Consider the following 54,226-nt stretch of genomic DNA (forward strand, 5'->3'; position numbering starts at 1 on the left):
CGCCACCCCGGGCGACGCCAGAGGCGACCACGCCACGAGTCGACGTCGGGGGCGTGGTGGCCTGGTTTGGACGTTTCATGTGAAACGCCCTGAACCTCCGCATCTTTGGTCCGCCCACTACATGATCGCTACCGTCCGTTAATGGATCATCACGTGGAGGGGGCGATGTGTCCACGCATCCGTACGGCAGGTTCACCCGCCGCGGCATGGCCGGGATCCTCGGGCTGGGCTTCCTCGAACTGCTCCTGCCCGGCGAGGCGCTCGCCGAGGACGGCCCGCCCTTCCGCGTTCACACCCGGCGCGACTGGAAGGCCCGGCGGCCCCGGCGGCCCGCCGAAGTGATCTCCCAGCCGCCGGACCGCATCGTCATCCACCACACGGCGACGGCCAACACCCAGGACAGGTCGCTCGCCCAGGCGTACCGGCTCTCCCGCCAGATCCAGCGCTTCCACATGCGGGGCCAGGGCTGGAACGACACGGGACAGCAGCTCACCATCAGCCGCGGCGGCCATGTCATGGAGGGCCGCAACCGCAGCCTCGCCGCGATCCGCGCCGGTCGCCATGTGATCGGCGCCCAGACCCTGAACCACAATCACCACACCATCGGCATCGAGAACGAGGGCACCTACAGCAGGGCGCCCGTACCGTCCCGGCTCTGGGACTCCCTCATCGACACCTGCGCCTGGTTGTGCACGGTGTACGACCTCGACCCGTTCCGCGCCATCGTCGGCCACCGCGACCTGTTCACGACCGACTGTCCCGGCGACGTCCTCTACGCCAGGCTCACCGGGCTCCGCACGCAAGTGGCCTTCCGGCTGGACACCGACTCCGAGGAGGAACCGGTCGAGGCCGGCCCGCCGTCCAGCGATCCCGGCCCCTCGCCGGCCACGTCCGCGAGCCCGGCGGAAAGCCCGTCCACGACCAGCACACCCAGCGCGGACTCCACACCCAGCGCCGATCCCACACCCAGCGCCGACCCCATGGTCACACCCGACGCGTCTCCCACCAGAAGTCCCTGACGAGATTCCATGGATTCCGCGACTCCTGGCGGGAGGGCCGTTCTGTACGGCGTCCACGCACCGCACTCACTCGGCTCCGCGGCCTCGGCTCCGCCGGTCGCGCCTCTTCAGGTCTCCGGGGTCGTGTAGCGCGTACGGCGGCGGGCGATCTCGGGATCGATGCCCTCGACGAGCGACCAGATGCCGGCGACCCGTTCGACCAGGGTCTCCGGTGGCAGCCCGGCCAGGCCCTCGGCCGCCAGGTCGTCGATCGCCTGCGTCAGGCGGGCCATCCGCTCGCCGTGTGTGGAACACATGTTCGAATACTAGCGAGAGTGATGCCTGGGGCGGGTGAGCTTTCGCGATTTCACCGCGGCCCGTCGCGCGGGGTCAGCGGACGGCACCCGTCACCAGCCAGGACTCGCCCCGGGCCCGCAGGCCGAGCGTGATCAGGCGGATGACCATCCACGCGCCGATGGCCAGCCACAGACCGGTCAGCCCCGCTCCCGCCCCGTACGCGAACAGCGCCGCGGGCAGGAAGACCAGCGTCGCGACCAGTGACGTCCACGCGAGGTACGGGCCGTCCCCCGCGCCGATCAGGATGCCGTCCAGGACGAAGACGACGCCCGCGATCGGCTGCAGCAGCGCCACCAGGATCAGCGACCCGAGCAGCAGGTTCCGTACGTGGTCATCAGAGGTGAACAGGGCCGGCAGCCAGGGGCGTACGGCGAGGATGGCGACACCGAAGGCGATCCCGCAGCCGATGCCCCACTGGATCATCCGCCGCGTCGCCGCCCGCGCGCCCCGAACGTCGGCGGCGCCGAGATAGCGGCCCGTGATGGCCTGGCCGGCGATCGCGATGGCGTCCAGCGCGAACGCCAGCAGCGTCCAGACCTGGAAGCCGACCTGGTACGCGGCGATCTCGGGATCGCCCATCCGCGCGGCGATCGACGTCCCCACGATCAGCACCACCCGCATGGCCGCCGTACGCAGCAGCAGGTGCGCGCCCGCGTGGGCCGCGCCGCGGACCCCGGTCAGGTCGGGACGGACGGGCGCGCCATGGCGGCGGGCGGCCCGCAGCACCACCACGATGTAGACCGCCGCGCTCGCGGTCTGGGCGATCACGGTGCCCCACGCCGAGCCCGCGATGCCCCAGCCGAACCAGAGGACGAACACCACGTTCAGGATCAGGTTCGCGGTGAAGCCGCCGATCGAGACCAGCAGCGGCGTACGGGTGTCCTGCAGGCCGCGCAGCACGCCCGTACCTGCGAGAATGAGCAGCATCCCGGGAATGCCGAACAGGCTCACCTTGAGGTAGGTCTGCGCGTACGAGTCGACGGCGGGGGACGAGCCGAACACGTCCACGATCCACGGGACCAGCGGCCAGCAGGCGATGATGAGCACGACGCCGATCGCCAGCGCCAGCCACATGCCGTCGATGCCCTGCCGGATCGCCGCCCGCACATCGCCGGCGCCGACCTGGCGGGCCACTCCGGCGGTCGTGCCGTACGCGAGGAAGACGCAGAGGTAGACCAGGGTCGCCAGGGCCTGACCGGCCACACCGAGCCCGCCCAGCTGGGCGGTACCGAGATGGCCGACGATCGCCGAGTCCGACAGCAGGAAGAGGGGCTCGGCCACGAGCGCGCCGAAGGCGGGGATCGCGAGCCGCAGGATCTCGCGGTCCTGCGGGTTCGCGCGCCGTCGCAGGGATGAACCGACCATGACCACCGCACGTTAGCAGATGTAAGGGATACGACTAGTTTGTCCATTACACGGGCTCAGGGCGGCCCGCGCCCCGACTTTCTTTTCCGCACAGGCGGTGGACGGCGTTTGTGCAGGTCAACGCGGTGGCTCGCGGAAGGATCCACAGTTATCCCCAGGGTTGTCCCCAGGTCGTGCACAACCCGCACGGCGTGTCTGCACAGCTGGTCCACAGGGTCGTCCACAGCGCTCTTTGCCCCCGGGACACGCGGCCCCAGAGAATGTCGGAGGCGTCCGGTAAACGTGGGGCGAACGGTCCTCGACGCAGCAGGCGGGGCTGCTCGTCGGAAGATGGCAAGGGGGTGCGCAGGATGAGTGTGACCGAGCTCGGATCGCACGAGCAGGAGTTCGAGCGCACTCCACCGCACGACATCGCGGCCGAGCAGGGCGTGCTCGGCGGCATGCTGCTCTCCCCGGACGCCATCGCCGAGGTCATCGAGGTCGTCAGCACCCACGACTTCTACCGCCCCGCGCACCAGATCATCTTCGACACGGTCCTGGACCTGTACGGGCGCGGCGATCCCGCCGACGCGGTGACCATCTCCGGCGAGCTGACCAAGCGCGGCGAGATCGGCCGGATCGGTGGCGCGCCGTACCTGCACACCCTGATCTCCTCGGTGCCCACCGCGGCCAACGCCGGCTACTACGCCAAGATCGTTCGTGAACGCGCCGTCCTGCGCAAGCTGGTCGAGACCGGCACCCGGATCGTCCAGATGGGCTACGCCGCCGACGGCGCCGACGCCGACGAGGTCCTCGACCGCGCCCAGGCCGAGGTCTTCGCCATCGCCGACAAGCGCACCGGCGAGGACTACGTACCGCTGAGCGAGATCATGCCCGCCGCGCTGGACGAGATCGAGGCGATCGGCAGCCGCGGCGGCCAGATGGTCGGCGTCCCCACCGGATTCGCCGATTTCGACGCCCTCACCAACGGCCTGCACCCCGGCCAGATGATCGTTATCGCTGCGCGCCCTGCGATGGGGAAAGCCACAGATATCGGTACAATCCTCCCGACCCCCACGGGCTGGACGACGATGGGCGAGGTCAAGGTGGGGGACCACCTGATCGGGGCCGACGGGAAGCCGACCCGCGTCGTCGCCGCCACCGAGGTCATGCACGGCCGCCCCTGCTACGAGGTCGAGTTCTCCGACGGCGAAGTGATCGTGGCCGACGCCCAGCACCAGTGGCGCACGACGACGCGCGCGAGCCGCCGCCAGCGCGGTGAGCCCGCCTATTACTGGCCCGACGAGGCGATCAACCGCGTCCGATGGGCGACGGCGGACGCCAACGAGCAGCCGCGTCGACTCATCACCCATCCCCAGGCGGTGGCGGCGGTCGGCGCGGAGTTCAGGAACGCGCTCTATGCGGTCACCCGGGAGTTGGGCCACCGCGGTGAGGCCGACACGAGCATCTCCAAGCGCCAGCCCCGCTATGAGCACACGAGCCTTTACCGGGGGCTGCTGCAACGTGCCGTCCGCCCGAAGAACAAGGCGACCACGGCGCAGCACCGGCCCATCAAGACGACGGAAGAGATCGCGGCGACCGTGCGCTGCGACGGTGACGACCGTCCCAATCATGCGGTCGACGTGGCCGCGCCGTTCCAGCTTCCCCCTGCGAATCTGCCCATCGATCCCTACGTGCTGGGGGCGTGGCTCGGTGATGGGTGCAGCTGGAACGGGGACATCACGTGCTTCGACGAGGAGATCCTGGAACACATCGAAGCGGCCGGGCAGCCGGTCGTGCGGCGCGCGACTCGAGGGCAGTTCGGTCTCCCTCGGCTCATCACGACGCTCAAGGCGATGGACCTCTATCGGAACAAGCACGTTCCCCCGCGCTACCTGCGAGCGTCCGAGGCGCAGCGGCGCGCGCTGCTGGCCGGAATGCTCGACACCGATGGGTACGTGTCCGAGATCGGGCAGGTCCAGCTCGCGTTCGTCAACAAGCGGCTGGCCGAGGGTGCGCACGAGCTGATCCTCAGCCTGGGTTACCGCGCGACGATGACCACCAAGCCGGTCAAGGGACGTTCGCCGGATACCTCGACGTACTACCGAATCAATTTCACTCCGGCTGAGCCGGTCTTCCGGCTCCGGCGCAAGCTGGAACGGCAGCGCAAGCGGGTTGACCCGAAGGCGCGCGTCCGTTACATCGTGGACGTCCGGCCGGTGCCGAGCGTGCCCGTACGGTGCGTCCAGGTCGACAACGCCGACCACATGTACCTGGTCGGCCGGTCGTGCATTCCCACGCACAACTCGACGCTCGCGCTGGACTTCGCCCGCGCCGCATCGATCAAGCATGGCCTGACCTCGGCGTTCTTCAGCCTGGAGATGGGCCGCAACGAGATCACGATGCGGCTGCTGTCGGCCGAGGCGCGGGTGGCGCTGCACGCGATGCGGTCGGGCACGATGCAGGACGAGGACTGGACGCGGCTGGCCCGGCGGATGAGCGAGGTGGCGGAGGCGCCGCTGTTCATCGACGATTCGCCCAACATGTCGATGATGGAGATCCGGGCGAAGTGCCGCCGGCTGAAGCAGCAGCACGACCTGCGCCTGGTGATCATCGACTACCTGCAGCTGATGTCGTCCGGCAAGCGGGTGGAGAGCCGCCAGGTCGAGGTCTCGGAGTTCTCCCGTTCGCTGAAGCTGCTGGCCAAGGAGCTCGGCGTGCCGGTCATCGCGCTGTCCCAGCTCAACCGTGGTCCCGAGCAGCGAACGGACAAGAAGCCCATGGTGTCCGACCTGCGCGAGTCGGGATCGATCGAGCAGGATGCGGACATGGTGGTCTTGCTTCATCGTGAGGACGCGTACGAGAAGGAGTCGCCTCGGGCGGGCGAGGCGGACCTGATCGTGGCGAAGCACCGTAACGGGCCGACCGCCACGGTCACCGTCGCCTTCCAGGGCCACTACAGCCGTTTCGTGGACATGGCGCAGTAATCGCCGATGCGTGTAGCGGCGCGTGTCCATCCCTGGAAGCCCTTGCTCGTCGGCATGCGGCGCTGTCTCCGGTGAGGCGGGTGGGGATGGAGATCGATGAGGTCGGAGGGTGGCTGCGGGAGCGGTTGCCCGGGCTGGCGGAGGAGCACGGGGTGCCGGGGGTGGCGGTCGCCGTCGGCGCCGGGGGAGTCGCCCACCGAGCCGGTCCCGGATTTTGCGGCGCGCCCGGACGGCAGGCGTTGCGCGGGCGTCTACCTGTCGAGCACGAGCGAGACCACGGTGAGCGGGGACGGACGGGGACGGCTGTGGCTCGAGCACGTCCCCCTCGGTCTCGCGGTGGAGGTCGGCGACGAGCCGTACCGGACGGAGCTGCTCGGCTGGCGGGGGGACTCCCTGCTGCCCGCGGAGCCCGGGCACGGGCCCGTCGCGTTCCTGGGAGATGACGGCGAGGGGCGTGCGCGTTACCTGCACACGGGACGGGCCGACGTTCGTGCGGCCGGACGAAGCCATCGCGTGACAGACCGCTGAGAAGCCGGCAGCCAGCCCAGGTCAGCGACCAGTTCTATGCGTCGAGGCTGAGAACCTACACGCGGGGCCGGGGCGCGGATACGCACTCGGAAGGGCCCCTCAGTCTGGGAGTGGCTTCGCGCACTCGTGGCTCCAGAGAACGATCTGGATGCCGGATTGGCCGTCGGTACTGCTCGGCCCCGTGGCGTCGTCGGATCGGCACGTGACGAAGCCGACGTAGCCGGTGAAGGTGTCCGGGTCCATCAGGACCGGCGCCGCGCTGATGCGTGCCATCACCTGCGACTCCGGCATCGACGCTCGTACCGCATGGAGTGCGGCCCAGGCGAATGCGCAGCCCCTGCGCATCAGCGTGTGCACCCGTTCCGGGCCTTGCGTCTCGAGGCCGAGGTCCGGGACTCCTCGCCCGTTGGCGGCCCACTCGTAGTCGCCGATGTCGGTGAAGGCAGAGCGGTTGCCGAAGTAGGAGTCGCGGTAGGCGGCCAGCAGGATCGCGCCGTCATCGCGGATCCAGCCTTCGTCGATCACCGCACGCTGTGAAGCGTCCAGGTCCGCGGCGCGGAGGCTGGTGAGGAAGGCCGGCCCCAGGATCTTCTGTGCCTCAGGACTGGTCAGCGGCATCGTCGGTCTCCACTCGAGATTGTGCGGCTTTGTCGCCGACAGTATGGGGGCCAGGTTCATCAAGGGCGGCGCGCGCCACCCGAGGACGAGCTCGGGTGGACGCGCGGTGTCGCCGGTCCTGAAGCCATGGCCGGGAGTCCGGGGTCAGGGGGTCAGGGGGTCAGGACGGTCTTGCCGGCCAGCCGGCCGGTGGCGGCTTCGTCGTGGACGGCGGCCAGGTCGCTGATCGGCCGTCGCTCGGCGACGTCGATCCGCAGCTCGCCGGCGTCGACGCGGGCGACGAGTTCGGCGAGCCGGGTGGCGTCGCTGCGCACGAAGACCCGTTCCGTCCGCACGCCTCGTCCGGCGTCGTCGGGGCCGGGGGTGGTGGTGCTGACGAAGACGCCGCCGTCGGTGACCAGGTCCACCAGCCGCGCGGTCTCCTCCGGGCTGGTGGGTGCCAGGTTCAGCACGACATCGAACCGCTGGCCGGCCACCGCCTGGACGAGGGGGGTGGTGGTGTGGTCGACGATCCGGTCGGCCTTGTAGGAGCGGATGCGGTCGGTGCTGCGCGGGCCGGCGGTCGCGGTGACGGTGGCACCGGCCTGCTTGGCCAGCTGGACGGCGTATCCGCCGACCCCGCCGCCGGCGCCGTTGATCAGGACGCTGTGGCCCTCCTTCAGGTCGGCGTGCTCGAACAGTGACTGCCAGGCGGTCAGTGCTGCCGAGGGCAGTGCCGCGGCATCGGCCAGTTCGATGGTGCCAGGGGCCGTGGCCAGTGCCTCGGCGGGTGCGGCGACGTATTCGGCGGCCGCGCCGGGCGCGGTCATCGACAGGAACGCCACCACCGCGTCCCCGACGTTCCAGCCGTGCACTCCCTCACCGACCTCGCTGATGACGCCGGCCACGTCGAAGTTCGGGATGTGCGGGAAGGCCACCGGGAACACCTGCTGGAGCACGCCTGAGCGGATCGTGGCGTCCACCGGGTTGAACGCGGTGCCGGCCACGTGCACGACGACCTGTCCTGCTCCCGCGACCGGGCGGTCGGCGTCCTCGTAGACCAGGACGCTGCTGTCGCCGTGGGAGTGGTAGCGCGCTGCCTTCATGATTTCTCCTCCGTAGGTGCTTCGAATTCGAAGCATGGTGTTCACTGTAACCTGCTTCGAGTTCGAAGCAACCCCCGGGAAGTGTGACGCTCGTCATGCTTCGAATTCGCAACATGTACGGTGGGGGCATGACCGACCCCGACACTGGCGGCACCGGTGCCGACGACGTCCAAGCGCTCGATCCCCAGCAGCTGGGGGCCTACTTCGCGCTCATGGAGGCCGTCAGCCTGCTCCAGCACCGGGCGGAACAGCAACTGCGTGCCGAGGGCGATCTCAGCTACGTGCAGTTCCAGCTCCTGGCCCGCCTCGCCGGCGATGGCCCGCTGACCATGACGCAGCTGGCCGACGGCGTCGTCTACAGCCGGAGCGGCCTGACCTACCAGGCAGGCCTGCTGGAGAAGGCCGGACTCGTCACCCGCGGCCCCAGCCCCGACGACGAGCGCGCCACCCTGGTCGCCATCACCGAGGACGGCAGGGCACTGTTCGAGCGGGTGCTGCCCGGCCACATCCAGGTCACCCGCCTGCTGTTCGATCCCCTGGTCGAGGCCGACCTGCACCATCTCGGCGACATCATGACCCGCGTCCGCGACCACATGCGGGCCCAGCCGCCCCGTTCCGCGGCTCCCCGCAAGCGCGGCACCGCTCCCGCGTCCCAGCAATGACCAGAGTCCGGCGCCTAGGGTGAGGAACGGAGGTGCTCATGGAGGTCGTCAAGAATGTGGGACCGCCGACGGGACTGAAGCGGACGCTGTTCCGGCTGCCACTCGTCCTCTACCGGTGGGGCTTCGGATGGCTGTTCGGCCGCCGCATCATGGCCTTGCACCACATAGGCCGGGTCAGCGGGAAGCGGCGCCATGTCGTCCTGGAGGTCGTCTCGTACGACGCGGACGACGGGAGCTATGTGGTCGCGTCCGGGTGGGGGCCGGGTGCCGCGTGGTATCGCAACGTCCTCCACACGCCGGACGTCATCATCCAGGTGGGGCGCCGCACGCTGCCGGTGACGGCAGTGCCGCTTTCCAAGGACGAGGGAGCGGACGTTCTCGTACGGTACGCGTCCCGGCATCGCATGGCGGCGAAGTACCTCCTGCCTCGCCTGATGGGTTATTCGGTGGACGGTTCGGAGGCCGACTACCGGGCCGTCGGGGAGCTCATCCCGTTCGTCCGGTTCGTCCCGAGAACCTGAACGCGCCGCCGAGCGGCCCGGTTAACCGGTCGATATGTCCGGAAATATGATCAGCCGATGAAGCTGCCCCTGCCCGCTCGCCGTTTCCCGTTCGCCGGTGGTGGTCGGCGACTCGGGTCATGAGGCCGGTGAGCTGCTCGCGCTCGGCGGCCGCGAGGGGGGCGAGCAGCTCGTCCTGGACCTGGGACAGGACGGCGTCGAGGCGTTCGAGATGCTCGCGGCCGTCCGGGGTGATCGTGATGATGTTCCGGCGGCGGTCTCCGGGATCGGGCGTGCGCTCGATGAGTTTCCTGTCGCCCAGTTCGTTCAGTGCGGCGACGACGTCGCTGCGGTCGATTCCGGTACGGCGGCCGATGGCGGCCTGGCTGGCGGGGCCGAATTCCTCAAGCGCGGCCAGTAGCCGGTAGTGGTAGCCGCGCCCGCCAGCGGCTGCGAGGCGTTCGTTCAGCAGCCGGTGGCCGTACACCGAGATCTGGCCGAACAGCCAGCTCGGTGCGTGCCTGAGGCGGGCGGGCTGCGCGTCGTCGGCCGTCGTCATGGGGCGATTCTAGCGACTTGTTGGGGGCACCCACGATGGGCCCGGCCCTCGTGCGGGCCTGGGCCGGAGGTACGGCGCCGTACCTCCGGACATGCGGCCCCACGTGCCGGTCAGGCGTTGGCGATCTCCTTGATGAGGGGAGGCAGCAGGTCGTCGTGCCCGGCGGCGACGATGTCCCGCATCGGGGTGAGCAGGTGTGCGAAGAGCGCCATCGGAACGCCTTGGCCGCGCGCTCCTTCGGCGATGTTGGCCAGGCCCACGGCCTGCATGCCGAGCGGGGAGCCCTCCTCGTCCGCCGCCGCCCCCGCCGCGATCGGCCCGGCCATGGCCTGCAGCCAGGGTGTGAGGTAGGCCGAGGAGAACTCGGCGGCCCTGTCCTCGCTGATCATGGCCTGGGCGTGCCGGACGCCGGCGGCCATCCCGTACATCGCGGTGAGCAGTGCCAGGTCGTACAGCGGGGCCAGGCCGGGATCGTCGCCCAGGTAGCGGGTCGCTCCGAGGTGTTCGAGCGTGGCCTGGTGCGGGTCGAACGCCGCCTGCGAGCCGCTGTAGAGGATGAACGCGTCGGGCCCGCCGATCAGCGGGGGAGTCGCCATGATCCCGCCGTCCACGTACCGGATCCCGTGGCCCTCGGCCCAAGCCGCGGCGGTACGGGCGTGTTCCGGCGTGCCGTTGGTGAGGTTGACCAGGTCACGGCCGGAAAGGGTGTCCGAGACCGGGTCGAGCAGGGTGTTCATCACCGAGTAGTCCAGCAGGCAGGCGATCACCAGCGGGCTTGCGACGACCGCGTCGGCGACGGTGGCCGCGCGGACCGCGCCGCGTGCCACGAGGTCGTCGGCCTTCTCCGGCGTACGGTTCCAGACGGTCACGGGGTGCCCGGCCTCGAGTAGCGCTGCGGCGAGCCCGGCGCCCATGGCGCCAAGCCCAAGGATCGTCACAGGGGTGCTTTCCGTCATCAGATCTCCTCAATCGGTGGCTACGGGCTCCACCTTGCGGGAGGCGGGTTGTGGAAGGGCTCCGGTCGGGTTGTGGTGGGGCTACCGTGGCGAAGTGCGTTTCGGGGTGTTGGGTCCGGTGGAGGTGTGGGCGCCTGACGGGCGTACCGTCCGCGTACCCGAGACCAAGGTCCGGGCACTGCTGGCCGACCTGCTCGTCCATCGCGGCCGCCCGGTGCCGGCCGACAGGCTGATCGAGGACCTGTGGGGTACGGAGCCGCCCGGCAGCCCCGCCAAGACGCTGCGCGCCAAGGTCTCGCAACTGCGCCGTGCACTGGACGGGGCCGAGGGCGATCGGCCGGCCAACGAGCTGCTGGTCTTCCGCTCCCCCGGCTACCTGCTCAAGACGCGACCCGCGGATGTCGACGCCGACCGTTTCGAGGCGCTTCTGTGGCGCGCGCGCCAGCATGAAGGGGGCGACCCTCGGCAACGCGCGCGATTGCTGTCGGAGGCGCTGGGCCTGTGGCGCGGCCCCGCGTTCGCTGATTTCGCGGACGAGGCGTTCGCGCGAGCGGAGATCCAGCGGCTGGAGGAACGGCGGCTCGTCGCGGTCGAGGACCTGGCCGAGGTACGGCTCGCACTGGACGAGCATGACGTCCTCGTGGGCGAGCTGGGCGGTCTCGTGGCCGCGCACCCGTTGCGTGAACGGCTCCGCGCCGCGTACGTCCAGGCGCTCTACCGGTCGGGACGGCAGAGCGAGGCCCTGGCCAGTTACGGGGAGCTGCGGGAGCGCCTGCGGGACGAGTTGGGCGTGGACCCGAGCCCGGAGCTGTCCTCCCTGTACGAGTCGATCCTGCGCCAGGACCCGGCCCTGGAACGCAGCCCCGCGCGGCCCGTACCCCGGATCAACCTTCCCGCTCCGATCACCGAGCTGATCGGCCGGGAAGAGCTCGTCCGCGACGTGTACGGCCTGCTCTCGTCCGCCGCAGGGCGCCTGGTGACCTTGACCGGGCCTGGCGGCGTGGGCAAGACGCGGCTGGCGTTCGAGGCCGCGCGGCGTTCGGCGGACGCGTTCCCCGGCGGGGTCCTGGCCGTGGAGCTGGCCGCGCTCGCACCTGGCGGGGCGGTCGCGGGCGTGATCGAGGCGGTGGCGGCGGTGCTCGGCGTACGGGACGACGCGACCGCGCGGCCGATGCCGGAGGAACGCTCGCGCTCGCTGCTCGAACGGCTCGTCGAAGCGGTACAGGGCAAGCAAATGCTGCTTGTTCTGGACAATTGCGAGCATGTCGTCGAGCCGGTCGCGGAACTGGCGGCGACGCTACTGCGGGAGGCACCGGAGTTGCGCGTCCTGGCGACGAGCCAGGAACCGCTGGCGATCGTGGGCGAGCGGCTGCGGGCCGTACCGCCACTGGATCTTCCCGACGCGACCGGCAGGCTCGAACCGGCCGAGTTGGAGAAGCGGTCGAGCGCGGTCCGGCTCTTCGTGGCCCGCGCGACCGCGGCGGCGCCGGGCTTCGCGCTCGACGCGGGGAACGCGGCCGCGGTCGCGGCGATCTGCCGCCGCCTGGACGGGATCCCGCTGGCGCTGGAGCTGGCCGCCACCCGGGTGCGCGGCATGGGCGTACGGGAGCTGGCGGGGCGGCTGGACGACCGGTTCCGGGTGCTGACGGCGGCACCGCGCGGCGTACCGGCCCGGCAGCGCACCCTGCGCGCGATGATCGACTGGAGCTGGGACCTGCTGCCGGACGCCGAGCGCGCCGTCCTGCGCCGGCTGGCCGCGCACCCCGACGGCTGCACGCTGCGCGCCGCCGAGGAGGTCTGCTCGGGTGGCGACGTCCCGGTCGGCGAGGTGCTCGACGTGCTGGGACGCCTGGTCGGACGGTCCCTCGTCGTCCTGGCCGAGGGGCGCGGCGAGGCCCGCTACCGGCTGCTGGAATCGGTCGCGGCGTACGCGAGGGAACGCCTGGACGAGGCGGGCGAGTCCGGCCGCGTCCGCCGCCTTCACCGCGACCACCACCTCGCCCTCGCCGAACGCGCCGCGCCCCTCCTGCGAGGCCATGACCAGCGGCAATGGCTTGAACGCCTGGACGCCGAGACGGCGAACCTGCGCGCCGTCCTGGAGACCGCCGTTCAAGACGGAGCCGCGGACGAGGCGTTGCGGCTGGTCAACGCGCTGGGCTGGTACTGGTTCCTGCGCGGCCGGTTCGCCGAGGCGCATCGCTCGTTCACGCTGGCCCTGTCGGCGGCTGATGCGGGGGCCACCGGCCCGGCGCGGCTCGCGGCCCTCGCCTGGCGTGCGGGCATGTCTTTGCTGGTGCTCGACGGGACCGATCTCGATCCGCTCCAGGAAGCCCGCGCGGCCGTCCAGCGGTACGACGATGGCGGCGATCCGGCCGGGCGCGCCTGGGCGTGCTGGTTCCTCGGCTACTGCACGCTCGGGTTCGGTGACGCGTCCGTCGGGTTCGCCCTCGTGGAACGGGCCCTGCAGGAGCACCGGGCACTGGGTGACCGCTGGGGTGTGGCGGCCGCGCTGAGCATCCGCGCGGAGACGGCGCTGTACCGCGCCGACCTGGACCGTACGCGGCACGACGGCGAGGAGAGCCTGGCGCTGTTCCGCGAGCTCGGCGACCGCTGGGGCGAGCTCCAGGTCGCCCGCGTCCTCGCCGAACTGGCCGAGATCACCGGCGACTACGGCCAGGCGGAACGGCTGCGCCGCGACGGGCTGCGCGTCGCCGAGGACCTCAAGCTGTGGAACGAGGCGTCCGGCATGCTCGCCAGGCTCGGCCGCGTCGCGCTGCTGACCGGCGACCACGTCCTGGCGGAGGACCTGCACCAGCGGGCCCGGACGCTGGCCGTGGAACGCTCGTACCCGCGCGGCGCGGAGTTCGCCGAGGTCGGGCTGGGGATGCTCGCCCGGCGGCAGGGGCGCCTCGACGACGCGGAGAAGCACCTGCGCGACTGGCTCGACTGGTGCCGCCGCTGGGAGGGCGACGCGGGGATCGCGCTCATCATGGTCGAGCTGGGATTCGTTGCCGAGCAGCGCGGCGATGCCGGCCAGGCGCTGGCCCTGCACACCGAGGGCCTGGAGGCGGCCCGTACGACGGGAGACCTCCGGGCTCTGTCCCTCGCCTTCGAGGGCCTGGCCGGCGCGTTCGCGCTTGCGGGCGAGCATGGCCAGGCGGCCCGGTTGCTGGGGGCGGCCCACGCGGCCAGGACATCCGCCGGCGCCCCGCTCCCGCCCGGCGAACGCGGCGACACCGACCGCGCCGCCGCGTCCGCGCGCGAAGCCCTGGGGGACGCCGCGTACACGGCCGCCTTCGACGCGGGCCGCGCGACGCCCCCGGATGGGCTCGCGGATCAGCTCTTGGCCAGGAACTCGCGGTAGTACGCGGCGAAATCGGGCTGCGTTCCGTTGAGGTCGGTGAAGCCGTACTCCTTGGACAGCTCCCCCGTGTCGTACGAGCCGCCGCTCTTGCTCATGATCTCCGGGTCGGCGGCGAGCGCCACCACCGCGCGCCCGATGTACGCGGGCGTCTCGGACGCGGCGAAGTGCTGGTCCTTGGCGGCCCCGTCCTTCCAGTTCTCCTCGGTGATACCGAAGATCTCCAGCATGGCCTCCGACCGCAGGAAACCCGGCGTGAGCGCCAGCGCGGCCACGCCGTACGGCCTCAGCTCGGCCGCCTGGTTGCGGGCGAGCCGGATGACCGACTGCTTGGCCAGGTCGTAGAAGAACGTGCCGCGATAGCCGCCCAGCAGCTCCTCCACGAACCGCTCGGTCCCATCGGTGATCTCGAGGACCAGCCCGCGCCCCTGCCCGATCATCAGCGGCAGCGCGAAATGGCTGGTCACGATGTGGGTGTCGACCGCCCGGTGCAGGAGCTTCAGGCCCTTGTCCAGGTCGTGCTCCCACAGCTTCCTGTCCCACTCGGCGAGCGCGTCGCCGCCCCACACGTCGTTCACCAGCAGGTCGAGGCGCCCCTGCTCGGCCTTGATCCGTTCGGTCAGCGCCCGTACCTGCGCACGACGATGCCGGCCGCCGGCCCCCTACGGGTCACCTCGCCGCGGTCAGCCGCCAGAGCGAGGTCACCTCGGCCGCCCGCGCCGCATGCAGCCGGTCCTCGGTATCGAAGACCCGCGGATGCTGCGGCCTGGCGTCCAGCCGCCCCACGACCTCCAGGCCACCTGCCGCAACGGCGTCGAGCAGCTCTTCCCGCGACCGCAGGCCCAGGTGCTCGGCCAGATCCGACAGGATCAGCCAGCCTTCCCCGCCCGGCTCGAGATGCTCGGCCAGCCCGCTGAGGAACGCCTTGAGCATGCTGCTGTCCGGGTCGTACACGGCATGTTCGAGCGGCGAGCTAGGCCGTCCAGGCACCCAGGGCGGATTGCACACGACCAGGCCCGCCCGCCCGGGCGGCCACATGTCGGCCTCTACGACTTCGACGTTCACCTCTAGCCGAGTGACGTTCTCGCGGGCACACGCAAGCGCGCGCGGGTCCTGGTCAGTGGCCACTACCCGTTCAATGCCACGCCGTGCCAGAACGGCCGCGAGCACACCCGTCCCTGTGCCGATGTCGTACGCGAGCCTCGTTCCCTCTGGAACGGGCGCTTCGGCCACCAGGCCGACGTACTCGCCCCGTACAGGAGAGAAGACGCCGTAGTGCGGATGGATCCGTTCCCCACCCAGGGCCGGAATCTCCACACCCTTCCGGCGCCACTCGTGAGCCCCCACCACACCCAGCAGTTCGCGCAGGGAAATCACGTAGGGCTCGTCCACCGTCCCGTACGCCTCGACACAAGCCTCCGCGACATCCGGCGCGCGTCGCAACGGAATCACATGCCCGGCCCCTACAGGAATCAGCAGCATCCCCAGGATTCGAGCCCGCTGCCCCTGCGCCTGCCGATGCAGATGGAACGCCTGTACCTGCGACGGCTCCGTGGCCTTCCGCTTCTTGCGCTTGGGCGTATCCACGCGCCGCGTCATGGCCTGAAGCAGCTGCTTCGCGTTCTGGAAATCCCCACGCCACAGCAGCGCGGTCCCCTCGCAGGCGAGCCGGTACGCCTCGTCGGCCTTCGTCCGGTCATCGGCCACCACCACCCGCAGAGGCGGAGCCGCACCGCTCTCCGACCGCCACAGCGCCGACCGTGCCTCGCCGTCCTCCACCCACTCGGCAACCGGCTGCGATCCCTCGGCCCCTCGGGCGTCCGTCCCCATCCTGGAATTATCCCTGCTCACACCACCCCACCGACCGCCAGAGGCACCCGCACGCAGCAGGGCGCCACAGCGTTGCGGGCCGCTCGAAGCATCTGATCGGGATAAAGTCCGCCGTCATGAGCTCCCCCCGGGCACGGACCAAGGCGATCACCTATGTCTGCCTCTGGGGCGGATCGCTGATCCTCGGGCTGATCTTCACGATTCCCTACGCGCGAGCCCAGTCGTCGGGTATCCCCACGACGGCGACGGTCGGGGAATGCCGCCTCGTCGATGAGAACGGCGCGGCTCCAGGAAGCTCTGGACGGGTCTGCACCGGCTCCTGGGAAATCGATGGTCGACAGCGCTCTGGAGAGGTCACCGGCCTCGGAGTGAGTGACCACGAGGGCGGCACCGTCCGGGTACGCGTGGTCGGTGAAACGGCCTATGTCGAGACCACACGGGTCGGCCCGCTGGTGGTGTTCGCCCTGACAGGAGGGGGCCTGGGAGTCGTCCTCCACATCGGCATCTGGTTCACGTTCCGGAAGCACGAGAGGGAATCGTGACATCGGAAAGGCGCGGCCGGCTATTTCAGGGCAGGTCGTTGCTCGGGGTCTGGGTGGCGGTTTCGGCGAGGTCGTTCAGGGCCTTTTCGTACGGGGAGCCTGGCTCGGCCGCATAGAGCATGAGGCGGCTCAGGTCCGGGTCGCCTGGCAGGTGCAGCGTTTCGTACGGGAGCACGAGCAGACCCGCCTGAGGGTGGTGGATGCGGGCTTCGCCGTGGGTGAGGTCGGTGACCTGGTGGGCCGACCAGAGGCGCCGGAAGTCCTCGCTGCGGTCCAGCATCGTGTCGATGAGGGCCTTCAGGTGCGCGTCGCCCGGATTCTCTCCTGAGCGGTAGCGCAGGTGGGCGACGTTGCGCTGGGCGACCGGTAGCCAGTTGTCGTCCAGGCGGGCGCGGTAGTCCTCGTTGAGGTGGATCTGGTGCGTCCAGGTGCGCTCGTCAGGCGGGACGTTGGCGAGGTCCACGAAAACGGCCGCCGTCAGGCGATTCCAAGCCACCACGTTGGTGTAGTGGCCCACCACGTAGGCGGGGGCGTGGGTGATGGAGTCCAGCAGGTGCTGGAGGGGTGCGCGCAGGCGCGGCGGGGTCTGGCGGGGCTCTGTACGGGGCGGATGCGCGAGGCGGTGCAAGTGGGCTTGCTCGTCCGGGGTCAGCTGCAGGGCCTGGGCTATGGCGTTGACGATTTCGGTCGAGACGTTGTCGGCGAAGCCCTGCTCCAGGCGGATGTAGTACGCGACGCTCACTCCGGCCAGCTGGGCTAGCTCCTCGCGGCGTAGGCCGGGGACTCGGCGGCGCGCCCCGTACGAGCGCAGGCCCACATCACCGGGTTGCAAGCGCGCGCGGCGCGACTTGAGGAACTCGCCCAGTTCGGTCATGTCCGTGAGCGTAACCGCAGGGTGTCACTGCCAGTGGTACGAAAACCGGGGGGCTGGGTGGGCTGAGCCGTTCACGTGAGGGTGAACGGCATGACCACAATGACGACCGCGGCCGTGCCCCAGAGGGCGCGGATGGATTCGCGGCAGAAACTGATCCTGACCCTTCTGCTGGGCGCGCAGTTCATGCTCGCCATCGATTTCTCCATCCTGAACGTGGCGTTGCCCGTCGTCGGTGAGGGACTGGGCTTCGGCCTGGGCGGGCTGCAGTGGATCGCGACGGCGTTCGCGTTGCCGGCCGCCGGGTTCACCCTGCTGTTCGGGCGGATCGCAGACCTGGCCGGGCGGCGCCGGATGCTGCTGACGGGCATGGCGCTACTCGCCGTGGGATCGCTCGTGGGCGGCCTGGCCACGTCTCCTGCGGTGCTGCTGACCGGGCGGGTCCTGCAAGGGCTGGCGACGGCGATCGCCACTCCGGCGGCGCTGTCGCTGCTGACGACGTCGTTCAGGGAAGGGCACCTGCGGTCCCGGGCGCTCGGGCTCAGCGGGGCGCTGATGTCGGCCGGGTTCACAGTGGGCGCGGTGCTCGGCGGGGTGCTGACCGACCTGCTGAGCTGGCGCTGGGCGTTCCTGGTGAACGTTCCGGTGGCGCTCGTCATCCTGGTCCTGACACCCATGGTGATCAAGGAGAGCCGGGCGGCGGAACGGGCGAGGCTGGACGTTCCGGGCGCGGTGACGGTCACCGGCGGCCTGCTGTTCCTGGTGTACGGGATCACCGGTGGTAGCCCGGCCGCGCTGGCGGCCGCGGCCGTGCTGCTGATCGCGTTCTGGATCGTCGAGCGGCGGGCGAATGCTCCGCTGGCACCGCCGCGCGTGCTGACCAAGCGCACGGTGACCTGGGGGAACGTCGGCGGGTTCGTCGCGTTCGCGACCGAGACCTCGCTGGTCTTCCTGATGACCCTCTACCTGCAGCAGGTGCTCGGATACTCGCCGTTGATCACCGGGCTGGCGCTCGGAGTGCTGGGCGTGGGCACCGTCGCGGGCGGTGTCGCCGCTCCCCGGATCCTCGCGCGGATGGGCGGCCGGTGGACGCTGGTGTCAGGGCTGCTGCTCCAGGCCGCCGCGACGCTGGCTCTCCTGGGACTGGGTGAGACGCGGGCTTCGCTGGGATTGCTCCTGGTCGCGACGGCCGTGGGTGGTTTCGGAAACCTGGTGGCGATCGTGGCGTTCATGGGGATCGCTACGTCCGGCCTGCCGGACGGGGAGCAGGGCCTGGCGACCGGCCTGGCCACCATGACGCAGCAGGTCGCGATCACTCTCGGCATCCCGATCATGAGCGCGGTCGCCACGGCGCGCGGCGATGTCCTGGCGGGCATCCACACCGCGACCCTGGTGAACGCGGGACTCGTCGTGCTCGGCGCCATCGTCGTCGGCACGTTTCTCAGGAGGAAGTGACATGGACCTCGAACTGAACGGCAAGGTCTTCATCGTCACCGGCGCATCGGCCGGCATCGGCGAGGCGACGGTTCGGATCCTGAACGAAGAGGGCGCGCACGTGGTCGGGGTCGCGCGCGGCGGAGACGTCGCCGCGGACCTGCGCGACCCGGCCGCGGCCCGGCATGTCGTCGACATCGCGCTGGAACGCCACGGCCGCCTGGACGGGCTCGTCAACAACGCGGGAGCCTTGGAGTCGCGCATCGGCTTCCTCGATGTGACCGACGAGCAGTGGCACGCCACGTTCGAGCTGAACTTCCACGCGGCGGTACGGATGGCGCGTGCGGCCCTGCCCGCCCTCATCGACCAGGGAGCGGGCAGTATCGTCCACGTCTCCAGTGAGGCGGCGCGCTTCCCGGACACACCTCTGGTCGACTACGCGGCCTCCAAGACCGCACTGCTGTCGGTCTCCAAAACCCTGGCGGGGGAGTTCGGTGCTTGCGGGATCCGCTCCAACGTCATTTCCCCTGGGCCGACCCGTACGCGCCTGTGGGACGCCCCAGGGGGATTCGCCGAACAGCTGGCGGCGCAGTACGGGCTCCCAGTGGAAGAAGCCATCGAACGCTTCGTACGGGACGAGCGACGCCTTCCGACGGGCCGGCTGGGCACGCCGGACGACGTCGCCCGGGTCATCGCGTACCTGCTGTCCCCGCTGGCCGTACAGGTCACCGGGGCCGAATGGGCCGTTGACGGCGGCGCCCTACGCCAGCTCTGAACGATCACCACAGCCTCGCCGCTCACTGGGCCCAGCTCCCAGGTGAAGCGCGCGAGGCTGTGGTGTGCGTCCGGGATATGGGCCGGGGTTCATGTCGGATTTCCGCTAGTGAAGTGCGGTGGCCATCGGCGATGGTGGAGGCATGCACGAGGACGTGGAACGATGCGTACGAGCGGTCCAGTCGAAGGACGCGCGCTTCGACGGCTGGTTCTACACGGGCGTCGTGACCACCGGCATCTACTGCCGCCCTAGCTGCCCAGTGGTGCCGCCCAAGCCGGAGAACATGCGGTTCTACCCGAGTGCAGCCGCCGCCCAGCAGGCGGGATTCCGGGCCTGCAAACGCTGCCGCCCCGACGCCAGCCCCGGCTCCCCTGAGTGGAACCACCGCGCGGACGTGGTGGCTCGTGCCATGCGGCTGATTGCGGACGGGCTGGTCGACCGTGAGGGCGTGCCAGGCCTAGCGGACCGCCTCGGCTACAGCACCCGGCAGATCGAACGGCAACTGCGCGACGAACTAGGGGCAGGGCCACTCGCCCTGGCACGAGCCCAGCGCGCGCAAACGGCCCGCCTGCTCATCGAGACCACCGCCCTGCCCATGAGCGACATCACCTTCGCGGCGGGCTTCGCGAGCATCCGGGCGTTCAACGACACCGTCCGCGAGGTTTTCGCGCTCACTCCCACCCAACTCAGGGACCGCGTAGCGAAGGGACATCCCTCCGGGGGTTCCGGAACGTTGTCCCTGCGGCTGCCGTTCCGCGCTCCCCTGTGCCCGGACAACCTGTTCGGGCACCTGGTGGCCACCGCCGTCCCCGGCGTGGAGGAATGGCGAGACGGCGCGTACAGGAGAACCCTCCGCCTCCCCCACGGGCACGCCATCGTCGCACTGACACCGCAACCGGACCATGTCGCATGCTCGCTGTCCCTCACCGACCTGCGCGACCTCACCATCGCGATCAGCCGATGCCGCCGCCTCCTGGACCTCGACGCGGACCCGATCGCAGTGGACGACCTCCTGCGTACGGATCCCGTCCTCGCGCCCTTGGTGGACAAGGCACCGGGACGCCGCGTACCCCGTACAACCGATCCGGACGAGTTCGCCGTACGAGCAGTGCTCGGCCAGCAGGTCTCGACCGCAGCGGCCCGTACACATGCAGCGCGCCTGGTAACAGCGCACGGAGAACAAGTAACCGACCCCGCAGGCGGACTCACCCATCTCTTCCCAGACCCCACGGCCCTCGCAGAACTGGACCCACTACGACTCGCTTTCCCCCAGGCCCGCCGTACGACCCTGACCACACTGGTCGCCGCCCTCGCCCAAGGGGAAGTCGACCTCGGCCCCGGAAGCGACTGGGACGAGGCCAAAAACAAGCTCTCGGCCCTCCCCGGATTCGGCCCCTGGACCATCGAGCTGATCGCCATGCGCGCCCTAGGCGACCCTGACGCGTTCACCCCGACCGACCTCGGAATCCGCGCAGCCGCAAGGGACCTGGACCTCCCCACGACACCCGTTGCGCTGACCAACCGTGCCGCAGCCTGGCGCCCTTGGCGGGCCTACGCCGTTCAGTACCTGTGGGCCACCGGCGACCACGCCATCAACCATCTCCCCGGAGGAAGAGCATGACCCGTACGCACACCGTCCTGGAGAGCCCGGTCGGTCCCCTCACAGCGGTGCTGACCGACGGCGCCCTCTCCGGCCTCTACATGAACATGCAACGGCACCGCCCACCGGAAGAGACCTTCGGCCCACCCGCCGACGACGACGCCCCGTTCACCCCCATCGCCGAACAGCTCCAGGCCTACTTCTCCGGAGAGCTCACCACCTTCAGCCTTCCCCTGGCCATGCAGGGCACCTCGTTCCAGCAGCGCGTATGGGCTGCCCTCCAGGAGATCCCGTACGGCGAGACCACCTCGTACGGCGAGATCGCCCAGGACCTCGGCAATCCGAACGCCTCCCGCGCCGTCGGACTGGCCAACGGCCGCAACCCGATCAGCATCATCGTCCCCTGCCACCGCGTCGTGGGCTCCACCGGCGGCCTCACCGGCTACGGCGGCGGCCTCGACCGCAAGCGCCACCTGCTCGACTTCGAACGCCGGACGAAAGGGGCATCTCTCTTCTGACAGCGCGTAATGTCAGCCCGGGCGGCTAACGTTCTGCTGCACAATCTCGCGGTACGGAGGGGGCACGATGGAGTTCCGGGTCGATCGGCAGGCACTGGCGGACGCGGTCGCATGGGCGGCGCGTACGCTGCCGTCGCGCCCCGCCCTCCCCGTCCTGGCGGGCATGCTCATCGAGGCCGCCGACGGCGAGCTCTCCCTCGCCGGTTTCGACTACGAGGTATCCGCGCAGGCCAAGCTCTCGGGTGAGGACGTCACCATCACCGAGCCCGGCCGGGTCCTGGTCCCCGGCCGGCTGCTGGCCGAGATCGTCCGCAACCTCCCGCCGCACCCGGTCGACATCGCGGTCAAGGGCAGCGAGGTCGTCGTCACCTGCGGCAGCGCCGAGTTCGGCCTGCTGCCCCTGCCCGTGGAGGACTACCCTGCCCTCCCCGTACCGCCAGGACGCGCCGGCACCATCCCCGGCGACGTCTTCGCCGCCGCCGTCGCCCAGGTCACCCCCGCCGCCGGCCGCGACGACACCCTCCCGATGCTGACCGGCGTCCGGATCGACTTCGAGGGCACCACGATGCGGATGGCCTGCACCGACCGCTACCGCATCGCCGCCCGCGAGCTCTCCTGGACGCCCGCCGACCCCGAATTCACCGCCGGCATCGTGGTCCCCGCCCGTACTCTCGCCGACACCGCCAAGGCGATCCGCCCCGGCGCCGAGGTGGCCCTCGACCTCACCGGCACCGGCGACGCCCTGATCGGCGTCTCCGGCGGCGGCCGCAGCATGACGACCCGGCTCCTGGACGACCAGTTCATCGACTACCGGTCCCGCCTCACCGGCACCTGGACGACCACCGCCCGCGTCCGCGTCGCCCCGTTCGTCGAGGCGATCAAGCGCGTCGCCCTCGTCACCGAACGCAACACCCCCGTCCGCCTGGCCTTCACCCCGGGCGAGGTCCGCGTCCGAGCCGCCTCAGGCGATGCCGCCCGCGCCAACGAGAGCCTGCCCGCCCTCCTGGCCGGCGAGGAGATCGACATCGCCTTCAGCCCCCAGTACCTCCTGGACGGCCTGGCCGGCGTCGACACCGAGTTCGCCCGCCTCGAATGCACCGGCCCCACCAAGGCCGCCCTCCTCACCGCCGTCCCCGACAAGAACGCCGACGACGCCGACCCCGCGTCCGACACGGGCGAGAACACCGGCTTCCGCTACCTCGCCATGCCCGTCCGAATCTGACCACCCTTACCCACTGCGTTCGCGACAAGCGACGAGCCGCTAGGCGAGGAGCGCGGCTCGCGAAAAGCCATCAATACTCCCGACTATCCAGATTCCGCCGTCTTGGGCGGCGGAGGCTAGCCAGACGGCTGTTTCGCCTGGGGGCTGGGGGGACGTGGTGAGGGTCCAGCGTTGGCCGTCGTAGTGGGCCAGTTCGCCGCCGCCGCCCGCGACCCATAGGTCGTCGGGGGTGCGGGCGGTGATGGTGTTGGCGGCGGTCACGGGAGTCTTGGTGTTGCTCCACTTGCGGCCGTTCCAGTGCAGGACGCGGTCGCGGCCTACGGCCCAGGCTTCGGAAGGGGAAAGGGCGACGACGTCGCTGAGGGGGAAGCGTGTGGTGGGGCTGGGGACGCGCGTCCAGGTGTGGCCGTCGTAGTGCATGATCAGCCCGGCGCGGTCGGCGGCGCCTACGGCCCAGAGGTCGTCGGGGGCGGTGCCGGAGACGGCGAGGAGCTTGCCCTTGGTGATCGAGGGCAGGGAGGCGGGTCGCCAGGTGTTCGCCGACCAGTGCAGGGCCACGGGGCCTGAGGGGCCGCCCCAGGGGAGGCCGTGGCCGACGGCCCAGGCTTCTTCGCCGATGAACGTGACGTCGGTCAGGACGTAGCCGTCGGTGTCGGGGTCGGCCCGTTCCCAGGAGGTGCCGTTCCAGTGCTGGATCAGCGGGACCTCGGTGCCGGCCACGCGGTCGTAGGCGCCGCCCACGGCGATGGCCCGGCCGGGGGCGGCGGCGATGCCCTGGAAGCCGGCGCCGATGTGGGACGGGTCGGGCGGGGGCGCGGGCGCGTTGGTCCAGGTCGTGCCGTCCCAGCGGGCGATCAGGGGGTGCTGCTCGACATGGCCGGTGACCCAGACCTCGGTGGGGGACGCGACGGCCACTCCGGCGAGCAGGTGCGGGGCCTGCGCGACGGTGGGGGAGACGATCTGCCAGCCGGTGTCGGAGCGCAGGGCCATCACGGCGCCCGTGACCCGGGCGCGGCCCGAGATCTCTTGTCGGTTCACCGCTGGGGGCCTCTCAGGTCGGGGTCGCACACTCTCTTAACGCATCCACGTCGTTGGCCCGTTCCAGGGGTCACAGGTCCATGACGGCGAGGACGAACCGTAGATCGTTCTCTCCCGTGTTGCCGTACGAGTGGGGGCGGTCACCGACGAACACCGCCGCGGTGCCGGGCCTGATCACGTCGCTGCGGCCGTCCACGGTCAGGGTGAGGACTCCTTCCTGCACGTACACGATCTCCTTGGTCCCGGGTACGTGGGCGTCGCTGTCCCTGATCTCCCCGGGACGCAGTTCCCAGCGCCACAGCTCCAGGGACGGCCGGGGATCGCTGCCGCCCAGGAGCGTGCCGGTGCCGCCTGCGGGGCCTTCCCAGAGGACGACGTGCCGTTCCGGCGGGAACACCCGTACGGGTGGGTGCTCCTCGACCTGGACGAGCCGGGTCAGCGGTACGCCCAGCGCGTCCGAGATGCGAATGAGCGTACCCAGATTGGGATTGCCGCGCCCCTGCTCGAGCCCGACGAGCACGCCCTTGCTGACCCCGGCGCGGCCGGCGAGTTCGTCCAGGCTCCAGCCGTGTCCGGCCCGCAGCGCCCGTACGGTCCTGGCCACGGCCTCGCCGATGGCGTCTTGATCGCTCACGTGCTCAACCTTAGGGTGCGGTCGTTAGGATGATATATAGAGTTCATTAAAATGACCGGCACGGAGTCGACCTGGAGGAGAACGATGCTGGAGCGGATCGTCATCGACGAGGCCGTACGCGAGTTGCGGCCGGATGCCGTCGTACTCGCCATGACCGCTGAAGGCCTGGTCAACGGGCCGAGCGACGTGGCCGACTGGTCGGTCAAGGCGGCGGCGGAAGACGCCCACGTGGAGGCCTGGCGCGAGGCCTACCGTTCCTTTGGCGCCAAGCCGCAACGGACCCGCTCCTCCGTGGACGCCCTCCTGCGTAGGGCGGACTCCCTGCCCGCCATCAACAAGGTGGTGGACGCCTACAACGCCATCAGCGTCGAGTACGTGCTCCCGGTAGGCGGCGAGGACCTCGACGCCTACGTGGGTGCCGCCCGGCTCGTACGGGCCACAGGGGACGAGCCGTTCGACACCGTCGCGGGCGGTGAGCCCGCCGTGGAGCACCCCCTGGTGGGCGAAGTGGTCTGGCGGGACGACGCGGGAGTGACCTGCCGACGGTGGAACTGGCGGCAGTGCGTCCGTACGCGCATCACCGAATCGACCAGGAACGCGCTCTTCCTCCTCGAACGCCTTGAGCCGTACCCCCTGGAGCGGCTCCAGGAGGCGGGGGACGATCTGGCCGCGCGACTGCGCGCGTTCAGCCCGGACGTGCGGATCGAAAGCCGCGTCATCGGCGGCGTGTAATGGTGACCGTACTGGCGCTGGGGGCGGCCCTCGCCTACGGCGTCGCGGACTTCCTCGGCGGCGCGGTCGCGCGGAAGTCGAGCGCGCTCAGGGCGCTGGCCTGGTGCGTTCCGGTGGGGTTCGTGGTGGTCCTGATCGCCGCGCTGCTGATCGGCGGCCGGCCCACCTGGCCGTCCCTGGCCTGGGGCTTCGGCGCGGGACTGGCGGGCGGGATCGGGCTGATCACGTTCTACCGGGCGCTGGCCCGCGGGCCGATGAGCGTCGTCGCGCCGGTCTCCGCGCTGGCCTCCGCCGTCCTGCCGGTCGGCGTCGGCCTGTTCCGCGGTGAACGCCTGGACGCCACCGTGCTGGCCGGAGTCCTCCTGTGCCTCGCCGCGATCGGCCTGGTCAGCATGGAGAAGGACGCCGAGGCCGGGGACGGCGAGGCCAGGGGACCGGGACGGTGGTTCGACAGCGGGCCGCTGATGGCCGGGATCTCCGGGGTCTGCTTCGGGATCTTCTTCACCCTGCTGGAGACCGCCGGTGACCAGGGCGGGCTCTGGCCGCTGGTCGCGGCCCGTACCGGCAACCTCGTCGTGATCGGCGCGGCGCTGCTCGTCGTGATCCGGATGCGCGGCGCGATCCCCGGCCCGCCCATCTCGGGACGGGTGCTGATCGGCCTAGCGCTGCTGTCGGGAGCGCTGGACGCCTCCGCGAACGGGCTGTACTTCGTCGCCGCCCAGCAGGGCATGCTCAGCCTCGCCGCGGTCCTGACGTCGCTGTACCCGGCCATCACTGTCCTGCTGGCTCGGATCGCCTACAGCGAACGGCTCCGCGCCGTACAACGGCTCGGGCTGGCCGTGGCGGTCGCCGGTGTGGCCCTGGTGACGATGGGTTAGACCACTCCCAACGTGGCGCCTCCAAGGGGCACCGACGAAAAAGCCCCCTGGAGTCGTCCAGGGGGCTTCGTTCTTGCTCGGCGGTGGTGGTGGGATTCGAACCCACGGAAGGTTGCCCTTCACACGCTTTCGAGGCGTGCGCCCTCGTCCACTAGGCGACACCACCGCGGGAGAGCCTACCCGACTCTGCGGCGCGCGAAGAACTCGGTCAGCAGTGCACCGCACTCGTCGGCGAGCACCTCGGCGAAGACCTCGGGACGGTGGTTGAGGCGCCGATCCCGTACGACGTCCCAAAGAGAGCCCACGGCACCGGCCTTGAGATCGATCGCCCCGTACACGATCCGGTCCACGCGGGCCTGTACGGACGCACCCGCGCACATCGTGCACGGCTCCAGAGTCACGACCAGCGTGCAGCCGCTCAACCGCCATTCACCCACGAAGGAGGCGGCGGCGCGCATCGCGACGATCTCGGCGTGCCCGGTGGGGTCGGCCGTACGTTGGCGGTCGTTGTGCCCCCTGCCGATGACCTCGCCTGAGGCGTCCAGGACGACGGCGCCGACGGGTACGTCCCCGGCCTCGCCGGCCAGCCGGGCCTCGTCCAGCGCGAGCCGCATCGGCGCCTCGAACTCCGGTTCGTCGATCACGTGTTCGTCAATCACGGAGACGGTCGAACTCCTCGCCGAAGCCGGCCAGCTCGGCGACCGTCAGCAGCGCGTCCCCGGGCAGCGCGCGGTCGCCCAGCTCGCTGAGCCGCTCGCCGGCGACACCGAGATCCTCAAGCAGTGCCGGGTCGCCGCCGGCGTCACCGTCGGGGATCTCCCCCACGAGCTGGTGGAACAGGCTGCTCATCCCGTCCTCGCGGATGGTGGAGACGAACGCCTGCGGCTCGCTCTCCCCGTCCAGGCGGAGCACGGCGAACCAGTCGTCGTCCTCCTCGATCAGCAGCAGGACGGGGTCGCCGTAGGACTCCACGGCGGCCTCGCGCATCAGATCGGCGACGTCGTCGATTCCCTCGACCTCGGCCAGCACGGCCTCGGTCCCCACCCAGCCCTGCTGGGTCTGCGCGAAAACGGCGGCGAAGAAGGACACCCGCTCATTGTGACCCACGGGATTGCGCCGGTCACACCCTTAGGGCGCGCCGGATCGTGTACGAAGGGTGATTCTCACCTGTCGCCGGTCGCGGAGCGGTGCGGTACGGGAGTCAGGCGATGGCGTCCAGGGCCCGCTCGAAGGCGGTGGCGAAGCCGATCCGGCCGGCGACGCTCAGCAGCATCTCGTCCGGATAGAGCTCCAGATCGCCGGAGATCGCGCCCAGCTCCATCTCGTCCAGGCCCAGATCGGCGAAGATCGACATATCGCCGACCGGCAGCACCTGGTCGAGTTCCTCGTCCTCCGGGATCGGGATGTCCAGATGCTCCAGCACCTGCCCGGCCAGCGGCCAGTCGACCGAGGCCGTGACATCGGAGAGGAAGACCATCACCTCGTCGGCGAGCAACCGGATCGCCACGAAGAAGTCGTCGCCAACCGACACCAGCCCGATCGTCCCGGCCAGGCTGGGCTGCTGCCGCAGCGCATGGATCAGCCCCGAGAGGTCCTCGGTCAGCGCTACGGGGAGGACTTCCGCCTCCCAGCGCTCGTCCTCCCGGTACACCACGACGGCGAAGTCCGTCGCGTCCACATCCGTCATTTCCACCCCACCGGCGCCGTTGCTGCCTGGGCATGCTCCCAGATGCGGCGCGCTCTCGTGCCCCCCACGCCCAAACTCGGTCCCTTGACCGGATGTGAGGCGAGCAGACAGCGCCGCCCGCCGGCGCCCCGGACGAATCTACTCGCATCCCTCCGCCGGGGCTTCAATGCAGCCGGAACGTACGGCGGCGCAGCGCGGCGTGGATCCGGGCCCGTCGCGCACGGTGCGGTGTCACGCGCTCCCGAAGCTCGCGGGCCTCGGCGAGTTCGCGCAGGAAGATGGCGCGGCGGCGCAGATGGTCGCGGACCTCCTCGGAGGAGATGTCCGGGGAGGTGGAAGCCGGCGATTCCTGGTCGTCCGGGCGCGGCTCGCGGCCTTCGGCTCCGGCCTCGCCGGCCCGGCCCTCGCCTCTCCTGGCCTCGCCCGTTCCGCCCTCATCCGTTCCGGCCTCGCCCGTCCCGGCCTCATGTCCGGTCGCGCCGGACCTGCGGGCCGCTCCGGACTCGGACACCTCGGATCCGGCCGCGTCCGCGTCCGCCTCCTGCTCCGCCTCGGAGCCGGCCGCTTCGGTACGGGCGCGCCCGCGGGTCCGCCTGGCCTTCGCACGGGCGACGGTGACCTCCAGGAAGGCGTCATCGGCCGACGCGTAGCGTTTCGGCTGCTGGTCGCGATCACGGGTCATATCGGCATCGTGCCCCGCTCAGCGGGCTCCTATCCTTCTGGGTCCCCGGTCCTGGACGTACCAGGAAACCATCCCAGGTCGGCGCGGAACATCCGGGGCCACCCGACGCCACCGGACGTCTTCCGACGCTACCGGACGCCATCCCCCGGCAGCCGCCGCAGGACCGGGCCGCCGCCGTGGGACCGGACGGCCAGGCGCGGGTACGGTGAGCGCATGCAGACCCACGCCGTCGACCATCCGCTCGTCGCGCACAAGCTGACCACGCTGCGGGACGTCACCACCGACTCCCCCACGTTCCGCCGCCTGGCCGACGAGCTCGTCACGCTGCTGGCCTACGAGGCCACCCGTGACGTCCGGGTCGCCGAGGCCACCGTAGAGACGCCGCTGGTGCCCGCGCAGGGCGTGCAGCTCGCCAGCCCCAAGCCGCTCGTCGTGCCGATCCTGCGCGCCGGCCTGGGCATGCTGGACGGGATGACCCGGCTGCTGCCCACCGCCGAGGTGGGCTTCCTCGGCATGATCCGGGACGAGGGCACGCTGCAGGCCCAGACGTACGCGACCCGGCTGCCCGAGGACCTCTCCGGCCGCCAGTGCTACGTCCTGGACCCGATGCTGGCGACCGGCGGGACGCTGGCCGCCGCGATCCAGCTGCTGCTCGACCGGGGCGCCGACCATGTCACGGCGATCTGCCTGCTCGCCGCCCCGGAGGGGCTGAAGTACATGGAGCAGGCGTTCGAAGGGACCCGGGTGCCGATCCGGGTCGTCACGGCCGCGGTCGACTCGCACCTGAACGAGCAGGGCTACATCGTGCCCGGGCTCGGCGACGCGGGAGACCGCCTCTACGGCGTGGTCTGACCCACCCGGCCTCCACGGCCCCGCTCAGCCCCACCCCACCCCACGCCTCAAGCCCAACGCCCCGCTCAGGCCCACGTCTCGCCTCACATCCCGTCGCGCCCATGCCCAGGTCACGCTCATTCGGGCATGGGCGTGACTTCTCGTGCGCGCGCGCCACAGGTCTCCTAGGGAACCCAGATCGCGCGATGTTCGCGCATAGGTCACCCTGGGTAATAAGCAGCCACGGAACGTCATTGATCGTTCCCTCCGCCGCCCCGGCATACAGGGGACCGTTCGGGACCGGTGCGGCGAGCGAGGCTCGAGGAAGCGTTATGGCTCATCAAGGGGACAGTGGACCGCCCGGGTACGAGGAGGTCGGCGACCGCCTCACCAAGGAGTTCGCCGGCGTCCACCCCGCCGAGACGGTGGCGCGCTGCGTCGCGGCGGCTCGGCACGGGGCGGAGGAGGTCACCGGGGCCGCGACCCCGGATCTGGTCGAACGGATCGCGCGCAAGCACCTGCAGGTGCTGGCGATCGTGGCGGCGGAACGGCGGCGGCAGGGGACACGCCCGTCGCTGGGGAACGCGCCATAGTCCTTACTTTGCGGCACATCGGGGCTGTGGGAGACTGAGCCGGGGTCTGTGGGTCATCTCCGGGAGGCAGCCTTGCCCGCCAAGAAGTACTTCACGTGGGCTGCGGTGGCCTTCGTGGCGTTCTACGTGATCAAGCAGCCGGACGGGGCGGCTCGTTCGGTCCAGAACGCGGCCGTGGGCATCGCCTCGGCGGCGGGCTCCTTCGCCACCTTCGTCACAGAGCTCACGTGAGAGGGCGTCCATGCGGCTGGTGACGCCCGGCGACTCCGCCCCGGCTTCGGTCAACAAGTACCTGCTCCCGCACGAGACCCAGGTGATCACGGTGCGGCGGCATCCCGCCGTGCTGATGCTGCCGGTCGGCCTGGTGCTGGCCGGGCTGATCATCGCGGGCGTGCTGAGCAACACGGTCGCGCAGGTGACCGCCTGGATCTGGTGGGGCTGGCTGATCCTGCTGGCGTGGTTCGTCTGGCAGGTCGCCGAGTGGTCGGTCGACTACTTCGTGATCACCAACCAGCGGATGCTGCTGACCACCGGGCTGATCACCCGGAAGGTGGCGATGATGCCGCTGGCCAAGGTCACCGACATGAGCTTCCGCCGTACGATCACGGGCCGGATGCTCGGGTACGGGGAGTTCGTGCTGGAGTCCGCGGGCCAGGACCAGGCGCTCAACAAGGTGGACTACCTGCCGTACCCGGAGCAGCTCTATCTCGAGGTCTGCGAGATGATCTTCCCGAACAAGAACCCGACCGAGGACTGACCCGGTCCACTCGGTACCAGTGCACGCGGTACCGGTCCACTCAGTACCGGTCCACTCGGGCGAACCGGCCGACTTCTCTGGGCGATTTGGCTGCTTTGTACGGGATTTTCGGGCCTGAGAGCCCCGAATTAGGGGCATCGCCGTCCGAACGACATCCGAGCGGCTACGGTAAGGGAGGATTCCCTGAGAGTGCGGCTGATCCCCGACCCGGCGTGGCCCGACGCCCCCCGGTCGCGGGCACTGGCGAAGGGCTGAGGCCGGACCCGTCCAGGTGATCCGATGTCGTGTCGCTGCATTGCACACGATGTGCGTTAACCCACAATGTGCAATCATGTCGGCACCCCAGCCGCCTGTTTACTTCCGCTAAGTGAGTCCACATGCCGGGTCCAGGCAATGTCGGCGAACGTGTCCGCAACCTGCGGCTGACCAGACGCCTCTCGCAGGCACAGCTCGCCGGTCACGACCTCTCCGACAGCTATATCTCGTTGATCGAGTCCGGAAAGCGCACCCCCACGCCGACCGTTCTGCGGATGCTGGCCGAACGGCTCGGCTGCACACCGGAGTACCTCGCCGAGGGTGTCGAGCCGGAGCAGCGCGCCCATCTGGAGGTCCGGGAGCGGCACGCGCACCTGGCCCTGCTGGCCGGCGACCCCGTGACGGCGGAGAGCGGCTTCGACGACGTGCTCGCGCGCAGCGACGATCCCGACCTCACGTCCAGGGCCCGCTGGGGCCGCGCTCGCGCGCTGGAGGAGCTCGGCCGTACCGACGAGGCCATCGCGCTGTTCGAGGAGCTGCGCGAGCAGGCCGAGCGCGACCCGGGACGGGCGAGCTGGCTGCCGCCGGTGATCGCGCTGGCCCGCTGCTACCACGCGGTCGGCGACCTCGGCCAGGCGGTGGCGCTCGGCGAACGCGCGCTGGCGCGGCTGCGCCATCTGGGCCTGCGGGTCGGGCACGAGTACACCGAGGTGGGCCGGATCCTGCTGCTGGCCTATGTGGACCGCTCCGATCCCGTCCGGGCGCACGCCCTGGGGCGGAGCATGCTGGCGGCCACCCGCGATGGGGATGAGCCCGCGGACCCGGCCAGGTGCTACCAGAAGGCCAGCGCGAAGGCCCTGGACGAGGGTTCGGTCGGCGACGCCCTCTACTTCGCCGACCAGGCGCTGACGGCGCATGGCGGCGTCACCCCCACGCTTGCCCAGGCCAGGCTCAACCTGGCCGGCGCCAAGGCACTGCTGCGCGGCGTCGCGCCGTTCTCCAAGGAGGGCACGGAGACCCCCGCGGTTCCCGGACGCCCGCAGAACGAGACCGCCGGCGTGGCCGCGGCCGAAGAGGCCATGGAGCTGTTGCAAGGCACCGTCGCCCTGGAAGGGGCCGAGGGCACCGAGAGCACCATCGAACGTGCGCGCGCCTTGGTACTGGTGGGCCACCCCGAGCAGGCGATCGCGCTGCTGGAGGAGTTCCTCGACACCGGCAGGGCACTCGCCGCGCCGCCGTCCGACGACCCCCACCGGGTGAGCACCACGACGGTGGGCGATCTGGCCGCGCACATCCGCAAGACCACCCACGCCCGTGCTGTTCTCGCGCGCGCGCGCCTCGCACAGCAGGATCAGACGGCGGCGCTGGTCGTCCTGCGTTCCGCCGTAGGCGACCTTGACCGGCTTCCTCCAGGACGGCCGGTCGCGCAGTTGCTCCGGGAGCTGGGCGAGCTGTTCGAGGTGGCGGGTGACGGCAAGGGCGCCACCACCGCCTACCGGCAGGCACTAGAGGCCGCAGGGCTGCGCCCCGCACGCGCCCACAACAACGAACGCAACCTCGGCCGCGTGTAGCGCTCTCCTCGTTGACTCGTGGCGTGTTCGCCCTTCCTGAGCCGCTAAAAGGCGAACACGCCACGAGTCGACAGAGCCGTCGGGACGGTGCGCGGGAATAAAGCCCGGCAGGCATCCTTTGATAGAGACATAGGATGATTGGGTGAATCGGGTACCCCTGGAGGAGTCTTGACCCTGCGCACAGCGCGCCGCTCGTCCCTCGTCGAGCAGGTCATCGACCAGCTCCGGGGCGAGATCGCCGCCGGGACGTGGCCGGTGGGCGCCAAGATCCCGCCGGAGCCCGCGCTGTCGGAGAGCCTCGGCGTCGGCCGCAACACCGTCCGCGAGGCCGTCCGCGCGCTGACCCACGCCGGCCTGCTGGAGTCCCTGCAGGGCGACGGTACGTACGTCCGGGCCACCAGCGAGCTGTCCGGGGCCGTACGGCGCCGGCTGCAGACCGCCGAGCTGATCGAGATCCTCGAGGTACGGCGCGGGTTCGAGGTGGAGGCCGCCAGGCTGGCCGCGGCGCGCCGTACCTCCGACGACATCGCCGCGATCGGCGCGGCGCTGGCCCGCCGGGACGCGACCTGGGCCGCCAGGGCGCTCGACGACTTCGTCGAGGCCGACCTGGAGTTCCACACGGCGGTCGTGGAGGCCACCCACAACCGGGTGCTCATCGAGCTGTACCGCGACTTCAGCGCGGCGCTGCGGGCCAGCATCGGGTCCGCGGGCTTCCGGCCCGAGCAGTCCGACGTCCCGCACGGCCCGATCGCCGCCGCGATCGGCTCCGGCGACGCCGAGGCCGCCGCCCACGCGACCCACATCTGCCTGGACGAGATCCTCCGTTCGACCGAGGCGACACTCTCCGCCGCCCTGGCCCCCCGTCCCGAAGCCCGCTAGCCCGGACATCCGCACGCTGCGCGCCGTCCCGCTGGAACGTTCCGCAGCCGAGAACCACTCTCCCCGCTCATTGAAGGCGACATGACCTCCTCTCCACCCATCACGCGCGCCACCGCGGTGTGGACCTTCGCCGGCCTCGTGCTGCTGACGGTCAACCTGCGGGCGGCCATCACGAGCATCGCCCCGATGCTCGCCGACGTGCGGACCGCGTTCGGGCTCTCCGGCTTCGAGGTCAGCGTCCTCACCACCCTCCCCGTCCTGTGCCTGGGCATCTTCGCCGCCATCGCGCCCCTGCTGGCGCGCCGGATCGGCGCCGAGCAGGCCATCGCCCTCGCGCTCGTCCTGGTCACGGCCGGCATCGTGCTCCGGGTGATCCCGGCCCGTTCCGCGCTGTTCGTCGGCACCGTCATGGCGGGCGCGGGCATCGCGATGGGCAACGTGCTGTTCCCCGCCGTGATCAAGCGCGTCTTCCCGGCCAAGGTCGGGGCCCTCACCGGGATGGCGATGATGCTGATGGCCACCAGCGGCGCCATCGCCGCCGGCCTGGCCGTCCCCCTGAACGAGGCGGGCGGCTGGCGGCTCGCCCTGGCCGTCTGGGCCGTTCCCTCGCTGGTCGCCGTCCTCATCTGGGGCCCGCTGGCCCTGCGCGGTGCGCGCCGTACCGCCAAGCCCGCACAGGCCCCGCCCCCCTCCACACCCGCTCAGGGGTCGCTGCTGCGGGCGCCGCTGGCGTGGTTCGTCACGGCGTTCATGGGCCTGACCTCGCTGATGTTCTACGTGCTGCTGTCCTGGCTGCCCGAGATCATGCGCGACCACGGGTACTCGGCCGCCACGGCGGGCTCGATGGTCTCGGTGATGATGATCATCGGAATCCCGCTGGGCTTCGTGATCCCGGTGCTGGCGGCGCGGATGCGCGACCAGCGGCCGCTGATCGGCGTGATCGCCATCACCATGGTCGCGGGCCTGCTGGGCCTGCTGCTGGCGCCCACCCAGGGCTGGCTCTGGGTGACGATCATCGGCCTGGCCACGGGCAGCGCGTTCCCGTTCGCCATCACGCTGCTGAACCTGCGCTCGCCGAACGCCACGGTCGCCGCGAGCCTCTCGGGGATGGCGCAGTGCGGCGGCTACCTGCTGGCCGGCCTCGGCCCGCTGGCGGTCGGCGTCCTGCACAGCGCCACCGGCAGCTGGGACGTCTCGCTGATCCTGCTGCTCGTCCTGGTGATCCCGCAGCTGGGCTTCGGCCTGCTGGTGGCCCGTCCCGGTTTCGTACGGCCGGTCACCAGGCACGGCGAGCCGCTCGTCGAGCCCAAGGACATGGTGGCCCCCGTACCGGAGAACGCCGTCTCGCGCTGAACACCCGGCTGCCGAACACCCGACCGCCGAACACCGCGGCCGCCGACCTGTGGAGAAGCGGTTGACCGCAGGCCGCCGGCGGGATGACCGGGGCGGTTGAGCCATCCCTTCTCCGGTCCGACCCGACGCCGTAGACTCGAAGGGTGATCTTCAAGGCGGTAGGCGACGGGCGGCCCTATCCCGACCATGGCATGACGTCCCGCGAGTGGGCCAAGATCCCGCCGCGCCAGGTACGGCTGGACGAGCTCATCAGCACCAAGCGGGAGCTGGACCTCCAGTCGCTGCTGGCCAAGGACTCCACCTTCTACGGCGACCTGTTCCCGCATGTGGTGCAGTGGCGCGGCGAGCTCTACCTCGAGGACGGCCTGCACCGGGCCCTGCGTTCCGCCCTGCACCAGCGGACGGTCCTGCACGCCCGCGTGTACGACATGGACGCCGCCCCGCCGCAGCCCTAGGAACGCTTCGCGGGCCACCACACGGCGGGGCCGATGTCGCGGGCCAGCGCGGGCACCAGCAGCGAACGGATGATCAGCGTGTCCAGCAGCACGCCGAACGCGACGATGAACGCGATCTGCGCCAGGAAGGCCAGCGGGATCACCACCAGCGCCGCGAACGTGGCGGCCAGCACCACCCCGGCCGAGGTGATCACCCCGCCGGTGGCGGTGAGCCCGCGCCGGATGCCCTCCCGCGTCCCGTGCACCAGCGTCTCCTCGCGGACCCGCGTCATCAGGAAGATGTTGTAGTCGACTCCTAGCGCGACCAGGAAGACGAACCCGTACAGCGGTACCGACGCGTCCGTCCCGGTGAAGCCGAGCAGTCCCTGGAACACCAGCGCGGTGACGCCGAGGGTGGCGAAGTAGCCGAGCGCCACCGTTCCGACCAGCAGCAGTGGCAGCAGGACGGCGCGCAGCAGCGCGAACAGAATGATCAGGATGATCACCAGTACCACCGGCGCGATCACGTTGCGGTCGCGGGTCGCGGTGGCCTGGGTGTCCACCTGCTGCGCGGTGTAGCCGCCGACCAGCGCACCCGCGTCCGGTACGCCGTGTACGGCGGTACGGAGCCTCTTCACGGTCCGCTTGGCGGCATCGCCGTCCGCCGCGCTCGCGAGCGTGACGTCGATCCGCACCCGGCCGTCCACGACCTGAGGCTCGCCGGCTCCGGGCCGTCCGGCGGTGGTGACGGGAGCGGCGGACGCGACGCCGGGAACGTTCCCGGCGACCCTGGTGACGTCGTTCACGTACCGGGCGTCCGCGATCACGACGGCCGGGTCACCGGTGCCGCCGGGGAAGTGCTCGCTCAGCACCCGCTGCGCCTGGACCGAGGGCGCGTCGTTCACGAACGTCTCGTCCAGCGGCAGGCCCTCCGCCTTGAGCGTCGGCATGAACGCCGCGCACACCAGCAGCGGGATCAGGGTGCTCATCCAGATCCGGCGCGGACGCGCGTCCACCAGGGCCGCCACCCGCCGCCAGACGGCGTGCCCCTCGGCCCCAGGCCCGGCGGGACGGGCGGGCCAGTACGCCACACGCCCGAACAGCACGAGCATCGCCGGCAGGAACGTCAGCGTGCTCAGCACCGCGCACGCGATGCCGATGGCCCCGACGGGCCCCAGCGCCTTCGTGTTGGTCAGATCGCTGAGCAGCAGCGCCAGCAGGCCGAGCGCGACGGTGGACGCGCTCGCGATGATCGCGCCCGCCGATCGCCGCGTCGCCGCCATGATCGCGGCGAACCGGTCCTTCCGTACGCCGAGTTCCTCGCGGAAGCGCGAGGTGAGCAGCAGGGCGTAGTCGGTCGCCGCCCCGATGACCAGGATCGACAGCATGCCCTGCACCTGGCCGTCGACGCGCACGACGTCGCGGGAGGCGAGCGCGTACACGATGGCGCAGACCAGGGCAAGCGCGAACACCGCCCCGACGATGATGATCAAGGGAAGCAGGACGCTGCGATAGACCAGCAGCAGGATCAGCAGCACCACCCCGAGCGCGACACCCAGCAGCAGCCCGTCGATCCCCGCGAACGCGTCCTTGAGATCGGCCTGCGTGGCGGCGGGGCCACCGATGTGGACGCTCGTTCCCCGCACCCCGGCCGCGGCCTGGCGGATCTTCTCGATGCTCGGCTCCACCTGGTCGCCCAGATCCGGGCGCAGCGGTACGACGCTCCGCATCGCCCGCCCGTCCTCGGACGGCAACGCGGGCGAGACCGGCCCAGCGAGCTCCGGAGCCCCCTTGAGGGAGGCCAGCGCGCGGGTCGCCGCGCCCTGCACGTCCGGCGTGATCTTGCCGTCGCGGGACTCCCACACCACGATCGCGGGCACGGCCTTCTCCTGCTGGAAGGCCCGCTGCGCCTCGTTCACCCGGGTGGCCTCGGCACTCTCCGGGAGGAAGGCGGCCTGGTCGCTGGTGGCCACCTCGCCGAGCTTGCCGGCGTACGGGCCCAGCGTTCCGCCGATGCCCAGCCAGACGATGACCAGCAGCAGCGGCACCGCCCAGCGGGCGCCTCGTGTCGTGTTCGCCATCGGCTCTTTCTTTCCTGAATCTCGCCGATTACGTCACGGCCGAGGGCCGACTCGGCGACGGAGAGCACGGAAAGCAGCGACGGGGAGCACGGAAAGCACTGAGGGCGGCACCCCGGTGGGGTACCGCCCTGAGTCGCCGTGCGAGCGGAGGATACGAGATTCGAACTCGTGAGGGCTTGCACCCAACACGCTTTCCAAGCGTGCGCCCTAGGCCACTAGGCGAATCCTCCGCGGGTAAGCCTACCGGCTCGCGGGCAATGACCGGACATCGATTACGGCAGCCGGCGGGATCGGGCCGTAGATGTGGGGGAAGAGTTCGTCGCCCGCGGGCTCGTACCGTACGGGGGCGTCGAGCCTCGCGACGTCGATCACCAGCAGGACCAGGCTCGTACGGTCGACTCCGGTGTAGAACCGCGCCAACACGCCCTCGACCTGGGCGAGGTCGGACGAGCAGTGGACGAAGCCCTCCTCGTCGAGGGTCCGGCCCAGGGTGGACATGGCGTACGACACACCCGTGTCGCGCGCCGATTCCCAGTGCCGGCGTTCGGCGATGTGCAGGAGCGTCTCCTGCGGTGACGGGGGTTCGGGGGCGGGCATGAAGCCGGAGCCTACGCGGCGGTCTCGGGATCCGTGCGCACCCGCCCCCGCGAATGCCATAGACTTTGGGCAGACCCCTCGCACGGCGTCACCCTGTGAACCTCCCCAGGGCCGGAAGGCAGCAAGGATAAGCAGGCTCTGTCGGGTGTGCGGGGGGTCCTTTTGGCTTCTGACGCTCTGCTTCGCAAGGAGGGCGGACCCCCGATGAGTCTGGCTCTGTACCGCAAGTACCGGCCAGCGACGTTCGCCGAGCTCAAGGGACAGGAGCACGTCGCAGAGCCGTTGCAGCAGGCGCTGCGCAACGGGCGGATCAACCACGCGTACCTGTTCAGCGGTCCGCGCGGCTGCGGCAAGACCTCCAGTGCCCGGATCCTGGCCCGGTCCCTGAACTGCGAGAAGGGCCCGACGCCCGATCCCTGCGGCACCTGCGACTCGTGCGTGGCCCTCGGCCCCGGCGGCAGCGGTCACATCGACGTCATCGAGATCGACGCCGCCTCGCACGGTGGCGTGGACGACGCGCGGGACCTGCGCGAACGGGCCTTCTTCGCGCCCGTGGCGGCGCGCTTCAAGGTGTACATCATCGACGAGGCGCACATGGTCACCCGCGAGGGCTTCAACGCGCTGCTGAAGCTGGTCGAGGAACCGCCGCCCCATCTGAAGTTCGTGTTCGCGACCACCGAGCCGGAGAAGGTCATCGGGACGATCCGGTCCCGGACCCACCACTACCCGTTCCGGCTGATCCCGCCCGGCGTGCTGACGGAGCTGGTCGAGGAGATCCTGCGCGCCGAGGACGTCCCGTACGAGACGTCCGCGCTGCCGCTGGCCGTACGGGCCGGCGCCGGCTCGGCCCGGGACACGCTGTCGATCCTGGACCAGCTGCTGGCCGGCTCGGACGAGAAGGGGATCACGTACGCGGGCGCCGTCTCGCTGCTCGGCTTCACCGACTCGTCGCTGCTGGACGAGGTGATCGGCGCGTTCGCGGCCCGCGACGGCGGCGCGGTGTTCGCCGCGATCGACCGGGTGATCGAGAGCGGCCAGGACCCCCGCAGGTTCACCGCCGACCTGCTGGAACGCGTCCGCGACCTGGTGATCCTGTCGAACGTCCCGGAGGCAGGCGGCACGGGGCTGCTGAACGTACCGCCGGACGAGCTGGAGCAGATGCGCCGCCAGGCCGACTCGCTCGGGCCCGGCGACCTGGCGCGTACCGCCGACCTGCTGCACACCGGGCTGACCGAGATGCGCGGCGCGATGTCGCCCCGGCTGCTGCTGGAGATCATCTGCGCGCGGATCCTGCTGCCCGCCGCGTACGAGGACGAGGCGTCGATGTTCGCCCGGCTCGACCGCCTGGAGCGCCAGGTCGCCCAGGGCGGCGGCGGTGGCGGTTCGGCCGGCAGTTCGGGTGGCAGCGGTCCCGCGCCGGCCTTCGCGGCCGCGCCGGCTCCGCCCCAGGCGGCGCCCGTTCGCCCCGTACAGCCTCAGGAGCAGCCCTCCCGTCAGGAGCCTGAACGCCGCGCTCCCGCGCCCCAGGCGCAAGAGCGGCAGGCTCCGGAGCCCCAGGCCCAGGAGCGGCAGGCTCCGGAGCCGCAGCAGCGCCAGGCTCCGCCACGCCGCGAGGAGCAGCCTCCGCCGCCCCAGGCCGAGGCCTCGTCCTCCGGCCAGGCGGACGGCGGGATGGACGTCGCGGCGGTACAGCGGCTCTGGCCGGACATCATCGAGGCCGTCAAGGGCAAGAGCAAGGTCGCCTGGATGGTGATCATGTCGGGCGTACGGCCGATCACCCTGGACCACAACCTGCTCACGCTGTCGTTCGAGGCCGAGGGCGCCCGGACGAACTTCACCAACGGCGGCCGCGACGTCGTGCTCCGCGAGGTGCTCAAGGAGCGGATGGGCGTCGAGTGGCGGATCGACACCGTCCTCGGCGGCGCGCAGCCCTCAGGGCAGGGCGACGGCGGCCGTGGCGGACGTTCCGGCGGCAGGACCGGCCCTTCGGCGAGCTTCACGGGGGCCTCCACGCCCGCGTCGCCTCGTCCCGGTGCCGGGACGCCGCAGCCGCCCGCACGGCCCGAGCCGCCCGCCTCCACGCCGGCGCCCGCCGCCCCCGTACGGGATCAGGCGCCCCCGCCGCCGCGCCATCCGCCGCCGGACGAGCCGCCTCCGCCGCCCGAGCCGATGGACGAGCGCGAGGAGGTCGACCCGGTAGGGGACGCCGACGCCGACGGGTCCGAGCTGGAGGCCGGCGGCATGGCGCTCATCCAGCGCGAGCTGGGCGGGCGGATCATCCGTGAGATCGACAACACCTGAGCGGGGATCGCCGGACGGATGCCGGTACGTATCGGATCCGGAGCGAAACCCGTAGTCTCGGGAAGACAGACGTCCGATGGTCGGCGGGTCGCCGAGGACAGGGTCCCTCGGGGGCCGGAAGGAAACGGAGCACGCCGTGGAACCCGGTGGTTTGAACATCCAGGATCTCCTGGCGCAGGCACAGCAGCTCATGTCCGCGCAGCAGGAGCTGGCGGAGGCCGAGGTGACCGGCAGCGCGGGCGGCGGGCTCGTCACCGCGACGGTCAACGGGCAGGGCGAGGTGACCGGCCTGTCCATCGACCCGAAGGCGATCGATGCCGACGATCCGGCCGAGACCGCCGACACGATCGCGGACCTGGTGCTGGCCGCCATCCGCGACGCCGGACGCGAGGTCGCCGAGCTGCAGCAGTCCACGATGGGGCCGCTGGCCGCCGGGCTGGGCGGCGGGATCCCGGGCCTCGGCGGTCCCGGTGAGGGGATGCCGGGGCTTCCCGGCATGCCGGCCATGCCCGACCTGCCGGGCTTCCCGGGCTTTCCCGGTGGTCCCGTCCAGGAGGTCACCGGCCCGGACGAGGACGACGACGAGGACCGGCCGGAGGGCCCCGCGAAGCCGGGCGCCTGACCGTCCACCTGAAGTCCGACCTGAAGTCCGAGCGCAAGAGCCGAGCCTGTAGAGAGGGGGACCGTTGTACGAAGGGGTCGTGCAGAACCTCATCGACGAGCTGGGCAGGCTGCCCGGCGTCGGCCCCAAGAGCGCGCAGCGGATCGCCTTCCATCTCCTCGCCTCCGATCCCGCCGACGTCGAGCGCCTGGGCACGGCGCTCAAGGAGGTCAAGGACAAGGTCCGCTTCTGCAAGACCTGCGGCAACGTCGCGGAGGAGGAGGAGTGCAGGATCTGCCGGGACGTGCGCCGCGATCGGGCGATCATCTGCGTGGTCGAGGAGTCCAAGGACGTCGTCGCGATCGAGAAGACCCGCGAGTTCCGCGGCCGCTACCACGTGCTCGGCGGGGCGATCAGCCCGATCGAGGGCATCGGCCCGGACGACCTGCGGATCCGGGAGCTGATGCAGCGCCTGGCCGATGACACCGTGACCGAGCTCATCCTCGCCACCGATCCCAACCTCGAGGGCGAGGCCACCGCGACCTACCTCGCCCGCCTCGTGAAGCCGATGGGGCTGAAGGTCACCCGGCTGGCCAGCGGACTGCCCGTGGGCGGAGACCTGGAATACGCCGACGAGGTGACGCTGGGCCGCGCATTCGAAGGACGGAGGCTGCTCGATGTCTGACGCCAACAGCCCACAGGACTGGAACGCCCTCGCCGAACGCGTCGCGTGCCATGTGGAGAACTACCTCAGCGGCCTGGAGGCCGTGGCCCGGGGAGACGCCGGCCCGCGCACGGTGCCGCTGCTGCTCCTGGAGGTCTCGCAGGTCATCCTGGCCGGGGCGCAGCTGGGCGCCAGCGCCGACGTGATCCTGCCCGACAACTGGGAGCCCGAGGTCGGCGAGGACCCGGACCTGGACACCGTCCGCGTCGGCCTGTCCGAACGGCTGATCGCGGTGGACGAGTACGTCGAGGTCTTCGACCCGTACAAGGACGGCGAGGCCACCTCGTACCGGCTGTCGGACGACCTGGTCGACGTGGCCAGCGATCTCGTCCACGGCCTGCGGCACTACCAGCAGGACCGCCCGCTGGAGGCGCTCTGGTGGTGGCAGTACTCCTACTTCAACCACTGGGGCAACCATGCCGGTGCCGCCCTGCGCGCCCTGCACGCGGTGATCGCCGGTGCGCGGCTGGACGTGGCCGAGGGATCGGACGTCCCGGAGGAGGCGGCGGCGGTCACCTGACCGGCCCGCCGGGGCCGCCGTTCCAGCTGGGGAGTTACCTGCCCGTAACGCATCGAATGCGTCTCGGTAGACTCGTACGCCGGAACACCTGACCCCTATCCGAGGAGCGCCCACTCGTGGCTCTTGTCGTGCAGAAGTACGGTGGCTCCTCCGTCGCCGATGCCGAGCGCATCAAGGCGGTCGCCCAGCGCATCGTCGCGAACAAGAAGGCGGGGCACGACGTCGTCGTCGTGGTCTCCGCCATGGGCGACACGACGGACGACCTGATCGATAAGGCCGAGCAGGTCAGCCCACTGCCCCCCGCCCGTGAACTGGACATGCTGCTCACCGCCGGTGAGCGGATCTCGATGGCCCTGCTGGCCATGGCCATCGCCAACCTGGGCCACGAGGCCCGCTCGTTCACCGGATCCCAGGCCGGGGTGATCACCGATGGCTCGCATGGCAAAGCCAAGATCATCGACGTGACGCCGGGCCGGATCCGGACCGCCCTGGACGAGGGCTCGATCTGCATCGTGGCCGGCTTCCAGGGTGTCTCGCAGGGCACCAAGGACATCACCACGCTCGGCCGCGGCGGCTCCGACACCACCGCGGTCGCCCTGGCCGCGGCGCTGGACGCCGACGTGTGCGAGATCTACACCGATGTCGACGGGGTGTTCACCGCCGACCCGCGGATCGTGCCGAACGCCCGCCAGATCCCGCGCATCTCGTACGAGGAGATGCTGGAGATGGCGGCCAACGGCGCCAAGATCCTGCACCTGCGCTGCGTGGAGTACGCGCGCCGCTACAACATCCCGATCCATGTGCGCTCCTCGTACAGCCAGCGCGAAGGCACGTGGGTCGTCGACAGCAGCGCCATCGACGTCCGGAAGGAAGACGGGGACATGGAACAGGCGATCATCTCCGGGGTCGCGCACGACCGGAGCGAGGCCAAGATCACCGTGGTCGGGGTCCCGGACAAGGTCGGCGAGGCCGCCTCGATCTTCACCGCGCTGGCCGACGCCGAGATCAACATCGACATGATCGTGCAGAACGTGTCGGCCGCCTCGACGGGCCGTACCGACATCTCGTTCACGCTGCCGGTCACCGACGGCCAGGCCGCCCTGGCGGCGCTCAACAAGGTCAAGGAGCGGATCGGCTTCGAGTCGCTGCGCTACGACGACCGGATCGGCAAGGTGTCGCTGATCGGCGCCGGGATGCGCTCGCACCCGGGCGTCACCGCGTCGCTGTTCTCCGCGATCGCCGCCGCCGGCGTCAACATCGAGATGATCTCCACCTCGGAGATCCGGATCTCGGTCGTGGTCGCCCAGGACCAGCTCGACACCGCGGTCGCGGCCGCCCACCACGCCTTCGAACTCGACTCGGAGCAGGTGGAAGCGGTCGTCTACGGCGGCTCTGGCAGGTAGGAGAGACGCCCCCCGGCAGGCCGCGCTCGGACGGCGGCTCTGCCCCCTGGCCCCCAATACGTGGGGCTTCACGTCCTTGCCTGGGCTGAAAGTGCACCGGGCGGGGGTCAAGGGGGCGGAGCCCCTTGCGGGGGTGCGGGGGCGGAGCCCCTGCCAAGGGGCGGGTGCCCCCGGAGCGAGCGCCAGCGAGCACAGGGGGTGCGCCCCCCCGTCGGGGGGCGTGGGGGGTCGCCCCCCCACAGTGATACGGCCTTAGGCTGGGCTCGTGACCGAGACCAAGGCGGTGAAGTCGGAGCAGACGCGCGCGTTGATCGTGGAGACCGCGCTGCGGCTGTTCCGTGAGCGCGGGTACGAGGCGACGACGATGCGGGCGATCGCCAAGGAGGCCGGCGTCTCGGTCGGGAACGCCTACTACTACTTCGGCTCCAAAGAGGAGCTGATCCAGGCCTATTACGACCAGCTCCAGGACGAGCACGTGATGGCGTGCCGGGCGGTGCTGGACGCCGAACGGGACTTCGCGCCGCGGCTGCTCGGGGTACTGAAGGCGCGGGTCGACACGATGGTGCCGTACCACGCGTTCGCCGGGAAGTTCTTCAAGTTCGCCGCCGAGCCGACGAGTCCGCTCAACCCGTTCAGTGCCGAGGCGGGGCCGTCACGGTCGTCGGCCGTCGACATCTACCGCGAGGTCGTCGAGGGGTCGTCGCTGAAGATCGACCGCGAGTTTCGGGCGGAGCTGCCCGAGCTGCTGTGGCTGTACTCGATGGGCATCGTCCTGTACTGGGTGCATGACAGCTCACCGGGCTGCCGCAAGACCTACCTGCTGGTCGAACGCACCGTCCCGCTGGTCAACCGGATGGTGTCGATGTCCCGGCTCCCGGGGTTCAAGTCGGTCACCCGGGAGCTGGTCGACATCATCCGCGACGTCCGCGCCTGACCCGCGCCTGACCCGCGCCTGGCCCGCGTCAGGGTCGACTCGTGGCGTGTTCGCCTGTCTTACCGCCCTGGAAGGGCGAACACGCCACGAGTCAACGGAGCAGGCCGAGGTGGCGGCGGGCGAAGGAGATCTCCGCCTCCATCTGCTTGATCCGTTCCTCGACGACCAGCGAGCCGTGGCCCGCGTCGTACCGGTAGACCTCGTGCTCGCGGCCCAGGCCGGCCAGCCGGTCCAGGTAGTTGTCGATCTGCTGGATGGGGCAGCGCGGGTCGTTCTCGCCGGCCAGGATCAGTACCGGTGCCTTGACCTGCTCGACGTAGGTGATCGGAGACGACTCGCGGTAGCGGTCGGGGACCTCCTCGGGCGAGCCGCCGAACAGGGAACGGTCGAACGCCTGGAGCCCTTCCATCTCGTCCTCGTACGCGGAGACGTAGTCGGCGACCGGGACGGCGGCGACCGCGACCGTCCAGTCGTCGGGCTGCGTACCGATGCCGAGCAGCGTCAGGAACCCGCCCCAGGACCCGCCGGTGAGGACCAGCCGGTCGGGGTCGGCCAGGCCGGACGAGACGGCCCAGTCGCGGACCGCCTTGATGTCCTCCAGTTCGGTCAGCCCGACGCGGCCCTCGATGGCGTCGCGCCACTGGGAGCCGTAGCCGGTCGAGCCCCGGTAGTTGACGCGGACGACCGCGAAACCATGATCGATCCAGGCGGCGGCCGAGGGGACGAAGGAGTCCTCGTCCTGCGCGGTCGGCCCGCCGTGGACGTCGAACACGGCAGGGAACGGCCCGGAGCCCTCGGCGGGCTTGCTGACCAGTGCGTGGATCCGTCCGCCCGGGCCGTCCACCCACACGTCCTCGACCGGTACGGACGGCGGTGCCACCGGGCCGGGAGGGGTGAGGACGACCGCGCCGGACGTGGAACGGACCACGGGCGGCTCGGCGGCCGACGACCAGGAGAACTCGACCGTCCCGTCGGGCCGGGCCGTGGCGCCGCCGATCACGCCGCGCGGGGTGTCGATCCTGGTCAGCATGCCGTCGCCCAGCTCGTACCGGTACAGCTCGTCGCGGGCCTCGTGCGAGTGGGAGACCAGCAGCGCGGAGCCGTCGGCGTACCAGTCGGCGCTGATCTCGCCGGGCAGGTCGAGCACGATCTCATGCTCGGTGCCCGCGACCGGGTCCCAGACCAGCAGCTCCTCGCGGCCCCGGCGCTCGTGGTTCACCAGCAGCCGGGTGTCGCCCGCCACCGGCGAGAACCCGGCGCCGTACACGCCCTTGCCCGGCCCGTCCCACAGGTCGGCGATCTCCATCCCGTCGGGACGGAGCACGCGCAGCGCCATGTGCCGGCTGTCGCCGTGCTCGCTGTGCCCGATCGCGATCAGGCCCTCGTCCCGGGACAGGCCCGCCACATGCGCGTCCTCGGCGTGCTCGTACAGCACCTCGGGCTCCGCGCCGGGACGGCACAGGTGGACGGTGTTGCCGCCCTCGGTCGTACGGCCGATCACGGCGAGGCCGCTGGAGCCCACGGCGAGCCCGGACGGGTACGACGGCTCCAGGCCCGGGACGGCCGGGGCGTCCTCGCCCCCGCCGAACGGTGTCCGCCGCCAGATGCCGAACTCGTCGCCGTCGGTGTCGGCGAACCACCAGACCCACTGGCCGGTCGGGTCGACGCCGCCCATCCACGTACCGTTCGGGCGGTCGGTCACCTGCCCGCGCGCGTCGGTCGTCCGGTCCCAGGTGTAGATCTCCCAGGTCCCGGTGACGTTCGACCGGTAGGTACTGCGGTGCGGGGCGTCCCGGGCCCAGCCGGGCAGGCTCACCCGGGCGGCTCGGAAGCGGGCCTTCCAGCGCTCTTCGTCGACCATGCGTCCAAGTATGCCGCGATGATCGTCGCCTTCGTTCCGCGCCGCCGCGCCGCCTCGCCGGGGCCGGCCCGGATCAGCCCGGTTCGCCGGGGTTCCGGCTGGTTCGTCCGAGGGGTCGGCCCGGTTCGCTGGACGGTTCCGGCCGGTTCGCCGGACGGTTCGGTTCGCCGGACGGCTCGGCGGCCAGCCGGCCCAGCACCCGGTCGATCTCCGCCCGTACCTGCCGGTCCATCGCCCTGGCGAAACCGGCCTCCACCGACACCTGCGCGCCCGGCCGCAACCGGCCGATGACCTCGGTGAGACCGGCGAGGTCCTGGTCGGCGAGCCGGTCCACCACATGCGTGGCGATCAGCCGGATGAACATCGCCGCCAGGTCGTCCATGCTGCGCTGCAGCTCCTGGCCGGCCGAGAGCACCTCGTTCAGCGGGACGCCCGCCCGGACCAGCGCCACGGTGGCCTCCAGTTGGCGGCGGCTCCAGTGCGTGACGCGGTCGCCGTCGATCTGGAGGTGCCCCAGCTGTACGGCCCGTTCGACCGAGCCCGCGTCGACCTCACCTGGGAACAGCGCGGCCAGCTCGGCGACCGTCATCGTCACCGGCGTCTCGGTGGACCAGGGCGCGGTCACGGCCTTCTCCACGCCGAGCACGGCCTCGATGTCGTGGCCCTGCTCCCAGGCCGACAGCAGCTCCCGGATGCCCTCCAGCGTGTGGCCGCGCTCGAGCAGGTTGCCGATCATGCGGAGCCGGGCCAGATGGTCCTCGGAGAACAGCCCGATCCGGCCCTCGCGGCGCGGCGGGGGGAGCAGCTTGCGCTCCTGGTAGTACCGCAGCGTACGGACGGGGATCCCGGCGGCGCGGGCGAGCTCGCCGATCCGGTACTCCCGGCCGGGCGGCGGGGCCCCGTTCTGGGAAATGTCGTCCGTCAGGGAGTCCGCCGGCTTGTCACTCACGGCCGCCAGCATAGTTCGCGATTCCGGCCGTCATGGGCCGATCGCGGGACCGGCGTTCACGTACAGCCGCTTTCCGGCTACCGTACGGCGAGTGTGGGTCACTGGTCAGGATGCCTCTGAGCCGGCCTCGCCCAGCCTCATCAGAACGAGAAAGGTCGTCGTTCATGTCGAAGACCCCCTCCCTTCTCCTCACCACCACCCTGCTGGTCGCGGGGCTGGCCGTGAGCGCGTGCGGTGAGAGCCGCCACTGCGAGCACGACGCCACCGACAGAACGGTCGCCGACAGCTTCTGCGAGAAGAACACCCCCGGCTACGAGTGGGAGTCCGGCAGCGACAGCAAGAAGAAGAAGCGCAAGAAGCACTAGGTGACCCGAGCGCCAAGTGGCCCGCGCGCTAGGTGGCCCGCGCTAGGTGGCTCGGCGTAGGACCATCGTTCTTCGTGGTTGTCGGCGGCGCGCCCCGTCCGGGACCTCGGTGGCGAGCAGCTGCTTGAGCGTACGCGGGACGATCGTCTCGCGGGTTTCGGCGAATCGGGAAGGCATGGCCCTCTCCTTCAGGCGGCGGTGGCGTAGGCGGGGAAGACATGGCCGACGGTGCTGAGCGCCCAGCGCATCCGCGCCGCGTACGACTCGGGGTGGTCCCCGGCCTCCTGGGCGACGTACGCGGCGCACGGGGCGTGGTCGCCGCCGCACGCGCACAACCGCTCGTCGATCGCGGTCCGCACCTGCTCGGGCGACGGGTGATCGGATGCCTGCAGCCGCGAGGCGAACAGGATCTGGGCCAGGTCGGACGGGCTGAGATGCGGCGTGGACGACATCGGAAGCCTTCTTCCATCGGTGGGGCGCCATCGCCCCTTACTACTTAATACGACTCTGAACCTCCCGCGGATTCATCGCCATCGGGTAAATCCCTTATGTCCCCATGAGTCGGACCCTGAGTACCCCGTACAGGAACCCCTACCCCGAGGGCGTCGCGGCCCGCGCGGATCGCTGGATGGTCGCCGCTTCCGCGCCGTACGGCGGTGAAGATCCGGCGGGTACGCAGGGCTTCCGGCAGCCTCCGCAGATCCCCGGACGCCTCCCGGTCGTACCAGACCAGATCCGGCAGCAGCGCCGCCGCGTGCCCCTGCTCCACGAGGTGGAGGTGGAGCAGGAGATCGCTGGACTCGTACCGGACGTCCGGCTCGAAGCCCGCGCTCCGGCACAGCGCCGTGGCCCAGTGGCGCGACGCGGTGCCCGCCGGTTCCATCACCCACGGGAGGTCCGCTGCCGCGCTCAGTCCCGCTGCCGTGCTCGGGCCTGCGGGCCGGTCGCGGGTTCGCGCCGGCAGGGCCAGCCGGATCTCGTCCCGGCAGAGCTCCTCATGCTCGATCTCGGCCGGCCTCGCCTCGGGGTTCCCGGGGTACTCCTCCGTGATGACCAGGTCGAAGTCGCGTGCCTGGAGTGCCGGCAGCGCGCTCTCCGGCTCGCTCTGGGTCGCCTCCACGCGCAGTGCCGGGTGCCGTTCCCTGAGCCGGCTCAGGGCCTTCGGTACGAGGGCCAGCGCCGCCGTCTGGAACGCCGCGATCCGGAGAACGCCCCTGATATCGGTCAGGGAGGCGGACAGTTCGGCCTCGGCCCGTTCCAGCCGTTCCAGGACGATCTCGGTGTGGGCGACGAGGATCTCGGCCTGCGGGGTCAGCCGTACGCGCCGTCCGACCGGTTCCAGGAGCCGGACCCCGGCCTCCTTCTCCAGTACGGAGAGCTGCTGGGAGACCGACGACGGGCTGTAGGAGAGCGCCTCCGCCACAGCCGCGAGCGTGCCCCGATGCTTCAGCTCGCGAAGCAGCCGCAGCCTGTGGAGATCAAGCATCTCATCAGCCTTCCTGGCGAATAACGCTCGGAAACATTCGCTGGACCGAACGGACCGGGCAGGGCACCGTAACGGGCATGGCTCCCGTACTGGAAGACCTCTACCTGCGCCCCGCCGCCCGTTCGTGGCGCTGCGCGCCCCCGCCGGACGTCGCCGGCTTCCACCGATCGCTTCCCGGGTACGCCCCGACACCGCTGGTCGAGGCCCCGGCCCTGGCCACCGAACTCGGTGCGGACCGCGTCTTCGTCAAGGACGAATCGGTCCGGCTCGGGCTTCCCGCGTTCAAGATCCTCGGCGCCTCCTGGGGCATTCACCGCGCCCTGCGGGCGGGCCCCCGTCCTGAGCGGCTCGTCACGGCGACCGACGGCAACCACGGCCGCGCGGTCGCCGCCGTGGCCCGGATGCTGGGGCTGCCCGCCCAGATTTTCGTCCCCCTGGGCGTCCACCCCGAGGCCCTCGCGGCCATCCGTGCCGAGGGTGCCGAGGTGGTGGAGCTCGACGGCTCGTACGACGACGCGGTACGCGCCGCCGCCTCAGCGCCGGGACTCCTCGTCCAGGACACGGCCTGGCCCGGGTACGAGGACGTCCCGCAGTGGATCGTCGAGGGCTACTCGACGCTCTTCACCGAGATCGAAGCGCAACTCGACGGAACGCCTGACCTCGTCGCCATCCCCGTAGGCGTCGGCTCCCTGGCCCAGGCCGCGGTCGCCCACTACCGCAGCCGTGCGGGCGCGACCACGCTGCTGTCCGTCGAGCCCGAATCCGCCGCCTGTGTCCTGACGAGCCTCCTGCGCGGACGTCCGACCACCGTCCCGACCGGCTCGACCATCATGGCCGGCCTCAACTGCGCGACCCTGTCCAGCCTGGCCTGGCCGTTCCTCCAGAACGGACTGGACGCCGCCATCGCGATCCCGGACACCGCCGCCGTCCAGGCCGTACGCGACCTGACCGCCCTAGGGATCCCCGCCGGCCCGTGCGGAGCCGCCGCCCTCGCCGGTGTACGAGTCGCACCCGCGCTCGCGAGGGGCACGATCGTCCTGCTGAGCACCGAGGGGGCGGTGGCGAACCCGGCGGTATGACCGGCACAACAGAATCACCTAACTAGGGTCATTTAGCTCGTAAGCGCCCATTCCACTCGGCCTCTCTCGCAGGGATCATGAAGGCGACCAGCGTGAGAGGTGGACCCCCGTATGCCCGACCTCATCCAGCTCACCGACCGCTCGGACGTCACCGCTCCCCTGCGCCGCGGCCTGATCAGTTGCTGGACGGACGTGGCCGTTCACGACGGCGGCCGCGACCGGCACGGCATCGCTCCCGTCCTGGACGCCCTCATCGCCCGGATGCACCCCCAGCGCGAGCGCCTCTTCGCCGCCCTCTCGGGCACCACGCCCATCGGCTGGGTCACCCTCAGCCGCGACGCCAACCCCCTGATCTCCCACTGGGGCAGCGTCACCTACCTGCAAACGCACCCGTCGTACCGCAAACGCGGCGTGGCCACCGCCCTGATGCGCCACCTGCAGCACATCGCCCACCACCAGATGGGCCTCGAACGCCTTCAGTTGGCCGCCTGCGGCGGCCACGGCCTGGAGAACTTCTACAACCGCCTCGGCTGGCAGGAGACCGGCCGCTGGCCCCGCGACACCCAGGAAGAGATCCTCATGGTCCTGGCCCCTCTCTGACGGACAGCCACTCCACTTCGCCCTGCACCGCGATGCAGGGAAGCTCCGTACCGCCGTTCTCGGCATGCCACATCAACGCCGGCCCTTCGGACTCCAGCGCGTCCGCGACATCGGCCAACATCTCGGCCACCCCTGCCCACAAGGGAATGCCGAGCCCCCATTCCTCGTGATCCCAGAGGAAGACCGCCCCGTACGAATCCCCCGGCCGCAGATCCACGACGAGCCCATCGCCCCCGCCGCTCATCGCGATGGGCAGCAACTCCGGAACGAACCGTCCAGGCTCGTCAGGCTCCTGGCCGGCCACCTGCAGCCAGATCTCCCGCGTCTCCAGCAGCCCTTCGGCCGTCTCCAGCGCGAATCCCCCGGCCGGCGGCAGCCAGTAGCCGCCGTCCAGGTCGAGTGCCCAGAACGCCAGCAACTCCGCGGGCAGTGGCGACCCCACCACGCCCTCAACGGCCCGGCCGTCGACGGACACGCCCTGCCCGCGGTCGCCCCCGTACTCCCGCAGCCAAGTGCCGATCCGCCCGTACGACCGCCGCACCTCGTCCATGCCCCCAGCATCCCAGATGCTTCCGACAGGTCTTCGGGTTCTCGGCCCTCCTTCCCCGGTCGCCGGTCTATCGTCGCAATCTGGAATGCGGCCGAAATCCCGCTATGGCCGACGCTCCGGCAGACGACGCCGACGCGAGCCGGAGAACGGCATGACGGCCACCTGGCGAGATCGGTTCCAGACCGCACCGCTGTGGGTCTGCTTCCTGTACTTCTCAATCTTCGGCCCGCTGGCCGCCGGTTTCGGCTGGCTGGCGATTCCCGACGTCGACTCGATCAGCGTGCTCCTTGCACTGGTCGTCGGAGGCCCGGCCTTCGCCGGCCTGGCGACGGCCTGGCCGGCGGCAGTGTCGATCACCACAATGGCCGCCGCGCTCGTCCAGGCCTTCCGTGACCTCACCAAATTCGATCGCCTGGAAACGGCCATCAACATTCGCCTGCGCGAACTCCCGGACTGATTCACTGGGATCCAGCGAGCCAAGGCGAAATCCTCAGGCCTGCGGTGCCCTCTCACGGGACATCGTAACGACGTTGCCGCGGTGGCCTTCAGCCTCAGGCGACTCCATGGTTGCCACTGCCGGTGGCGACAGGACCGCGAAGATTATGGAACGCCGCCGATGCTATGTTCATCGGCGTGGCACACTTCCTCGCCCTTGTTCTCGTGGACCGGCACGACCCGGACCCGGTCGTACGAGCGGAGCAGATGATGGAGCCGTTCTGGGCTCCCGATCTGTTCGACGACGAAACAGGCGAGAGACATCCGAACTGGCAGTGTGATGGTTTCGTGGTCGGAGGCCGCTACGACGGCATCATCTGGGGTAAGGAGCAGCACTACAACCTCGCACCCGATCAGTACCAGGCCAGGTACGGAATGGACGTGGTCCGGCCGGACGACAACGTGCGGCCGGTGGCCGAACTCGTCCCCGACCTTGTGGCCTATGCGGTCATCACACCGGACGGCCGATGGTTCGATCGAGCGGGCAAGTCATCGCAAGCCTGGTCCGATGAATTCACTGCACTTCTCGCGGAGCACAAGGACCGGGTGGCCGTGGCCATCGACTGCCATTGCTGACCTTTATGGAGAGGGTCGTGTGGGGTCGGTGGCCGCGCATCGGGTGGAGATCTTCCTCAGCTCCTCCAGCAGCTCGGGCGATCCGTCCACCGTGAAGTCGGCGTCGAGCATGAGGATGTGCAGGGCGAGCTGGTAAGGGGTGTCGGCGCCCGCGTGGACGATGCACGTGTCGTTGTCCACCGGGTCCACCTGCACCGCGCTGGGCACCTTGATCGAGTCGGCCGGGGCGTGCACGGTCACCTGCGCCCGGTAACGGAAGAGCGCCGTGTCCACCCCCCGCGGGACCAGGTCGGGCGGCGGCGAATCTCGGGGAGTGAAGCGAGGTCCGTGCGGGATCCGCAGCGTCATCCGATCGGCCCGGAACGTCCGCCAGTCCTGTCGGTGCACGTCCCAGGCGACCAGATACCAGCGTCGGTTCATGTGCACGAGCCGGTACGGCTCGGTGTCCCGAACCTGATCATCACCGGCATGCGTGCGGTAGTCGAAGCGCAGCCGGTGATGGTCCCGGCAGGCGGCGCTGATGGTGGTGAGGGTCTCGGCATCGACGGGAACGCCGGCCGCTGTGATCGGTGTGGTGTGGCTGTACAGGGCGTTGACGCGGTTGCGCAGCCGCGACGGGAGCACCTGCTCCAGCTTGACCAGCGCCCGCACCGATGTCTCCTCGATGCCCGTGACCGCGCCACCGGCGGCGGTACGCAGGCCCACGGCCACCGCGACGGCTTCCTCGTCATCGAGCAGCAGGGGAGGCAGCGCCCCTCCCGCCCCCAACCGGTAGCCGCCGATCGCGCCCATCGTGGCCTGAATCGGATAGCCGAGGCTGCGCAGCTTGTCGATGTCATAGCGGATCGTGCGCGGACTGACCTCCAGGCGCTGGGCCAACTCCGAACCTGACCATTCGGGACGGGTCTGCAGCAGAGAAAGCAGCATCAGAAGCCGGGAAGCCGTCATCTAGGCAAGGATATTGCCTAGATGGGGTGGAGAGTCGTCGTCATGGAAACCTTCAGCATCGACATCCCCCAGGCCGACATCGACGACCTTCGCGAGAGGCTGGGCAGGACGCGCCTGCCCAGCGAGGTCCCCGGCGCCGGCTGGGAGCGGGGCGTCCCCGTCTCCTACCTCGCCGAACTCCTCGAGTACTGGGCCACGACCTACGACTGGCGCGTCTACGAGGCCAGGCTCAATGCCTACCCGCAGTTCCTTACCGACATCGACGGCCAGCGCATCCACTTCCTGCATGTCCGCTCGGCCAACCCGGACGCGCTGCCGCTGATCCTCACGCACGGCTGGCCCAGCTCCGTCGTGGAGTTCCTGGACGTGATCGAACCGCTGTCCCGCGACTTTCACCTGGTCATCCCCTCCCTCCCGGGATTCGGGTTCTCCGGGCCGCAGCCGGACGCCGGCTGGACGCTCGACCGCATCGCCCGCGCCTGGGCCGAGCTCATGGCGCGGCTGGGCTATGACAGATACGGCGCGCAGGGCGGCGACTGGGGATCTGGAGTCGCCCGGGAACTCGGCCGCGTCGCCCCCGACCACGTGGTCGGAATCCATATCAACTACCTGCTGACCTTCCCCACCGGCCCCGTTGACGACCTCGATGAGAAGGACCGCGCCCGGCTCGAGGGCCTCGAGCGCTTCACCGGCGATCTCGGCGGATACATGGCCATCCAGTCCACCCGGCCGCAGACCCTCGCCTACGGCCTGGCCGACTCGCCCGCCGGACAGCTCGCCTGGATCGCCGAGAAGTTCAAGGAGTGGACCGACGAAGAGATCGACCGCGACTACCTGCTCACCAACGTGATGATCTACTGGCTCACCAACACCGCGTCCTCCGCCGCCCAGATCTACTGGGAGTTCGCCCACGCCTGGAGCATGCCGGAGCGCTCACCGGTGCCCACCGGTGTGGCCGTCTTCCCGCACGACATCGCACTGCCCGTCCGCAGGTTCGCCGAGCAGACCGACACGATCGTGCACTGGACGGAGTTCGAACACGGCGGCCACTTCGCCGCTCTGGAGCAGCCGAAACAGCTCGCCGA

57 protein-coding genes, 2 tRNA genes, 1 other RNA gene and 1 pseudogene (1 of these 61 cut by a window edge) are annotated in these 54,226 nt (G+C 70.7%); 35 read left to right on the top strand and 26 right to left on the bottom strand.

Annotated features, from left to right (window positions below; translation table 11 throughout):
* The first annotated feature begins 167 nt into the window (after positions 1-167).
* On the top strand, positions 168-1,019 hold the full coding sequence (locus ACH34Q_RS27905) for an N-acetylmuramoyl-L-alanine amidase (protein WP_395986043.1): 852 nt from the start codon (positions 168-170) through the stop codon (positions 1,017-1,019).
* A 107-nt stretch (positions 1,020-1,126) separates the two neighbouring features.
* On the opposite strand, the gene ACH34Q_RS27910 is transcribed toward ACH34Q_RS27905, so the two are convergent.
* Together ACH34Q_RS27910 and ACH34Q_RS27915 are read right to left on the bottom strand one after the other, a co-directional pair.
* On the bottom strand, positions 1,127-1,315 hold the full coding sequence (locus tag ACH34Q_RS27910) for a hypothetical protein (protein WP_052357975.1): 189 nt from the start codon (positions 1,313-1,315) through the stop codon (positions 1,127-1,129).
* 73 nt (positions 1,316-1,388) lie between these two features.
* A complete protein-coding gene (locus ACH34Q_RS27915) occupies positions 1,389-2,720 on the bottom strand; it encodes an MATE family efflux transporter (RefSeq protein WP_395986044.1) in 1,332 nt (443 codons plus the stop codon).
* Between the two features lie 350 nt (positions 2,721-3,070).
* Between ACH34Q_RS27915 and dnaB the strand changes: the two genes are divergently transcribed.
* Both dnaB and ACH34Q_RS27925 read left to right on the top strand, forming a co-directional pair.
* Complete coding sequence (dnaB, locus tag ACH34Q_RS27920; RefSeq protein WP_395986045.1) at positions 3,071-5,686, top strand: replicative DNA helicase; 2,616 nt, start codon at positions 3,071-3,073, stop codon at positions 5,684-5,686.
* A 279-nt stretch (positions 5,687-5,965) separates the two neighbouring features.
* Positions 5,966-6,214 (top strand): hypothetical protein, encoded by a 249-nt coding sequence (locus tag ACH34Q_RS27925; RefSeq protein WP_395986046.1) that lies wholly within the window; start codon positions 5,966-5,968, stop codon positions 6,212-6,214.
* Positions 6,215-6,313: 99 nt separating this feature from the next.
* Here the strand turns inward: ACH34Q_RS27925 and ACH34Q_RS27930 are convergent, their stop codons facing one another.
* Complete coding sequence (locus tag ACH34Q_RS27930; protein WP_395986047.1) at positions 6,314-6,892, bottom strand: hypothetical protein; 579 nt, start codon at positions 6,890-6,892, stop codon at positions 6,314-6,316.
* Positions 6,893-6,984: 92 nt separating this feature from the next.
* Positions 6,985-7,917 (bottom strand): NADP-dependent oxidoreductase, encoded by a 933-nt coding sequence (locus ACH34Q_RS27935; protein WP_395986048.1) that lies wholly within the window; start codon positions 7,915-7,917, stop codon positions 6,985-6,987.
* 128 nt (positions 7,918-8,045) lie between these two features.
* On the opposite strand from ACH34Q_RS27935, the gene ACH34Q_RS27940 reads away from it, so the two are divergent.
* A complete protein-coding gene (locus tag ACH34Q_RS27940) occupies positions 8,046-8,579 on the top strand; it encodes a MarR family winged helix-turn-helix transcriptional regulator (protein WP_395986049.1) in 534 nt (177 codons plus the stop codon).
* A gap of 38 nt (positions 8,580-8,617) precedes the next feature.
* A complete protein-coding gene (locus ACH34Q_RS27945; RefSeq protein ID WP_395986050.1) occupies positions 8,618-9,100 on the top strand; it encodes a nitroreductase family deazaflavin-dependent oxidoreductase in 483 nt (160 codons plus the stop codon).
* Here ACH34Q_RS27945 and ACH34Q_RS27950 read toward each other — a convergent pair.
* Both ACH34Q_RS27950 and ACH34Q_RS27955 read right to left on the bottom strand, forming a co-directional pair.
* Positions 9,066-9,638 (bottom strand): MarR family winged helix-turn-helix transcriptional regulator, encoded by a 573-nt coding sequence (locus ACH34Q_RS27950; protein ID WP_395986051.1) that lies wholly within the window; start codon positions 9,636-9,638, stop codon positions 9,066-9,068. The two genes, ACH34Q_RS27945 and ACH34Q_RS27950, sit on opposite strands and share 35 nt — an antisense overlap.
* Before the next feature lie 110 nt (positions 9,639-9,748).
* The gene (locus tag ACH34Q_RS27955) at positions 9,749-10,594 is read right to left on the bottom strand and encodes an NAD(P)-binding domain-containing protein (RefSeq protein ID WP_395986052.1); all 846 of its coding nucleotides are present in this window, start codon (positions 10,592-10,594) and stop codon (positions 9,749-9,751) included.
* Between the two features lie 94 nt (positions 10,595-10,688).
* Here ACH34Q_RS27955 and ACH34Q_RS27960 point away from each other — a divergent pair, with 94 nt between their 5' ends.
* Positions 10,689-13,958, top strand: a complete 3,270-nt coding sequence (locus ACH34Q_RS27960; RefSeq protein WP_395986053.1) for a BTAD domain-containing putative transcriptional regulator — start codon at positions 10,689-10,691, stop codon at positions 13,956-13,958.
* Here the strand turns inward: ACH34Q_RS27960 and ACH34Q_RS27965 are convergent.
* Both ACH34Q_RS27965 and ACH34Q_RS27970 read right to left on the bottom strand, forming a co-directional pair.
* Entirely contained in the window at positions 13,931-14,578 is a 648-nt protein-coding gene (locus ACH34Q_RS27965; protein WP_395986197.1) for an SDR family oxidoreductase, read from the bottom strand. The genes ACH34Q_RS27960 and ACH34Q_RS27965 overlap by 28 nt on opposite strands.
* A 46-nt stretch (positions 14,579-14,624) precedes the next feature.
* On the bottom strand, positions 14,625-15,668 hold the full coding sequence (locus tag ACH34Q_RS27970) for a methyltransferase (RefSeq protein ID WP_395986054.1): 1,044 nt from the start codon (positions 15,666-15,668) through the stop codon (positions 14,625-14,627).
* 233 nt (positions 15,669-15,901) lie between these two features.
* On the opposite strand from ACH34Q_RS27970, the gene ACH34Q_RS27975 reads away from it, so the two are divergent.
* Positions 15,902-16,327 carry a hypothetical protein gene (locus ACH34Q_RS27975; protein WP_395986055.1) on the top strand — a complete coding sequence of 142 codons (426 nt, stop codon included), beginning with the start codon at positions 15,902-15,904 and terminating at the stop codon, positions 16,325-16,327.
* A 25-nt stretch (positions 16,328-16,352) separates the two neighbouring features.
* On the opposite strand, the gene ACH34Q_RS27980 is transcribed toward ACH34Q_RS27975, so the two are convergent.
* Positions 16,353-17,201, bottom strand: coding sequence for a helix-turn-helix domain-containing protein (locus ACH34Q_RS27980; RefSeq protein WP_395986056.1), 849 nt, complete (start codon positions 17,199-17,201; stop codon positions 16,353-16,355).
* 90 nt (positions 17,202-17,291) lie between these two features.
* On the opposite strand from ACH34Q_RS27980, the gene ACH34Q_RS27985 reads away from it, so the two are divergent.
* The 5 genes from ACH34Q_RS27985 (at position 17,292) to dnaN (ending at position 22,747) form a co-directional block, all read left to right on the top strand.
* Complete coding sequence (locus tag ACH34Q_RS27985; protein ID WP_395986057.1) at positions 17,292-18,653, top strand: MFS transporter; 1,362 nt, start codon at positions 17,292-17,294, stop codon at positions 18,651-18,653.
* Between the two features lies 1 nt (position 18,654).
* Positions 18,655-19,407, top strand: coding sequence for an SDR family NAD(P)-dependent oxidoreductase (locus tag ACH34Q_RS27990; protein ID WP_395986058.1), 753 nt, complete (start codon positions 18,655-18,657; stop codon positions 19,405-19,407).
* A 142-nt stretch (positions 19,408-19,549) separates the two neighbouring features.
* Entirely contained in the window at positions 19,550-21,028 is a 1,479-nt protein-coding gene (locus tag ACH34Q_RS27995) for a DNA-3-methyladenine glycosylase 2 family protein (protein WP_395986059.1), read from the top strand.
* Positions 21,025-21,525 carry a methylated-DNA--[protein]-cysteine S-methyltransferase gene (locus tag ACH34Q_RS28000; RefSeq protein ID WP_395986060.1) on the top strand — a complete coding sequence of 167 codons (501 nt, stop codon included), beginning with the start codon at positions 21,025-21,027 and terminating at the stop codon, positions 21,523-21,525. The genes ACH34Q_RS27995 and ACH34Q_RS28000 overlap by 4 nt, the downstream gene beginning before the upstream one ends.
* Positions 21,526-21,592: 67 nt before the next feature.
* Entirely contained in the window at positions 21,593-22,747 is a 1,155-nt protein-coding gene (gene dnaN / locus ACH34Q_RS28005) for a DNA polymerase III subunit beta (RefSeq protein ID WP_395986061.1), read from the top strand.
* 39 nt (positions 22,748-22,786) lie between these two features.
* On the opposite strand, the gene ACH34Q_RS28010 is transcribed toward dnaN, so the two are convergent.
* Together ACH34Q_RS28010 and ACH34Q_RS28015 are read right to left on the bottom strand one after the other, a co-directional pair.
* Positions 22,787-23,785, bottom strand: a complete 999-nt coding sequence (locus ACH34Q_RS28010) for a WD40/YVTN/BNR-like repeat-containing protein (protein ID WP_395986062.1) — start codon at positions 23,783-23,785, stop codon at positions 22,787-22,789.
* A gap of 70 nt (positions 23,786-23,855) precedes the next feature.
* Positions 23,856-24,419, bottom strand: coding sequence for a helix-turn-helix domain-containing protein (locus ACH34Q_RS28015; RefSeq protein WP_395986063.1), 564 nt, complete (start codon positions 24,417-24,419; stop codon positions 23,856-23,858).
* A gap of 51 nt (positions 24,420-24,470) precedes the next feature.
* Between ACH34Q_RS28015 and ACH34Q_RS28020 the strand changes: the two genes are divergently transcribed.
* Together ACH34Q_RS28020 and ACH34Q_RS28025 are read left to right on the top strand one after the other, a co-directional pair.
* Complete coding sequence (locus ACH34Q_RS28020; protein ID WP_395986064.1) at positions 24,471-25,151, top strand: B3/4 domain-containing protein; 681 nt, start codon at positions 24,471-24,473, stop codon at positions 25,149-25,151.
* Positions 25,151-26,029, top strand: coding sequence for an EamA family transporter (locus ACH34Q_RS28025; RefSeq protein WP_395986065.1), 879 nt, complete (start codon positions 25,151-25,153; stop codon positions 26,027-26,029). The genes ACH34Q_RS28020 and ACH34Q_RS28025 overlap by 1 nt, the downstream gene beginning before the upstream one ends.
* A gap of 81 nt (positions 26,030-26,110) precedes the next feature.
* Here ACH34Q_RS28025 and ACH34Q_RS28030 read toward each other — a convergent pair.
* The 5 genes from ACH34Q_RS28030 to ACH34Q_RS28050 all read right to left on the bottom strand — a co-directional run bounded on the left by ACH34Q_RS28030 (position 26,111) and on the right by ACH34Q_RS28050 (position 28,398).
* Positions 26,111-26,195: transfer RNA gene (locus tag ACH34Q_RS28030), tRNA-Ser, on the bottom strand.
* A gap of 10 nt (positions 26,196-26,205) precedes the next feature.
* Positions 26,206-26,643 carry a tRNA adenosine(34) deaminase TadA gene (gene tadA / locus ACH34Q_RS28035; protein WP_395986198.1) on the bottom strand — a complete coding sequence of 146 codons (438 nt, stop codon included), beginning with the start codon at positions 26,641-26,643 and terminating at the stop codon, positions 26,206-26,208.
* Between the two features lie 37 nt (positions 26,644-26,680).
* A complete protein-coding gene (locus ACH34Q_RS28040; protein WP_395986066.1) occupies positions 26,681-27,118 on the bottom strand; it encodes a hypothetical protein in 438 nt (145 codons plus the stop codon).
* A 112-nt stretch (positions 27,119-27,230) separates the two neighbouring features.
* On the bottom strand, positions 27,231-27,716 hold the full coding sequence (locus ACH34Q_RS28045) for a tRNA adenosine deaminase-associated protein (protein ID WP_395986067.1): 486 nt from the start codon (positions 27,714-27,716) through the stop codon (positions 27,231-27,233).
* A gap of 163 nt (positions 27,717-27,879) precedes the next feature.
* Positions 27,880-28,398: a hypothetical protein gene (locus tag ACH34Q_RS28050; RefSeq protein ID WP_395986068.1), complete on the bottom strand. Its 519-nt coding sequence runs from the start codon at positions 28,396-28,398 to the stop codon at positions 27,880-27,882.
* A 213-nt stretch (positions 28,399-28,611) separates the two neighbouring features.
* Here ACH34Q_RS28050 and upp point away from each other — a divergent pair, with 213 nt between their 5' ends.
* The 8 genes from upp to ACH34Q_RS28090 all read left to right on the top strand — a co-directional run bounded on the left by upp (position 28,612) and on the right by ACH34Q_RS28090 (position 35,092).
* Positions 28,612-29,250, top strand: coding sequence for a uracil phosphoribosyltransferase (gene upp, locus ACH34Q_RS28055; RefSeq protein ID WP_395986069.1), 639 nt, complete (start codon positions 28,612-28,614; stop codon positions 29,248-29,250).
* 311 nt (positions 29,251-29,561) lie between these two features.
* Positions 29,562-29,822 carry a three-helix bundle dimerization domain-containing protein gene (locus ACH34Q_RS28060; protein WP_395986070.1) on the top strand — a complete coding sequence of 87 codons (261 nt, stop codon included), beginning with the start codon at positions 29,562-29,564 and terminating at the stop codon, positions 29,820-29,822.
* A 72-nt stretch (positions 29,823-29,894) separates the two neighbouring features.
* On the top strand, positions 29,895-30,053 hold the full coding sequence (locus tag ACH34Q_RS28065) for a hypothetical protein (RefSeq protein WP_395986071.1): 159 nt from the start codon (positions 29,895-29,897) through the stop codon (positions 30,051-30,053).
* A 10-nt stretch (positions 30,054-30,063) separates the two neighbouring features.
* Positions 30,064-30,579, top strand: coding sequence for a PH domain-containing protein (locus ACH34Q_RS28070; protein ID WP_395986072.1), 516 nt, complete (start codon positions 30,064-30,066; stop codon positions 30,577-30,579).
* A 377-nt stretch (positions 30,580-30,956) separates the two neighbouring features.
* Positions 30,957-32,405: a helix-turn-helix domain-containing protein gene (locus tag ACH34Q_RS28075; RefSeq protein WP_395986073.1), complete on the top strand. Its 1,449-nt coding sequence runs from the start codon at positions 30,957-30,959 to the stop codon at positions 32,403-32,405.
* Between the two features lie 168 nt (positions 32,406-32,573).
* Complete coding sequence (locus tag ACH34Q_RS28080; RefSeq protein WP_395986074.1) at positions 32,574-33,284, top strand: FadR/GntR family transcriptional regulator; 711 nt, start codon at positions 32,574-32,576, stop codon at positions 33,282-33,284.
* 81 nt (positions 33,285-33,365) lie between these two features.
* On the top strand, positions 33,366-34,637 hold the full coding sequence (locus ACH34Q_RS28085) for a CynX/NimT family MFS transporter (protein WP_395986075.1): 1,272 nt from the start codon (positions 33,366-33,368) through the stop codon (positions 34,635-34,637).
* Positions 34,638-34,780: 143 nt separating this feature from the next.
* Entirely contained in the window at positions 34,781-35,092 is a 312-nt protein-coding gene (locus ACH34Q_RS28090) for a type II toxin-antitoxin system VapB family antitoxin (protein WP_395986076.1), read from the top strand.
* On the opposite strand, the gene ACH34Q_RS28095 is transcribed toward ACH34Q_RS28090, so the two are convergent.
* The 3 genes from ACH34Q_RS28095 to ACH34Q_RS28105 all read right to left on the bottom strand — a co-directional run bounded on the left by ACH34Q_RS28095 (position 35,089) and on the right by ACH34Q_RS28105 (position 37,749).
* The gene (locus tag ACH34Q_RS28095; protein ID WP_395986077.1) at positions 35,089-37,152 is read right to left on the bottom strand and encodes an MMPL family transporter; all 2,064 of its coding nucleotides are present in this window, start codon (positions 37,150-37,152) and stop codon (positions 35,089-35,091) included. The two genes, ACH34Q_RS28090 and ACH34Q_RS28095, sit on opposite strands and share 4 nt — an antisense overlap.
* Positions 37,153-37,297: 145 nt before the next feature.
* Positions 37,298-37,382 (bottom strand) — tRNA-Ser (locus ACH34Q_RS28100).
* A 10-nt stretch (positions 37,383-37,392) separates the two neighbouring features.
* Positions 37,393-37,749, bottom strand: coding sequence for a DUF952 domain-containing protein (locus ACH34Q_RS28105; protein WP_395986078.1), 357 nt, complete (start codon positions 37,747-37,749; stop codon positions 37,393-37,395).
* Between the two features lie 69 nt (positions 37,750-37,818).
* Between ACH34Q_RS28105 and ffs the strand changes: the two genes are divergently transcribed.
* From ffs to ACH34Q_RS28140, 7 genes and pseudogenes are all read left to right on the top strand, one after another.
* An RNA gene (gene ffs / locus ACH34Q_RS28110) (signal recognition particle sRNA small type) lies at positions 37,819-37,914 on the top strand.
* Between the two features lie 39 nt (positions 37,915-37,953).
* Complete coding sequence (locus ACH34Q_RS28115) at positions 37,954-40,050, top strand: DNA polymerase III subunit gamma and tau (protein WP_395986079.1); 2,097 nt, start codon at positions 37,954-37,956, stop codon at positions 40,048-40,050.
* A gap of 151 nt (positions 40,051-40,201) precedes the next feature.
* A pseudogene (locus ACH34Q_RS28120) lies at positions 40,202-40,549 on the top strand (YbaB/EbfC family nucleoid-associated protein); the annotation flags it as partial.
* A gap of 187 nt (positions 40,550-40,736) precedes the next feature.
* Positions 40,737-41,336: a recombination mediator RecR gene (gene recR, locus ACH34Q_RS28125; RefSeq protein WP_395986080.1), complete on the top strand. Its 600-nt coding sequence runs from the start codon at positions 40,737-40,739 to the stop codon at positions 41,334-41,336.
* Positions 41,329-41,895 (top strand): DUF5063 domain-containing protein, encoded by a 567-nt coding sequence (locus tag ACH34Q_RS28130; protein ID WP_395986081.1) that lies wholly within the window; start codon positions 41,329-41,331, stop codon positions 41,893-41,895. Before recR ends, ACH34Q_RS28130 begins: the two co-directional genes overlap by 8 nt.
* 116 nt (positions 41,896-42,011) lie before the next feature.
* On the top strand, positions 42,012-43,298 hold the full coding sequence (locus tag ACH34Q_RS28135; RefSeq protein WP_395986082.1) for an aspartate kinase: 1,287 nt from the start codon (positions 42,012-42,014) through the stop codon (positions 43,296-43,298).
* Between the two features lie 265 nt (positions 43,299-43,563).
* Complete coding sequence (locus tag ACH34Q_RS28140; RefSeq protein ID WP_395986083.1) at positions 43,564-44,232, top strand: TetR/AcrR family transcriptional regulator; 669 nt, start codon at positions 43,564-43,566, stop codon at positions 44,230-44,232.
* A gap of 91 nt (positions 44,233-44,323) precedes the next feature.
* Here the strand turns inward: ACH34Q_RS28140 and ACH34Q_RS28145 are convergent, their stop codons facing one another.
* Positions 44,324-46,093: an alpha/beta hydrolase family protein gene (locus ACH34Q_RS28145; protein WP_395986084.1), complete on the bottom strand. Its 1,770-nt coding sequence runs from the start codon at positions 46,091-46,093 to the stop codon at positions 44,324-44,326.
* 73 nt (positions 46,094-46,166) lie between these two features.
* The gene (locus ACH34Q_RS28150) at positions 46,167-47,042 is read right to left on the bottom strand and encodes a MerR family transcriptional regulator (RefSeq protein ID WP_395986085.1); all 876 of its coding nucleotides are present in this window, start codon (positions 47,040-47,042) and stop codon (positions 46,167-46,169) included.
* A 164-nt stretch (positions 47,043-47,206) separates the two neighbouring features.
* Here ACH34Q_RS28150 and ACH34Q_RS28155 point away from each other — a divergent pair, with 164 nt between their 5' ends.
* Entirely contained in the window at positions 47,207-47,407 is a 201-nt protein-coding gene (locus ACH34Q_RS28155) for a hypothetical protein (RefSeq protein WP_395986086.1), read from the top strand.
* Between the two features lie 42 nt (positions 47,408-47,449).
* Here ACH34Q_RS28155 and ACH34Q_RS28160 read toward each other — a convergent pair whose 3' ends face one another.
* The 3 genes from ACH34Q_RS28160 to ACH34Q_RS28170 are packed head-to-tail and all read right to left on the bottom strand — an operon-like array spanning position 47,450 to position 48,893.
* A complete protein-coding gene (locus tag ACH34Q_RS28160) occupies positions 47,450-47,584 on the bottom strand; it encodes a hypothetical protein (protein ID WP_395986087.1) in 135 nt (44 codons plus the stop codon).
* A gap of 11 nt (positions 47,585-47,595) precedes the next feature.
* Positions 47,596-47,859, bottom strand: a complete 264-nt coding sequence (locus ACH34Q_RS28165; RefSeq protein WP_395986088.1) for a hypothetical protein — start codon at positions 47,857-47,859, stop codon at positions 47,596-47,598.
* Positions 47,860-47,903: 44 nt separating this feature from the next.
* Positions 47,904-48,893: a LysR substrate-binding domain-containing protein gene (locus ACH34Q_RS28170; RefSeq protein WP_395986089.1), complete on the bottom strand. Its 990-nt coding sequence runs from the start codon at positions 48,891-48,893 to the stop codon at positions 47,904-47,906.
* 77 nt (positions 48,894-48,970) lie between these two features.
* Here ACH34Q_RS28170 and ACH34Q_RS28175 point away from each other — a divergent pair, with 77 nt between their 5' ends.
* On the top strand, positions 48,971-49,972 hold the full coding sequence (locus ACH34Q_RS28175; protein WP_395986090.1) for a pyridoxal-phosphate dependent enzyme: 1,002 nt from the start codon (positions 48,971-48,973) through the stop codon (positions 49,970-49,972).
* A 111-nt stretch (positions 49,973-50,083) separates the two neighbouring features.
* Positions 50,084-50,572: a GNAT family N-acetyltransferase gene (locus tag ACH34Q_RS28180; RefSeq protein WP_395986091.1), complete on the top strand. Its 489-nt coding sequence runs from the start codon at positions 50,084-50,086 to the stop codon at positions 50,570-50,572.
* On the opposite strand, the gene ACH34Q_RS28185 is transcribed toward ACH34Q_RS28180, so the two are convergent.
* Positions 50,550-51,122 carry an SMI1/KNR4 family protein gene (locus ACH34Q_RS28185; protein WP_395986092.1) on the bottom strand — a complete coding sequence of 191 codons (573 nt, stop codon included), beginning with the start codon at positions 51,120-51,122 and terminating at the stop codon, positions 50,550-50,552. The genes ACH34Q_RS28180 and ACH34Q_RS28185 overlap by 23 nt on opposite strands.
* Positions 51,123-51,273: 151 nt before the next feature.
* Between ACH34Q_RS28185 and ACH34Q_RS28190 the strand changes: the two genes are divergently transcribed.
* A complete protein-coding gene (locus ACH34Q_RS28190; protein WP_395986093.1) occupies positions 51,274-51,579 on the top strand; it encodes a hypothetical protein in 306 nt (101 codons plus the stop codon).
* Positions 51,580-51,743: 164 nt separating this feature from the next.
* On the top strand, positions 51,744-52,193 hold the full coding sequence (locus ACH34Q_RS28195; protein ID WP_395986094.1) for a hypothetical protein: 450 nt from the start codon (positions 51,744-51,746) through the stop codon (positions 52,191-52,193).
* Positions 52,194-52,196: 3 nt separating this feature from the next.
* Here the strand turns inward: ACH34Q_RS28195 and ACH34Q_RS28200 are convergent, their stop codons facing one another.
* A complete protein-coding gene (locus ACH34Q_RS28200) occupies positions 52,197-53,141 on the bottom strand; it encodes a helix-turn-helix transcriptional regulator (RefSeq protein WP_395986095.1) in 945 nt (314 codons plus the stop codon).
* Positions 53,142-53,183: 42 nt separating this feature from the next.
* On the opposite strand from ACH34Q_RS28200, the gene ACH34Q_RS28205 reads away from it, so the two are divergent.
* Positions 53,184-54,226, top strand: the 5' portion of a protein-coding gene (locus tag ACH34Q_RS28205) for an epoxide hydrolase family protein (RefSeq protein ID WP_395986096.1). It continues 31 nt past the right edge of the window; the window shows 1,043 of its 1,074 coding nt (coding positions 1-1,043); it begins with the start codon at positions 53,184-53,186; the stop codon falls past the right edge of the window.

The organism is Actinomadura sp. 9N407, from assembly GCF_044326315.1.
GTDB lineage: Bacteria > Actinomycetota > Actinomycetes > Streptosporangiales > Streptosporangiaceae > Spirillospora.

Bases quoted from the DNA above. Each gene is read 5' to 3' on its own strand.
- ACH34Q_RS28070 (WP_395986072.1), top strand. From the start codon at position 30,064: ATGCGGCTGGTGACGCCCGGCGACTCCGCCCCGGCTTCGGTCAACAAG.
- ACH34Q_RS27935 (WP_395986048.1), bottom strand. From the start codon at position 7,917: ATGAAGGCAGCGCGCTACCACTCCCACGGCGACAGCAGCGTCCTGGTC.
- dnaN (WP_395986061.1), top strand. From the start codon at position 21,593: ATGGAGTTCCGGGTCGATCGGCAGGCACTGGCGGACGCGGTCGCATGG.
- ACH34Q_RS27990 (WP_395986058.1), top strand. From the start codon at position 18,655: ATGGACCTCGAACTGAACGGCAAGGTCTTCATCGTCACCGGCGCATCG.
- ACH34Q_RS28195 (WP_395986094.1), top strand. From the start codon at position 51,744: ATGTTCATCGGCGTGGCACACTTCCTCGCCCTTGTTCTCGTGGACCGG.
- ACH34Q_RS28145 (WP_395986084.1), bottom strand. From the start codon at position 46,093: ATGGTCGACGAAGAGCGCTGGAAGGCCCGCTTCCGAGCCGCCCGGGTG.
- ACH34Q_RS28170 (WP_395986089.1), bottom strand. From the start codon at position 48,893: ATGCTTGATCTCCACAGGCTGCGGCTGCTTCGCGAGCTGAAGCATCGG.
- ACH34Q_RS27915 (WP_395986044.1), bottom strand. From the start codon at position 2,720: ATGGTCGGTTCATCCCTGCGACGGCGCGCGAACCCGCAGGACCGCGAG.
- ACH34Q_RS28075 (WP_395986073.1), top strand. From the start codon at position 30,957: ATGCCGGGTCCAGGCAATGTCGGCGAACGTGTCCGCAACCTGCGGCTG.
- ACH34Q_RS27985 (WP_395986057.1), top strand. From the start codon at position 17,292: ATGACCACAATGACGACCGCGGCCGTGCCCCAGAGGGCGCGGATGGAT.
- upp (WP_395986069.1), top strand. From the start codon at position 28,612: ATGCAGACCCACGCCGTCGACCATCCGCTCGTCGCGCACAAGCTGACC.
- ACH34Q_RS28155 (WP_395986086.1), top strand. From the start codon at position 47,207: ATGTCGAAGACCCCCTCCCTTCTCCTCACCACCACCCTGCTGGTCGCG.
- ACH34Q_RS27950 (WP_395986051.1), bottom strand. From the start codon at position 9,638: ATGACGACGGCCGACGACGCGCAGCCCGCCCGCCTCAGGCACGCACCG.
- ACH34Q_RS28025 (WP_395986065.1), top strand. From the start codon at position 25,151: ATGGTGACCGTACTGGCGCTGGGGGCGGCCCTCGCCTACGGCGTCGCG.
- ACH34Q_RS28045 (WP_395986067.1), bottom strand. From the start codon at position 27,716: ATGACGGATGTGGACGCGACGGACTTCGCCGTCGTGGTGTACCGGGAG.
- ACH34Q_RS28200 (WP_395986095.1), bottom strand. From the start codon at position 53,141: ATGACGGCTTCCCGGCTTCTGATGCTGCTTTCTCTGCTGCAGACCCGT.
- ACH34Q_RS28165 (WP_395986088.1), bottom strand. From the start codon at position 47,859: ATGTCGTCCACGCCGCATCTCAGCCCGTCCGACCTGGCCCAGATCCTG.
- ACH34Q_RS28130 (WP_395986081.1), top strand. From the start codon at position 41,329: ATGTCTGACGCCAACAGCCCACAGGACTGGAACGCCCTCGCCGAACGC.
- ACH34Q_RS28000 (WP_395986060.1), top strand. From the start codon at position 21,025: ATGACCCGTACGCACACCGTCCTGGAGAGCCCGGTCGGTCCCCTCACA.
- ACH34Q_RS27910 (WP_052357975.1), bottom strand. From the start codon at position 1,315: ATGTGTTCCACACACGGCGAGCGGATGGCCCGCCTGACGCAGGCGATC.
- ACH34Q_RS28105 (WP_395986078.1), bottom strand. From the start codon at position 37,749: ATGCCCGCCCCCGAACCCCCGTCACCGCAGGAGACGCTCCTGCACATC.
- ACH34Q_RS28050 (WP_395986068.1), bottom strand. From the start codon at position 28,398: ATGACCCGTGATCGCGACCAGCAGCCGAAACGCTACGCGTCGGCCGAT.
- ACH34Q_RS27980 (WP_395986056.1), bottom strand. From the start codon at position 17,201: ATGACCGAACTGGGCGAGTTCCTCAAGTCGCGCCGCGCGCGCTTGCAA.
- ACH34Q_RS28160 (WP_395986087.1), bottom strand. From the start codon at position 47,584: ATGCCTTCCCGATTCGCCGAAACCCGCGAGACGATCGTCCCGCGTACG.
- ACH34Q_RS27945 (WP_395986050.1), top strand. From the start codon at position 8,618: ATGGAGGTCGTCAAGAATGTGGGACCGCCGACGGGACTGAAGCGGACG.
- ACH34Q_RS28115 (WP_395986079.1), top strand. From the start codon at position 37,954: ATGAGTCTGGCTCTGTACCGCAAGTACCGGCCAGCGACGTTCGCCGAG.
- ACH34Q_RS27930 (WP_395986047.1), bottom strand. From the start codon at position 6,892: ATGAACCTGGCCCCCATACTGTCGGCGACAAAGCCGCACAATCTCGAG.
- ACH34Q_RS27940 (WP_395986049.1), top strand. From the start codon at position 8,046: ATGACCGACCCCGACACTGGCGGCACCGGTGCCGACGACGTCCAAGCG.
- ACH34Q_RS27995 (WP_395986059.1), top strand. From the start codon at position 19,550: ATGCACGAGGACGTGGAACGATGCGTACGAGCGGTCCAGTCGAAGGAC.
- ACH34Q_RS28095 (WP_395986077.1), bottom strand. From the start codon at position 37,152: ATGGCGAACACGACACGAGGCGCCCGCTGGGCGGTGCCGCTGCTGCTG.
- ACH34Q_RS28190 (WP_395986093.1), top strand. From the start codon at position 51,274: ATGACGGCCACCTGGCGAGATCGGTTCCAGACCGCACCGCTGTGGGTC.
- ACH34Q_RS28020 (WP_395986064.1), top strand. From the start codon at position 24,471: ATGACCGGCACGGAGTCGACCTGGAGGAGAACGATGCTGGAGCGGATC.
- ACH34Q_RS27955 (WP_395986052.1), bottom strand. From the start codon at position 10,594: ATGACGGAAAGCACCCCTGTGACGATCCTTGGGCTTGGCGCCATGGGC.
- ACH34Q_RS27975 (WP_395986055.1), top strand. From the start codon at position 15,902: ATGAGCTCCCCCCGGGCACGGACCAAGGCGATCACCTATGTCTGCCTC.
- ACH34Q_RS28180 (WP_395986091.1), top strand. From the start codon at position 50,084: ATGCCCGACCTCATCCAGCTCACCGACCGCTCGGACGTCACCGCTCCC.
- ACH34Q_RS28085 (WP_395986075.1), top strand. From the start codon at position 33,366: ATGACCTCCTCTCCACCCATCACGCGCGCCACCGCGGTGTGGACCTTC.
- ACH34Q_RS28185 (WP_395986092.1), bottom strand. From the start codon at position 51,122: ATGGACGAGGTGCGGCGGTCGTACGGGCGGATCGGCACTTGGCTGCGG.
- ACH34Q_RS28060 (WP_395986070.1), top strand. From the start codon at position 29,562: ATGGCTCATCAAGGGGACAGTGGACCGCCCGGGTACGAGGAGGTCGGC.
- tadA (WP_395986198.1), bottom strand. From the start codon at position 26,643: ATGCGGCTCGCGCTGGACGAGGCCCGGCTGGCCGGCGAGGCCGGGGAC.
- ACH34Q_RS28175 (WP_395986090.1), top strand. From the start codon at position 48,971: ATGGCTCCCGTACTGGAAGACCTCTACCTGCGCCCCGCCGCCCGTTCG.
- dnaB (WP_395986045.1), top strand. From the start codon at position 3,071: ATGAGTGTGACCGAGCTCGGATCGCACGAGCAGGAGTTCGAGCGCACT.